Consider the following 57,671-nt stretch of genomic DNA (forward strand, 5'->3'; position numbering starts at 1 on the left):
GGATAGGAATAGGGCTTGGGAATGCAGAGCTATCACAATTAAGTTTTTTACAGAGTCCCTTTTTTTTACAATATGAGCGTACGAGATATAATTGGTTTACTCTACCATTTGTTATGGTAGAAACAGGGTTAATAGGAGTAGTCATTTTTATTTATCCTTATATTTACGCCTTAATAGAATTAATTTTGAAAGTAAAAAAAGAGCCAAGTACGATTATTGCAATCGCGTTACTATCTACAGTTCCTTTACTATACATATATAATTTGACGTTGAGAACAGAGATTGGTTATCTATTTGTGTATCTCATAGCTAGTCATTTACCTAAATCTAGTAAAGTGAGTAACTAAAAGTTTATGATGCACATAGTCCAACGCTTGGATGGATTCGATATTATTTTTAATATCTAGCAAAACTTTTATAAGTATTTAAAGAGAGATTTGATTCTTGTAAAAGAGATATACATTATTGTTAGGAGAGTAACGATGAAATTAACCTTTTGTCTCCCAGAGATAAGCCAAGTACCAATGGGAGGGTATAAAATTATTTTTGAGTATGCAAACAGATTGACAGCTAGAGGGCATGAAGTATCTTTGGTTTTTTTGACTCATACAGTATGGAATCGAATCACAAAAAACAAGCTTATAAAGTCGATTGTAGGACAGATAAAAGGGAGAAATGGGCCGTCATGGTTTGATTTAGACCCTAGAATTCAAAAAATAATGACACCGTATTTAGATGGACGAGATTTTCCCAAAGCGGATTTTGTTTTTGCAACAGCTGTTTCTACAGCTGAAATTGTGAAATGTCTCCCAGCAGGCTGCGGGAAGAAATGCTACTTTATTCAGGATTTTGAAACATTTATTGCTTCAGAAGAAAAAGTTGTTGAAAGTTATGATTATGGATTTATCAATTTTACGGTATCAACCTGGCTAAATAATCTTGTGAAATCTTATACTCATAAAGATACCATTTGTTTGCCGAATCCTATTGATACAGAAGTTTTTAAAGTAGTTACTCCAATCGAAAATCGAAATCCGATGACATTAGGAATGTTGTATCACGAGGGAGAACATAAAGGAGTTTCATATGCACTGAAGGCTATTGAACGGGTCAAAGAAAAATATCCAGAAATAACAGTAAATATTTTTGGTGTGCCTGAACGACCAAGATTTTTACCAGATTATTTTAATTACTTTCAAAAGGTGACACAAGAAGAATTATTACAGTTATATAATGATACAGCTATTTTTGTATGTGCTACAATTGATGAAGGATTCGGACTCACAGGAGCGGAAAGCATGGCATGTGGATGCGCTCTTGCTTCGACTGCATATAGCGGAGTTTTTGAATACGCTGTGGACGGGGTAAATGCCTTGTTGTCTCCTGTTAGAGATAGTAGCCAACTTGCTAACAATATTATCAAGTTAATTGAGGATAATGAGCATCGTCAATTATTGGCAAAAAGAGCTAGTGATATGCTTATAGAGCGTTCATGGAAAGCAACTATTAATAAGCTTGAAGAGGAATTGTCCAAAAGAATATGAAAACAGTAAAAAACTATGTTTATAGTTCATTATATCAATTATTTTTAATCATTGTTCCATTTGCAACAATTCCTTATGTATCACGTGTGTTGGGTGCTGAGTTGATAGGTGTCAATTCGTTTACGAACACAATCATGACATATTTTGTACTATTCGCAAACATAGGAACAACTGTTTACGGAAATCGAACAATTGCTTATTACCGAGAATCAATAACGAAGCGAAGTCAAAAGTTTTGGGAAATCCTTATTCTAAAATTGGTTGTTTCATTAGTTATCTACCTCATGTTCTTAGTTTTTATTTGGTTATACCCTAACTATAGAACCGTTTTTATGATACAATCAGTCCAAATTTTGGCTACAGCAGTTGATGTCTCATGGCTGTTTGATGGATTGGAAGATTTCAAACGTACAGTTGTTCGTAATTTTATCGTGAAATTGGCATCTGTAATGATGATTTTCTTGTTTGTAAAAACTCCTCAGGATTTTAATACATATGTTTTAATCATGGTGGGGTCGTCTTTAGTGGGGAATCTAACTCTTTGGACATATTTAAGACGCTATATTACAAGTATTAAGTTTACTAATTTGAATATAGCAGAGCATTTTGCACCAGTGTTCGCTTTATTTGTTCCACAGATTGCCTCTACTATTTTTGTTTCCTTAAATAAAGTTTTGCTAGGAACTCTATCAACGATGTCACAGGCAGGTTATTTTGAAAATGCTGATAAGGTAATAAGAGTTTTACTGGCGTTAGTTTCGTCTATTGGTGTAGTTATTTTTCCAAAGGTTGCTAATGCCTATAAGAATCGAGACACTAAGAAAGTGATAGAACTGACAAAGTTAACTTTTAATGCTGTTAATATCATTACAATTCCTATGGTAATTGGGATGATATCAATTAGTGATATTTTTTCGGATATCTTTTTTGGACCGGAGTTTTTGGGAATTGATATTGTATTGTCAATTTTAATTCTAGAACTATTATTTATGGGATATTCTTCAGTGTTGGGAAGTCAATATTTGATTGCTACAGGACAGGCAAAATATTTAAGTGTTGCTGTGATTGGCGGTCTTTTTACTAATAGTGTATCGTCTATTATTCTGATTCCTCATCATGGTGCTGTTGGGGCAGCAATTGCGTCAGTGGTTGGAGAGGCTACTATAGCGTTCATCGAGCTTATTTTTATCAGAAAGCAAATCAATATATTAGAGTTATGTAAGGACGTCCCTAAATATAGTATAGCAAGCCTATTAATGTTTTTAGGAATCTATATGACAAAGTTACTCACAGTCCCTCCCTATATAAATTTGTTTATGAGAATTATAGTAGGCGGGGTTATCTATGGCGTAAGTTTATTGTTGCTGAAGCCACAATTGGTGAAAATTTCTATTGAGAAAATAAAGTTTGCTAAGAAATAAATGGAAAGCAGTGCGACGATAAGAAACGATTGTTTAGATTAATTTTACAAGTTATGTTTAAATAAAACATCATAATCTCAAAACTATGGGAATAGCAACCTTAGGAATTATATCAGAATTTGCCCTTATGATGGCTTAGGGAAAATATATTGACAGGGAGCTTAGCTCCCTTTTTCAAATGACACTAATGTTTAAACATGGTAAAATAGACTTAATAAATTTTTGATTAAAAGGTGTCATAACATGAAAGGTATTATTCTTGCAGGTGGGTCTGGAACTCGCCTTTATCCACTGACTCGTGCGGCGTCAAAACAGTTGATGCCAATCTATGATAAGCCAATGATTTACTATCCGCTTTCAACTTTGATGTTGGCTGGGATTAAAGAAATCTTGATTATTTCAACTCCTCAGGATCTTCCTCGTTTCAAGGATATGCTGGGAGACGGCTCAGAGCTTGGTATCACCTTGTCATACGCAGAACAACCAAGCCCAGACGGCTTGGCACAAGCCTTTATCATCGGTGAAGCCTTTATCGGTGATGACAACGTAGCCTTGATTTTGGGCGACAACATCTATCATGGAAATGGTTTGACCAAGATGTTGCAACGAGCTGCTAGCAAAGAAAAAGGTGCAACTGTCTTTGGTTACCAAGTTAAAGACCCAGAACGCTTTGGTGTTGTCGAGTTTGACGCAGACATGAACGCTATCTCTATCGAAGAGAAACCAGAAGAGCCAAAATCAAACTTTGCGGTTACTGGTTTGTACTTCTATGACAATGATGTTGTGGAGATTGCTAAAAACATCAAACCGTCACCTCGTGGAGAGTTGGAAATCACCGATGTCAACAAGGCTTACTTAGACCGTGGCGACTTGTCTGTGGAACTGATGGGACGCGGATTTTCTTGGTTGGATACAGGTACGCATGAGAGCCTCTTGGAAGCTGCTCAATACATCGAAACGGTTCAACGTTTGCAAAACGTTCAAGTGGCAAACTTGGAAGAAATTGCCTACCGCATGGGCTACATCACAAAAGAACAAGTGTACGAATTGGCACAGCCACTCAAGAAAAATGAATACGGACAATACTTGCTCCGTTTGATTGGAGAAGCTTAATGACAGAAAACTTTTTCGGAAAAACACTCGCAGCCCGTCCAGTTGAAGGTGTTCCAGGAATGTTAGAATTTGACATTCCAGTTCATGGCGACAACCGTGGCTGGTTCAAGGAGAACTTCCAAAAGGAAAAAATGTGGCTCCTTGTCAACTGTAGTGGGTGACGAAAAGCTAACATCTAGAGAGGACCGGATAGGTTTTCTCTTTTTGTATGTTCAGAGTGATGAAGACACGCTTCCTAAAGTTGATGAAGTTTCTAAAACCAAAGCCCAACCGTTTGATGTCTTTAATCAACTTGTTAGTCGCTTCGAGTTTTGCGTTTGAATAGTCTGTTTCTAGCACATTCTTGATGGATTTCTTGTGTCTAAGAAAAGTCCTAAAGACCGTTTGAAAGTAGTGGTTGACCTTGCTTATGTTCTCCTCTATTAACTCAAAGAACTAATCTACTCTCTTCTCCTGAAAGTGAAAAAGTAAAAGCTGATAAAGTTTGTAGGCATTAGCGATCTCTTCTGAAAATACCAATGTCTTCTCAATGATTTCATGTGGTACTAAAGTTTGTCTGAAGGTCTTTGAATAGAAGGAGTTGAGAGATAGCTTACGACTGTCCTTTTGAAAAAGTCGCCAGTGATTTTTTAAATCTCAATAAGGTAGTGAATTCTTATTAAACTGGTTCATAATGGAAATTCTTGTCTTTAAAAAGGCACGTCCAAGGTGCTGGATAATGTGAAATCGATCAGGAACGATTTTGGTGTTAGGAAAGAGTTTGCGAGCCAGTGGAATATAAGCTCCAGACATATCCATCGTGATAAACTGTACCTGTTGTCGGACTTTCAATGGATACTTCAAAAAGTAGTTTCGTATAGTGGTTTGGCGGCGATTATCAAGGATGATTATGAGTTCGTTTGTCTTATAATTCTGCGCCACAAAAGCCAATTCCCCTTTCTTGAACCCAAACTCATCCCAGGACATAACGGCAGGGAGTTTGTCATAATGTTCCTTGAAAGTAAACTGATCAAGCTTACGATAGACAGTGGACGTCGACACGCGAAGTCTTCTTGCAATATCAGTTAGTGACACCTTCTCAGTTAGGAGTTGTGTAACTTTTTGTCGGACTAGTTTGGAGATTTAGCAGTTTTTCTCAACGATAGATGTCTCAGCTACCGTGACACTTCTACAACTTTTACACTGGAAACGACGTTTTTTCAGACGTAGTAGAGTTGGCGTTCCCGCTTGCTCGAGAAGAGGGATTTTAGAAGGCTTTTGAAAGTCGTACTTGATCATCTTTCCTTGGCAGTGAGGACATGATGGTGCAGGGTAATCAAGTTTTGCTTGAATCTCGATATGAGTGTCAGTTTCAAAAATAAGTGAAATCTTGATATTTTGGTCTTTAATTCCGATTAATTCTGTGGTATTCTTAATAGGTCTCATAAGTTCTTCCTAATGATGGTTTGGTTGCTTTTCATTATAGTTCTTATGGGATTTTTTGTCTGCATTCAAAAAGCTCTATAATCTCTATGGTGGTTTTACCCACTACAGAAATTATAGAGCCAATATATCTCCTATCTATTTTTATGCTACTTTTGGGTTAGCTCAACTCAACCGCCTTTTAATCTCCCAACAACAATAATACCCAATCAAACAACCCAAAAAATTCAAGATAATATCACTAATGGCAAATGTGCCCAAATAAAAGATAAATTGAATGGTTTCAATTCCTAAAAGTGTGACCAAACTGATAATGACAAACTGTTTGAAATTAGTATTGATACAGTAAAGGCCACCTAAAGGAATGAAGTAGATAATATTTAGCACTGCCTCTTGAATCGTTCTGGTATCCGCTTTTATAAAGTCAAAAGGATTCAGTGATATCGCCCGAAAATCCGTTGTTTTAGTAAAAAGCACCATGAATAACAGTAATAAATACACACTGAAAGCAAGATAGAGATAAATAACTGAAAAATGTTTGAGGTGATACTGGATGCCAAACAACCAGATAATCAGCGTTAATAAGAGTATTAAAGTTAATGCGGTATAGTCAAAGTGGTTAATCAACCTAGTCAGGCTTTGATAGCGAGTGAGAACGGGCATAATCAGCCAAGTAATCGTCGCATAACTCAGGATAAATGTGACCAATAAACTGCTGAGGTAGATCATATATTTTCGCAACTGTTTTTAACTCCTTTTTCTTGATGAGATTAACCCTATTTTAACATATTTTAAAACTTTCATGTTTTTATGAATTTAAAATAAAGTTCAATAAATTTTTTGAAAATTTTGGAAAAAGGCGTATAATAAAATCATGAACGTATGACTCAGGCAAGATATCAAGGAGGATATCAGATGACATGGTTCTGTTGCGAAGTTTGAAAATCAAACGTGCCCTCTCTAAACTTCAAATATCTTAGGCTGGTATTCCCATTAATACCTTGATTTCAGTAGCCACCGAAAAGTCAAAGAGCGTTCCATTTCTTCGGTTCTTTTTATATCTTCCTCGAAGGGTCTCCATGCCCTTAATCGTGGAAGAGGCTGTACGGAGACTTTTGACCGCCTGCATTTTGTAGCCGAAAATGGTGGTCAGGTGGTTAGCTATGGCAAGCTTCTGTGTCAGGAGTTTATGGCATCAAATGATGTTGAAAAATTACTAAGATATTTTAATTATGATTTGTTAGATAAACCGACTATATTTAATGGTGCTAAATCTGCTTATATGCTATCAGGAACGAAACTACATTTTGGTAAAGAGATGATAATAGAAGAAGAGCAAGCCGCTATGGAAGCATCCATTAACGTTTGAATGGGCTGGAGGATTTAGATGATGATTTCATCAAAATTACCATGTTGCTGTGTCCTGAAGAGGCTAATCAGGTTTCGCAAGCCTTTAATCGTGATTTTGATGGTAATCTTGTCGCTGTTCCAAGCGGTTTTGGTGCTATTGACTTCATTCAAAAAGGCATGCACAAGGCTTGGGGGCTTAAGCAGCTTCTTAACCATTGGGACTTGAATGAGGCAAATGTTATGGCTTTTAGTGATAGTGACAATGATATTGAGCTCCTGCGTATGGCTAGTCATTCTTATGCGATGGAAAATGCCAGCCCTGCTCTTTTGCAAGTGGCAGACCAAATAGCACCGCACCATAAGGATTAAGGTGTCTTGACTATTTTAGAAGATTATTTAGGTTTATATTAAAAAAGGGTGGTAAAGTAATGAAATTATATTAATGTGACATGGTGAGACATTATTTAATACACTCAATCGGATTCAAGGTTGGTGTGATTCCCCTTTGACTGAAAAAGGTCAGGACCAAGCTCGGCAGGTGCGTGCTTATTTTGAAAAACATGATATGACTTTTGATCAGTATTACTGCACGACTACTGAAAGGGCTTCTGATACCATTGAACTGGCCACTGGACAGACTGATTATCAACGTGTTAAGGGGCTTAAAGAAATGTACTTCGGTATTTTTGAGGGTCAACCGGAGTATCTTCATCTCAAGACATCTGTTGCGGGGCATTTTGGGGACCACTATGCCCAGTTTGGTGGGGAAAGTCAAGATCAGTTTGTAGAACGAGTGGTTGCGAGTGCTAAGGAAATCGTTGAAAGGCATCCTGAACAATCTATTTTGGCTGTTAGTCACGCAGGAGCTTTGATGACTTTTCTCCATGCTGTAGATCCGGAGCGTGCCTTTCAGTCTTGTCCAGGCAATTGCGCCATCTTAGTCTTTGATTACGATGGATCGAACTTTCACTTTGTCAAACTGATTGATCCTTTAACGGATCAAGAATTCATGGAGTTTTAGTGTCTTTCTATGATCAAAGATAGTAATAAATCCTTTCTTAGTGTATAATGGAAGGGTATTTTAAATTTTGGAGTGCCTATGAAGTTTACGAAGAATCAGTTCATTTGGTTGGTTGTGCTGTTTTTCAGCTGTTTCTTGATATATACCTATTGGGAAACAGTTGTTTCGATTTGTAACAAGATATTTGTTGCTAGTCAGCCCTTCTTATTTGGAGCGGGAATTGCCTTTGTGGTCAATATCCTAATGTCTTTTTATGAAAAAATACTGATCAAGTTTATACCATTTGGTTTTATCACTAAAATTAAACGTCCCGTTTCCCTGCTCTTGGCTTTTGCAACTATCGGATTGATCTTTACTTGGGTAGTATTCACTGTCCTTCCTGATTTGATTGACAGTATCAACACCTTGATTAGTCAAGATCGCTCAGCTATTAATAATTTGATTAATTGGTTGCTAAAGAATAAATCTTTGCAGAAGATCATCCAAGACCTGGGTGGTGTGACACAGGTTAGAGAGCTAATCAATAGCTACAGTGCACAGTTGCTTCAACAAATTATGAATGGCTTGACGAATTTCTTGACTTCTTTGACTAGCCTACCGTCAACTTTGATTAATCTCTTTATCAGTATTGTCTTTTCTTGCTATGTCTTGGCTGGGAAGGAGAAACTTGGTAGTCAGGTTAATCGCTTAGTCGATGTTTATTTGGGTCGTTATGGTAAGACTTTTCACTATGTGATTGCAATTCTCAATAATCGTTTCCGTAATTTTTTTGTCTATCAGTCGATTGAAGCCTGCATTTTGGGAACCTTATGTTATATTGGGATGTGTATCTTTAATTTTCCTTACGCTGCGACCATTTCTATTCTGATTGGCTTTTCAGCAATGATACCAGTTTTGGGTGCCTATATTGGTGTTACCATTGGTACCATTTTGATTATGACTCATTCCGCGACCTTGGCACTTTTATTTGTCGTCTACGTGGTTATTTTGCAACAGTTTGAAGGGAATCTCATCTATCCTTATGTAGTTGGTGGTTCTACCGGACTTCCAGTCATTTGGGTTATCTTGGCCATTACCATAGGGTCTGCCTTAGGGGGAATCCTGGGTATGCTGGTTTCCGTTCCAATAGCCGCAACCCTTTATCAGATTGTTAAGGATAATGTGGTTACACGAGAAAAAGCCAAAGCAGTTGCTTCTTTAGAAAATAGTGATTAATTCAAACAGACTTCGGTCTGTTTTTTCGTGTTATAGTATCGGATTTCAATAATATAGTATAAGTGTAATCGATTTCTAAGTGTCATACTATGAGTAACTTGAACAATGAAAGTTGACAAAAGATGACTTATACATTTCTGAAATAATTTCTCTGGGGTGGAGCAACAGCTGCCAACCAGTTCGAAGGTGCTTATAACTTAGATGGCAAAGGCTTGTCTGTGCAAGATGTGACTCCCAAAGGTGGTGTCCCTTTTGAAGCCTTTGACTACTGAAGAAGCAACACCAGATAATCTAAAGCTTGAAGGTATAGATTTCTATCACCGCTATAAAGAGGATATTGCGCTATTTGCAGAGCTGGGCTTCAAAGTCTTTCGCATGTCGATTGCTTGGTCTCGTATTTTCCTGAACGGTGATGATGCTGAGCCAAATGAAGCAGGGTAGTCTTCTACAATAAGGTTTTTAACGAATTGGCTAAGTATAATATCGAACCTCTGGTCACCTTGTCTCACTATGAAATGCCCCTAAACTTGGCACGTGAGTACAACGGATGGACTAATCGTAAAATAATTGGATTTTATGAGAATTATGTTCGTACAGTCTTTAAACGCTATAAAGATAAGGTCAAATATTGGTTGACCTTTAATGAAGTGAACTCTGTTCTACATGCACCGTTTATGTTAGGTGGTATTGCAACTCCTATGGAAGGGCTATCTAAACAAGAACTCTACCAAGCTGTTCACCACGAGTTGGTCGGTTCATCTTCAATAACTAAGATTGGCCATGAAATTAAGCCTGAGTTTAAAATCGGTTGTATGGTTCTTGCCATGCCTGCGTACGGGATGACAGCTACTCCATTGGATCAGTTGGCAGTTCCTGAGTTTGAAAATCAAAACTATCTCTTCTCTGATATTCATGCACGTGGAAAATATCCGAACTATATTAAATATTACTTCAAAGATAATGGTATTGAAATACAATTTTCCCCTGGCGACGATGAAATCTTAAAGAATACCGTTAATTTTATTTCATTCTCTTATGCTATGTCTGAAGCAATAGCACACAACCCAGAAGACTATAAGGTTGGTAAAGGCAACATCTTAGGTGGTGTCGAAAATCCATACCTTGAGAAATCTGAATGGGGCTGGGCTATTGATCCAATTGGACTTCGTTTGGTTTTAGATGACTTTTATGATCGTTATCAATTGCCATTGTTTATTGTCGAAAATGGTCCTGATGGTCCGACAGTTGAGGATGATTATCGTATGATTACCTTCAAAAACACTTGATTCAAGTTGGTGAAGCTCTTCAAGATGGAGTAGAACTTTTGGGCTACACGACTTGGGGACCAATTGATTTGGTTTCAGCCTCGACTGCAGAACTTAGTAAACGTTAAGGTTTCATCTACGTTGATCGAAATGATGATGGTAGTGGTAGCTTGGCACGTTATTAGAAAAATTCATTTGCTTGGTATAAGTCTGTTATCTAAAGTAATGGTGCCGCCCTTTGTAAATAGAAAATTGTGATGAATCCCGCACATGCTTGCAACTCATCTTTAGTATTTTGATACAATATTTATTAATAAAGATTTCAACTATTTGAATAAAGTTAAAGTATTATGATACTATAACTTTTAAGAGGATTAATTCACTATAACTTACACATTTTTTGAAAAAGTGGTAGAATAAAAGTGTGAAAAGGTTCTTATATTTTCTGAAGAAGTAGCTAGACTATTTCTTTGCTTTTCCTATTCAGATGGAGGTAATGTTCATGAATAATTTGAAAAAAGTTCTTTTAGCTGGTATTGGTTTGACTGCTATGACAGTAGATAAGGCTGATAGTTTTGTCCAAGAATTGGTTGAAAAGGGCCGTTTGACTGTCGAAGAAGGTAAGGAATTAGAACAAGAGCTAAAACGTCAAAGTAAAGAAGAGTCTCAAGAATTTTTAGCTAAACTTGACGCCAAGAAAACTTCAGTTGAGTATGCGACTAAAGATGATGTGAGACGTCTTGAAGAAAAACTTGATGCTTTGCTCAGTCAGAATAAATAAAATGTAAGGGGACTAAAATGGCAAGTAAACGATTGAGACATGTGTTGAAGGTTTTCTCGTCAGTTGGTCTCCTTTCTTATCGTGAAAAACACCTTCCTCAAGACCAACAAACAACACCTGTCAAGCTCCGTCAAGCTTTCGAGCAATTGGGACCAAGTTTTGTTAAAATTGGGCAAATTCTATCGACACGCTCGGATCTTTTGTCAGAGGCCTATATCCGAGAATTATCAAAACTCCAAAGTAGTGTTCCTCCATTGAATAAAGAGGAGGTCATGACTGCCATTAGGCAAGAATTGCCAACTGATCTTTCTGAGGTTTTCGTCGATTTTTCTAAAGAGCCTCTGGCCTCTGGGTCTGTCGCTCAGACCCATCGAGCAAGGTTGTTGTCTGGTCAGGAAGTGATTATAAAAATTCAGAGACCAGGTATTGATGATATCGTAAACGAAGATATCCAGCTTCTTATTAAGCTTGCACGGCATATACCCAAGCATTTTATCTCCATGGTCGATGTTCAAGAGGTCTTGGAAAATCTGCGTGAAACCCTAATCAAGGAACTTGATTTCAGGAATGAAGCAGAGGCCATGAAACGTTTTAGGGCTAACAATAAGAGAGTGGTTTGTCTGGGTGTTCCAGAGGTTTATGATGAATTCACGACACCTCATCTCATAGTCGAAGAGTACATCAATGGGATTCCGCTTAATCATTATAGTCAACTGCTTGAAGCTGGTTATGACTTGGAAGATGTAGGCAAGAAGCTTATGCTGTCGTTTATCAAGCAAGTCTTCAAAGATGGTTATTTTCATGGCGATCCTCATCCTGGAAATCTGTTGGTACGCGATGGCAAGATTTATTTCATTGATTTTGGAATTATGGGTGAGTTGGAAGTGGGGATGCGTTCGTCCTTAAATGATATCCTATATAGTTTTACCGCACAAGATGTTGACGGCATGACCAAGGCAATCCTATCAATCACACAGTTTGATAATGGTCTAAATAGTGCAGTTCTAAGTCAGGATGTGGAGCAGATGCTGGGCCGTTATTCTGGTGTAGACATAGGAAGTTTGTCGATGACAGATTTGCTTGAAGATTTGCTGACTGTTTTCCAGAAGAATCATCTTAAAGCCCCTTCTCAAATCACTATTTTGGAGAAGGCTTCGCTTCAAATTGAAGGTATTTTTCGAGAATTTGCACCAAATATTGATCTTATGACCCTGGCCAAGGATTACTTCCTAGAGAATATGGGGCCGGATATGCTTAAGCAGGCCTTAAATAAAGAGACTATCTTGATTGAGCTCTTTTACCTGCTTCGCAATGGGAAAAATATTCCACACCATCTTCATCAGCTTTTGGAGCTGATTTTAAACGGACGAATCGTGCTTAACCATGATTTTATTAACTTTTCAGGTAGGGTTAAAGTCTTTGAGAAAGTTTTAAATAACATGGTTTTAGCCTTGCTGACATTAGCATTTCTTCTGTCTGGTGCTCTTTTGTCCAATAAATCAGATTTTCAAAATCTTGCTTGGCTTTTTCTTGGACTTGGAACTGTCCTAGCTTTAGTTACTGTAGGTCGTATAATATTTAAGAAAAAAGGATAAGGTATGATTGAAACAACTAGGCCTGAGCTTGTGGCCTATCAAAAAGAGCGTTTAGCTAAATTTGTAAGTGAAAATCAAAAGTTAGACAAGGGCCAAATTGTTTTTGCAGGGGACTCCATCACGGAGTTTTTTGCATTGAAAAAGTACTTAGGTCGAGAATTTCCTTTGGTTAACCGCGGAGTTGCAGGAATAGACTCGGTTTGGCTTTAGAACACCTTAAAGAGCAAATTTTAGATTTGGAACCCAGTAAATTGGTTATCTTGATTGGAATTAATGACATTGGACGAGGTTACCCCATTCAAGATGTTGTTAATCGTATTTCCGATATTATCATGACAATTCGACAAGAATCTCTATATATAGAAATCTATTTGCTAAGTATCTTTCCTGTCAGTGAAAGATTGGAACATGCCTCGAATGTTAAAATTCGAAACAATGCTACTGTAGGTGAACTTAATCAACATAAGTCCTACCTGGTGTGACTTATGTTGATTTGTTTGATTACCTTACAGATGCTCAAGGACAGTTAAATGCCAACTACACAACTGATGGTTTGCACTTGAATCCACAAGCTTATCAGGTCATAGCAGAACCAATTATAAAGGAGATTTTAGAATGAAGGTAGGCTTAGTCCTCGAAGGCGGTGGTATGCGTGGCTTATACACAGCTGGAGTTTTAGACGCTTTTTTAGAAGCAGGGATTAAGGTGGATGGTGTTGTTTCGGTATCTGCTGGAGCGCTTTTCGGTGTCAATTATCTGTCTAACCAACCCAAAAGAGCTCTTCGCTATAACAAGCGATTCATGGGAGACCGTCGTTACATGAGTTTTTGGTCATGGTTGACAACCGGTAACTTCGTTAATAAGGAGTTCTCCTATTATAAGGTTCCTATGGAGTTAGATGTTTTTGATCAGGACGCTTTTGCTGAGTCGGGTGTTCCCTTCTATGTGGTCGCTACAGATATTAAGACGGGAAAACCAGACTATATTAAGATTGATCATGTCTTTGAGCAGATGGAAGCCCTTCGTGCCAGTTCTGCACTACCTCTGGTTTCTGAAATAGTCGAGTACAAGGGCAAACGCTACATGGATGGTGGTCTGGCTGATAGTCTTCCTATTGATTTCATGGAAAATATGGAATTTGACAAACTTATTGTAGTTTTGACACGTCCTAAGGGTTATCGAAAACATCCTTCTAAAACTAGCAAGCGCATCTACAAACTCTTTTACCGCAAGTATCCTGAATTTGTTGAGGTTGCTTCAAATCGACATATTCACTACAATAAGAGCATTGAGAAGATTGAGACCTTGGAAAAATCTGGAAAAGTCTATGCCATTCGTCCAGAGCATGCGCTTGAAGTTGGTAGATTGGAAAAGGACCCAGAAAAGTTCGAAGCCATTTATCAAGAAGGATTGAAACAAATGCGTAATGATATGACCAATCTCAAAATATTTCTTGGAGATAACTAAAAACGTGCTTTTCTGAGCACGTTTTTCTTAGTTATTCATTTATCGTGCTTGACGACGTTCGTTGAATTTTTGATGTCGCTTTTTTTCATTGTTGAAAATCAGGTAGATAACGTAAATTGGTAACAGGAGGAAGCAGAACAAAGCAAAATTTTTCATAGATGTTTTATGATTACTTGTCTGTTTATTCTTTTGATCAAAAGAATAAAGGAAGAAGCCAGCTTTAGTATCTTTGACTGAGGTTGGTTTGATATTAGGCGATACTGTTTTCAGGCCGTTATCAATGACAATTTGGTCATCTTTTGCAGAGATTTTTGGTTCTTGGCCTTTTTTGACTGTGGCGTAGACATCATTTTCGACATTATATTTTTTACCAGCGATCTCTTGTTCACCTTTGCTAAGGACTTTCTTGTAAGAGAAATCTTTATACATTTTCTCAACCAGAGCATTACCAAAGGTATGGCGGATTTCTTCAACAGTTTGATCTGACCAGTCCCCTGACCCCATGATAATAGCAATCATTCGCTGATTGCCATGCTTGATGGTATCAATATAGTTGAAAGCACCTTCTGGGCTAGACCCTGTCTTCGAGCCATCTACCCCCTTGAGACCATAATCAGCACCAGGAATTGAATAGTTGTAGGTTTCAAAAGTTTCTTCGTAAGGTGTTCCCTCTTTAACAGCTACAACAGGTTTGCTAGTGTATTTAAGAATATAAGGATACTTTTTGATAAAGTTATATGTCATGATGACCAAATCACGCGCAGTCGTTTGATTGCTCTGATTGTTATCATAACGCCTCAGGTGCAGCTGTAGTAACCTTTGAAGGCTACCGCAGCTGCACCTGAGGCGTTAAACCATTTGGTATTGGTCATACTTAATTCTTTGGACTTTTCATTCATCATGTCTAGCCATTTATCAGGATCATTATTGGTCAAGTAGTTGGCTAGCATCACAGTTATAATGTTAGAGGATGGCACCGACGTCATGGTAATGAGCTCAGAAACTGTTTAGTCAACACCAGCAACAATCTTGTTATTGGAGATTTCATAAATATCGGCAATAGCTTGGTCTGTAGGAGTAGCTGTAATAACAGTTTCTTCTGAAATTTCTCCTTTGGACATGGTTTCGAAGACCAAATACAGCGTCATATCCTTAGACATAGAGGCTGGGTCACGAAATTTCATCAGCATTCTCCTCCCAGAGAACATCTCCGGTGGTTCCATCAATTAACAGAGTAGATTTAGGACGATAGGCCTCTGTTGCTTCAGTATAACCAGCAGCGCGTGTAATATCCATTAATTCATCTGCACTAGACAAAGTAGGGCTAGGGCTAGACAAGCTGATAAAAGGATGGAAACAATTTTCTTTTTTAATAATGCGTCTCCTTTATTTTATATGGGTTCTGTCATAGGCGGAACCCAGTTATATACTTAATAGAAATTGCGTATCAATCAAAATTAAAAAACAAATTTAATAGTGATAAATACCTCCATTATACCGTATAAAATACTTAGTTTTCGAAATATTTTATATTTTAATACATTTTTTAGAATCTATAGTGGTTTAAAAATCACATACTTTTGATAACAAAAAAACAAGCTGATTTGCTCGTTACTCTTTATCTTTTATAGCTGTAACTTGATGGTAAATCATAAACCATGTCTCATTTCGGCGCCAGATGCTGGTATGGAAATTTCCTCCCAGTTCGTAACTAATTAATTTAGTTTTTTGACTGATGGATGTCATCTTAAACTTGTCAAAGTTATTGAGAAGCGGTTGATGATTAGCAATGACGTCTTCCCGGTTCTGATGATGGCCGTTTTCATCAATCAAAAAGAAATCGGGTGCTAAGAGGTTTTCGTAGCCTGGAATCTTTGATAAGATAATCTTTTCATTCCGAATGAGTTTGCGAAGGACGTTCCCATAAATTTCGTCTTCAGGAATTGCAGCAGGCTCTACATGGACATCAGTATCATAGACAGAAAAACGCTCACTGAGGATTTCTTCAATTTGTTCCGTAATGGCGTGGCTCTCGTAGACGGAGAGGTCAGGGTTCATTTCAACCACAATATCAAGGTAGATATTACTACCATAGGAACGTCCACGTTGCTTTTTAACTTTGGTAACTTTAGGAATATTCAGAATGGCTTTTTCATAGGCCTTAAGATTTCTCTCATCAAAGCCATCTGACAAGCTGAAGGTTGCTTCCATGAAGATATCATAGGCTGTCTTTAGGATGAAGAAGGTGATGATAATAGCAGTAATATAGTCTATGATGGTAAGGTTGAAGGATGCTGCGACGATGGCAATTGAAGTTCCAATAGAGGTCACGGCATCTGATAGGTTGTCCTTAGCAGCTGCGATAAGGGCACTGGATTTTAGTTTTTTTGCTAACCCTTTGTTATAGAAATAGACTGCACACATGACAATAGCAGAGAGGACTCCGACGGCAGCACCAAGAGGATCGACGACAGTTTCTTCTCTTAAAAAAATCTTTCGGACTGTTTGAATTAGGACTTGGAAGCCTACTACAAACATGATAAAGGAAGTAACTAAGCTTGATAAATCTTCAATCTTCCAATGTCCAAACCTATGATCTGAATCAGCTGGCTGACTAGCCAGCTGTAATCCAATGAGTAGGGCGACATTCCCCAAAATATCAGATAAGTTGTTAAAACCATCGGCAATCAATGAGCTGGAGTTTAAAAAATGTCCAGCAATAAGTTTGGCAATGGTAAGAAGTAAGTAGGCTGCAATACTAACGATGGGACCTCGTCTGGCTACCCTTAAATTTTCATACGTCGTCATAGATTTACCTTTTTGTTTAAATATAATAATTTATTATAGCACAAAAGAATAGTTACTTAAAGCCTGTAATACCTTGATTGTTAATATGAATCGTCTTTCTTAAAATGAAAATATTGAAGAAACAGCTATCACATACTATTTTTCAGTATTTTCCGAATATTATCTACAAAATGTGGTATAATTTAGTGTGTATAACAGTCTAAAAGAGGTTTTTATGGAACATTCGACATGGCACAGGCTTCTAAAAGAGGAATTGCCTAACCATTATTTTTCAAAGATAAATCAGTTTATGGACAAGGTCTATGAAGAGGGAACAATTTATCCCCCACGAGACAAGGTATTTAATGCTTTGTTAGAGACTCCTTTTGAAAAAGTCCGGGTGGTTATCCTTGGACAGGACCCTTACCATGGTCCTAATCAGGCTCAGGGTTTGTCATTTTCAGTACCTGAGACGATTCCAGCTCCACCTTCTTTGGTTAATATTCTCAAAGAATTGGGGGAGGATCTTGGTCCTAGAAGTCATCATGATTTAACAACTTGGGCCGAGCAAGGAGTGCTATTACTTAATGCCTGTCTGACTGTTCCAGCTGGTCGAGCCAATGGTCATGCTGGTCAGATTTGGGAACCTTTTACAGATGCTGTGATTAAGGTTCTCAATCAAAAGGATACTCCGGTTGTCTTTATACTTTGGGGCGGCTATGCTCGTAAGAAGAAATCACTAGTAACCAATCCTAAGCATGCCATTATTGAGAGTGCTCATCCTAGCCCTTTATCGGCCTATCGCGGTTTTTTTGGCAGCAAGCCTTTTTCAAAAGCCAATGCCTACCTCGTATCTCAAGGACAACCCCCAATTGATTGGTTGAAGTAAAATAGAAAGTTGGAAGATTATGTTACTGATTAAAAATGGTCGTGTTGTTGACCCTAAATCTGGTTTGGACACGCAAGCCGATGTTCTTGTGGACGGAAAAAAAGTCGTTAAAATTGCTGAAAATATCGATGCGGGAGATGCCCAAGTTATCGATGCGACTGGTCTTGTGGTTGCTCCTGGTTTGGTGGATATCCATGTTCACTTCCGTGAGCCAGGTCAAACCCATAAGGAAGACATTCATACGGGTGCCTTGGCAGCGGCTGCAGGTGGTTTTACAACAGTTGTGATGATGGCTAATACGAATCCAACGATTTCAGACAAGGAAACTTTGAAAGAGGTCTTGACTTCAGCAGCTAAGGAAAATATCCATGTTAAGTCTGTTGCGACTATTACAAAGAACTTTGATGGTGAAAATATTACTGATTTCAAGGGTTTGCTTGAAGCAGGTGCTGTTGGATTCTCAGATGACGGTATTCCATTGACCAATGCTGGGATTGTCAAAAAAGCCATGGAGTTAGCTAAAGAGAATAATACCTTTATCAGTCTTCACGAGGAGGATCCTGATCTTAATGGTGTTCTCGGTTTCAATGAAAATATTGCTAAAAAAGAATTTCATATTTGTGGGGCAACTGGCGTAGCTGAGTACAGCATGATTGCGCGTGATGTCATGGTTGCTTATGATACACAAGCACATGTTCATATTCAACACTTGTCAAAAGCTGAATCTGTAAAAGTCGTTGAGTTTGCTCAAAAACTTGGAGCACAAGTCACTGCTGAAGTGGCGCCGCAGCACTTCTCAAAAACTGAAGACCTCTTACTCTCAAAAGGCGCTAATGCCAAGATGAACCCACCACTTCGTTTGGAATCAGACCGTCAAGCCGTTATCGAAGGTTTGAAATCTGGAGTAATCTCAGTCATTGCTACGGACCACGCGCCACACCACGCAGATGAAAAGAATGTGGCTGATGTGACTAAAGCACCATCAGGGATGACTGGTCTGGAAACCTCTCTATCTCTTGGTTTAACTTATTTAGTTGAAGCAGGACATTTAAGTTTGACAGAATTATTGAAATTAATGACAAGCAACCCATCTGATCTTTATGGGTTCGATGCCGGTTATTTGGCTGAAAATGGACCAGCAGATCTTGTTATCTTTGCAGATAAGGAAAAACGTCAGGTTACAGCAGACTTTAAGTCTAAAGCAGCCAATTCACCATTTGTAGGCGAAGAGCTTACGGGCAGTGTTAAATACACTATCTGTGACGGTGAGATTGTTTATCAAGCCTAAATAGTGGATTAGAACAGGGCACTTCGAGACACTTGGTGTTGCAGCTGCTTTTTTAGTCCTTGAAGGAGCAAAATGATGAAAAAGATACTTAAAGGCCTCGTTAAATATGTTGCTTTTACTGTTTTGTTAGCCTGTTTTCTGCCATTGTCTTTGCAACACGTTCAAGCTGATGAGGATGAGGTAGAGTATAGTCTGCCTTCCTATGTTGGTCACCTTTCAATTCATGATGATGGTAATGCGACGTTTACTCAGGAAGTGACTTATGATTTTGATAGTGATTATAAAGGTCAGTATGTAACCTTGGGGAAAATTGGTGGTTATTCTATCATGGATGACCCAAAGGTTTCAGCAACCGTAAATGGGAAAGAAAAAACAGATATTACAGTTGAAAAAACAGACTCTTATGATGGTATTAAACTCAAAGTTTATAATTCAGGTTCAGATGGTGATAGGGTCGTTCTCAAAGTTACTTGGCAAATCCAACAGTTGTTGAATCTATATTCAGATATTGCAGTTTTAAATTGGTTTCCTATCTCTGATTGGGACAAAGGATTTGGACAGGTTGATTTCACAGTTGATGGTCTAGATGCAAGTCAAGGAGAGCTTTACGCTCACGCTGGTTATTTTGGAAAAGACCCACATGTTAAACGTACTGCTACAGGTTATCAGGTTCATGTAGACAATTTACCAGCATCAGGTAAATTGGAATTACATGCCTACTGGCCGATGACTAATACTTTGCGAGAAAATAATCAGGCTTATTTATTAAATAAAACGAATGAGGCAGACTTTCTTAAAAAAGAAAGAAATATCAAGGAATCTAAAGAAAAGTTTCGACATCTATTTTATGTCATCTTGCCACTTGTGATCTTAAGCTTTGTTCTTGTGGGTATTTTCTGTTACCTCATTGTTCTTTATAGTACTAGGACGCCTTCCTTCCCTCGAGATGCACGTCTTTATGAAGCCCCTCAAGATTTAGCACCTTTGGTCCTAGCCAAGAATGTTTATAATCAGTCTTTCGATAAAACAGGACTAAAAGAAGAAACAGGTCCTTTGAAGTTCAAACATATGGTTCAAGCAACCATGCTTGATTTGATTGATAGAGGTTATCTCACCTTTAGGCGAGAAGGTGATAGTAATATTCTTACACGTATTGAAAAGGAAGGCCTCTCTTCATTTGAAGGATCTTTCTTGGATATGTTGTTTGATGGTCGCATGGAAATTAGAGATAGTGAAATGTTCTCGCGCTATTATCTTGATAAAGATGCTCTGGATAAACAATTCAAGAGTGCTAGAACAAGCTATGAGCGTGAAGCTATTTGTTCTCAAGGAAAACGTGTCAAATATCAATTTACTAATGACGGCTATCAGGTAGCAAAAGGTGTATCAAAAGAGGAATTTGCGCTAGGACTTCCTAAAATTTATAGAGATTTTAGTGCGAAAGAAAAGACATTTAACATATTGGGAGTAGCAGCTTTGGTACTTTCAATGATGCTTTGTAGTCTTTCAATCTTGTTCTTATTTGCTGCCTTTGGATCAGGTCTTGGTTTTTACTATATTCTCGGACTTCTACCTATAGCAGGACTTACCGTTTTATTCTGGTTCTTGGTGAAAAGACGTCGTCAGAGATGTCTTGATGCAACTCAAATTTCAACGTATTACCAGTGGCATAGCTTTAAAAATATGATTAAGAGTATTCCTAGTTTTAAAAAATCCGAACTAGAATCTGTTATCCTTTGGAATCGTATCTTGGTTTATGCGACACTCTATGGACAGGCGAAAAAAGTTAGTGATGTCCTAAAACGTTACAACATCCACCTCAGTAATCCATCTCTAGATGAGTTTACTTATTCTGCGATACCATTTATTATGCTGAATAATGTTAATTATCTAGAATCATATGTTTCTGCCTCAGATACCGTAAGTAGCTTTTCTATCAATTCAAATAGTGGTAGTGGCGGCTTTGGAGGTGGTGGCTTCTCTGGTGGTGGCGGAGGAGGCGGAGGCGGTGCCTTTTAAGACCTGAAAAACAATTACTTAAGTCTTGCCATTAAAGAAAAGGTATATGGGATAAAGAATGCCTCTAGAATGGTATGTCTAAGATTCTTGTGAGAACTAGCTGTTACTAGAAACACAAGAGCAATGAAGCCAGATTTTGGGAATGGGATTCGCAAGAAACTGAAAGCTATAATGCCTAAACCTGTTAAGATGAGAATTCAATATCTCGTCAGCCTTTTCCTAGTTACCTTGAAGATAACAAATTGAAGTATAGGTGCTATTCATGCTGTAAGCCCATGAATCATGGCATCACTCAATATAATAAATACCCTATTTGAGTTTGAGTAAAATCTATCCAATTATAGCATAACGCTTTGAAAAAGAGCATACGAATTGCCTATAAGTGATAAGGATGTAAGGCTTTTCATTTTTTAAGCATATTTCTTGCTCATTAAGTTTTTTTAACCTATCCTATACGTATATAAAAAATTCGATAGAGGAGATCGATATGGTAAAACTTTCTAAAGAGACACATCTTGAGATGTTCACTAAAATGGAACGTATCCGTGAATTCGATTCACGTATTAATAAATTAGTTCGTCGTGGTTTTGTTCAAGGAATGACTCACTTTTCAGTAGGTGAGGAAGCCGCTAACGTTGGAGCTGTCCAACACTTAAGTTATGACGATATCTTCTTTTCAAATCACCGTGGTCATGGACAATCTATTGCTCAGGACATGGATTTGAATAAAATGATGGCAGAGCTTGCTGGTAAGGCAACAGGAGTTTCTAAGGGGCGTGGTGGTTCTATGCACTTGGCTGACTTTGAAAAAGGTAACTATGGTACTAACGGTATCGTTGGTGGTGGTTACGCTCTTGCTGTAGGTGCAGCCCTTACTCAACAGTACAAAGAAACTGGAAATATCGTTGTTGCCTTTTCAGGTGATGGCGCTACTAATGAAGGTTCATTCCATGAGTCAGTCAATATGGCAGCTACTTGGAAATTACCTGTTATCTTCTTCATTATTAATAACCGTTATGGTATCTCAATGGATATTCGTAGAGCTACCAACACTCCTCACTTGTATACACGTGCAGAAGCCTATGGTATTCCTGGATTCTACTGCGAAGATGGTAACGATGTAATGGCTGTATATGATACAATGGGTAAGGCTGTTGACCATGTTCGTGGTGGAAATGGTCCTGCTATTGTTGAAGTTAAATCATACCGTTGGTTTGGTCACTCTACGGCCGATGCGGGTGTTTACCGTACTAAGGAAGAAGTTGACGAGTGGAAGAACAACAACGACCCAATTATTAGATACCGCGACTATCTTGTTTCTGAAAATATCGCAAGTGTGGAAGAGTTAGATGCTATCCAAAGCCAAGTTAAGGCACAGGTTGATGCGGCTTATGAGTTCGCCCAAAATAGCCCAGATCCAGAACTTTCAGTTGCCTTTGAAGATGTATGGGTAGACTAAAGAGAAAGGATGAGTAATACAAGTATGAGTGAAACAAAATTGATGGCCTTGCGTGAGGCAGTAAACCTTGCTATGAGCGAGGAAATGCGTAAAGATCCCGACATCTTCCTTATGGGTGAAGATGTCGGGATCTATGGTGGTGACTTCGGTACATCAGTTGGTATGTTGGCGGAATTTGGTGAAAAACGTGTTAAAGATACACCAATTTCAGAAGCAGCAATTGCTGGTGCAGCCGTGGGTGCTGCTATTACAGGTCTTCGTCCAATCGTTGATTTGACTTTCATGGACTTCATCACTATTGCCCTTGATGCTATCGTTAATAATGGTGCTAAAAACAACTACATGTTTGGTGGTGGTTTAAAGACTCCTGTAACTTTCCGTGTAGCTTCTGGTTCAGGTATCGGATCTGCAGCGCAACACTCACAATCTCTTGAGTCATGGTTGACTCATATTCCAGGGATCAAAGTTGTTGCTCCTGGTAATGCAAACGATGCTAAAGGTCTTTTGAAATCTTCTATTCAGGACAATAACATTGTTATCTTCATGGAACCAAAAGCTCTTTATGGCAAAAAAGAAGAAGTTACACAAGATCCTGATTTCTATATTCCACTTGGAAAAGGTGAAATCAAACGCGAAGGAACTGACCTTACTATTGTCACGTATGGTCGTATGTTGGAACGTGTTCTTAAGGCGGCTGAAGAAGTAGCTGAACAAGGTATTAATGTTGAGGTAGTTGATCCTCGTACTCTCGTTCCACTTGATAAAGAATTGATTTTTGAATCAGTTAAGAAGACTGGAAAACTTATGTTGGTCAATGACGCTTATAAAACAGGTGGCTTCATCGGTGAGATTGCTGCTATGGTTACTGAAAGTGAAGCATTTGATTACCTTGACCACCCAATTGTACGTTTGGCAAGTGAAGATGTGCCTGTACCTTATGCGCGTGTCTTGGAACAAGCGGTTCTTCCAGATGTTGAAAAGATTAAGGCTGCTATTATCAAGATGGCTAATAAAGGAAACTAACTATCTAGCGACGGTTAAGTGATATTTCTCGTTAGTAAAATATATTTCTTGTTTTAACTGTGGGGGTATCGAAAATTATAATTTAATGTTGAAAGGAGAGGGTGAACCAGACGCCTAATTTTCAGTCGCTTTCTGGTCGCTCTTGGGTATCTTATAAATGGCTTTTGAGATTATTATGCCTAAGCTCGGTGTAGACATGCAGGAAGGTGAAATCATCGAGTGGAAAAAACAAGAGGGAGACGTGGTTAATGAGGGAGATATCCTTCTTGAAATCATGTCAGATAAGACAAACATGGAACTTGAAGCAGAAGACTCAGGTGTTCTTTTGAAGATTACCCGTCAAGCTGGTGAAACAGTACCAGTTACTGAGGTGATTGGTTATATCGGAGCTGAAGGAGAAGTTGTGGCTGATAATGCTGCAATCGCACCAGCTGCAGAAGCTGCGCCACAAGTTGAAAAAGTTGCTGATGTGGAAACGCCTGCTGCTAAGCCTCAGCCACAGGTAGCTATTGTTCATGAAGGTGGCAAAATACGCGCGACACCTAAAGCACGTAAAGTGGCACGTGAGATGGGGATTGACATCGCTCAAGTTCTCGGAACTGGGGCAAAAGGGCGTATTCATGCAGATGATGTTGAGAACTTTAAGGGCGCTCAACCTAAGGCAACACCATTGGCTCGCAAGATTGCAGCAGACCTCGATATTGATTTAGCTACCGTATCTGGAACAGGATTTGGTGGTAAGATTACTAAGGAAGATATTCTTGCAATCAGTGCTCCAGCACAAGTTAAGGTGGCTGCAGCCGCACCTGCGGTTGAAGCTAAACCTGAAAAAGTCTTGCCAGAAGGTGTGGAAGTCATTCCGATGTCTGCTATGCGTAAGGCTATTTCTAAGGGAATGACGCACTCATACTTGACTGCACCAACATTTACTCTTAACCATGATGTGGACATGACTAACCTTATAGCTCTTCGTAAGCAAGTTCTTGATCCAATCATGAATAAGACTGGTATGAAGGTGACCTTCACTGATTTGATTGGTTTGGCAGTTGTGCGTACCCTTATGAAAGAGGAACACCGTTACCTCAATGCATCCTTGATTAATGATGCACAAAATATCGAATTACACAAATTTGTTAATCTTGGTATTGCAGTTGGTCTAGATGATGGCTTGGTTGTACCAGTCGTTCATGGTGCTGATAAGATGAGTTTGTCTGACTTTGTGGTGGCCTCTAAGGATGTCATCAAAAAAGCTCAGGCTGGTAAATTGAAGGCGGCAGAAATGTCAGGTTCTACTTTCTCTATTACTAACTTGGGAATGTTTGGAACCAAGTCATTCAATCCAATCATTAATCAACCTAACTCAGCTATCCTTGGTGTTTCAGCAACTATTCAAACACCGGTTGTTGTTGATGGTGAAGTTGTCGTGCGGCCAATCATGGGTCTTTGCTTGACTATTGACCACCGTATTGTTGATGGTATGAATGGTGCTAAATTCATGGTTGATTTAAAGCATTTGCTTGAAAATCCAATGGAATTGTTGATTTAAGAAAAATATCTAAAAACTGAAGTTTTAAATAGAAAGGAGAGAGCGAACCATAGGGTTTAACTGAACCCGAGCGAAAAGCTTGGAAAATAAACCGTCCGTCTACGCCAGCAGGCTGACGTGCCGGGCACCTAATTTTCAGTCGCTTTCTGGTCGCTCTTGGTATCTTATAAATGGCTTTTGAGATTATTATGCCTAAGCTCGGTGTTGATATGCAGGAAGGTGAAATCATTGAGTGGAAAAAACAAGAGGGAGACGTGGTTAATGAGGGAGATATCCTTCTTGAAATCATGTCAGATAAGACAAACATGGAACTTGAAGCAGAAGACTCAGGTGTTCTTTTGAAGATTACCCGTCAAGCTGGTGAAACAGTACCAGTTACTGAGGTGATTGGTTATATCGGAGCTGAAGGAGAAGTTGTGGCTGATAATTCTACAAGCGCACCAGCTGCAGAAGCAACTGCTCAATTGGAAGCGGCTGGGCTTGAAGTCCCTAAAGCTCCATCTCAACCATCTCCAGCGACAGCAGAAAAAGCAGCCCTTGCTGATAACGAATATGATATCGTTGTTGTTGGTGGTGGTCCAGCTGGTTACTATGCAGCCATCCGTGGAGCACAACTTGGCGGTAAGGTTGCCATCGTTGAAAAATCAGAATTTGGTGGAACATGTTTGAATAAGGGATGTATCCCAACTAAGACCTACCTTAAAAACGCAGAAATCCTTGATGGACTTAAAATTGCAGCAGGTCGTGGTATCAACCTAGCATCAACAAACTACACCATCGATATGGATAAGACGGTTGACTTTAAAAACTCTGTTGTTAAGACCCTTACTGGTGGTGTGCAAGGTCTTTTGAAAGCTAATAAGGTAACTATTTTCAATGGTCTTGGTCAAGTTAACCCTGATAAGACTGTCACTATTGGCTCAGAAACAATCAAGGGACGTAACATCATCCTTGCAACTGGATCAAAAGTATCACGTATTGATATCCCTGGAATCGATTCACAACTTGTGATGACATCAGATGATATTCTTGATTTGCGTGAATTGCCTAAATCACTTGCTGTTATGGGTGGTGGTGTCGTTGGTATCGAGCTTGGTCTTGTTTATGCTTCATACGGCGTTGACGTAACAGTTGTAGAGATGGCTGATCGTATCATACCTGCTATGGATAAAGAAGTGTCACTTGAGCTTCAAAAAATCCTTTCTAAGAAGGGTATGAAGATTATGACATCTGTTGGTGTTTCTGAAATTGTTGAAGGCAATAACCAATTAACACTTAAACTCAATAATGGCGAAGAGATTGTGGCTGAACGTGCCCTTCTATCAATCGGGCGTGTGCCACAATTGAACGGTCTTGAAAATCTTAACCTTGAGCTCGACCGTGGCCGTATCAAAGTAAATGAATACCAAGAAACTTCTATCCCTGGTATTTACGCCCCTGGTGATGTAAACGGAACTAAGATGCTTGCTCACGCTGCTTACCGTATGGGTGAAGTAGCAGCCGAAAATGCTATGCATGGTAATGTCCGTAAGGCACACCTTGATTATACACCAGCGGCAGTTTACACCCACCCAGAGGTAGCAATGTGTGGTCTAACTGAAGAAGATGCACGCGCTAAATATGGTGATGTTCTCATTGGTAAATCAAGCTTTGCTGGGAATGGACGTGCTATCGCCTCAAATGAAGCTCATGGCTTTGTTAAAGTCGTTGCGGATGCGAAATACCATGAAATCCTTGGAGTTCACATTATTGGTCCGGCTGCTGCTGAGTTGATTAACGAAGCAGCAACTATTATGGAAAATGAACTGACTGTAGATGAACTCTTGCAATCTATCCATGGTCACCCAACTTTCTCTGAAAATATGTATGAGGCTTTTGCTGATGTACTTGGAGAAGCTGTTCATAACCCACCAAAACGTAAATAAGATAAATTAAATTCTCGGACAGGTGTTTGAGGATTTTTTCTTTTGTCACACATTTTCATATTCAGCTAAATCTCGTAAAATTCTTTTCATTTTTAGTATTAAATACGAATAGGTAGTTAAAGGGTTTTCAAATAAGATAAATCGCAATTTTACTAGCGTTTAGAATTTTATAATGTTTCTGTCTTATTTAGAAAATTTTTAATAATGACTTTTCCGTGAGAGTTTTTCTATGGTAGAATGGTTAAAGCATTATAAAAATGCAAAAGGAAAGTTAAATGCGAACGAAAGATTTTATCTACTATGATAGTGCGGCTGTTCTCTTGGCTGTCACAACACAGGTTGCTCAAGCAGACGAAGTGGCGACACAAACGCCTTCCGTTACTGAAGGAAATCAGTGTCAACCTGCGGCTACAAGTAAAGTGGCAAAAGCTAGTTCTCCAGCGGTATCTACGGTCTCCTGCTTCACAGAGTTCCGAGGCTGCAACGGCATCAACTTTAGTAATATCTTCAGTTGTTAGTTCAGAAAGTGCAACAGTTTCTACAAGTGCGACAAATTCTGAAACATCAAACAGCACTGTAGCAACACCTGCTAAATTAACGAATTCTACAGATGTTCCTTCGCCAACACTTAAGGTGCAACAAAAGACTTTTATCGATGTCAGCAGCCATAATGGTGAAATCAGTGTAGATGACTATCGTGCTCTTGCACGCCAAGGTGTGGGTGGTGTCGTTGTCAAGTTGACTGAGGACACTTGGTACAACAACCCTAAAGCACCCTCACAAGTTCGCAATGCTCAAATTGCTGGTCTTCAAGTATCAACCTATCATTTTTCTCGATACACAACTGAGGAAGAAGCACGTGCAGAAGCTCGTTTCTACATCCAAGCTGCACAAAAACTGAACCTTCCAAAGAGTACTGTTATGGTTAATGATTTCGAAGACTCTAAGATGCTTTATAATATCAACCGTAACACCCAAGCTTGGGTTAACGAAATGCGTAAGCATGGATATAACAACCTGATGTTCTAACAAGTGCCAGCTGGTTGGATGAGAACAATCTAGGCTACCGCGGCCCTGTCTCAACCTCTCAATTTGGGATTGAGAATTTCTGGGTTGCACAGTACCCATCATCAACTCTTACAGCAACAAGTGCCAAAAACATGTGCTTTAATGCCAAAACTGGTGCATGGCAGTTTTCAGCTACGGCTAATCTCTTGCCAGGTAAACATGTCTTTGACCATAGCGTGGACTATAGACTATACAGAACGGTTTCACCGCAAATGCCAGTGCTGAGGTTGATGCCACTCAAGGCAATTTGAGTGGAACCATTTCTATTGTCAATAACAATCCAACTCTTGGTAGCTTTGATGTTGTCATCTCTAATGTCAAAGCACCAAATGGCGTTGAAACAGTCTCTGTTCCAATTTGGTCAGAAATTAATGGTCAAGATGACATTATCTGGTATACAGCTAACCGTCAAAATAATGGAACTTACACAGTAAACGTTAAGGCTTCAGCTCATAAAAACTCAACAGGCCTATATAATGTTCATCTTTATTATGTTCAAAAAGATGGTCAATTAACAGGTGTTGGCGGAACAACTACTCAAGTCTTCATTGGTAAGACATCAGAGCAGTTGAAACCTAAAGTAAGTTTTGCTATTGAAAATAATAATGCTAAGAAAATGGTACCTTTGATGCTGTCATCACTAACATCACAGCACCACTAGGTGTTAAGGAAGTTTTGGTGCCAACATGGAGTCTTGAAAATAGTCAAGACGACCTTATTTGGCATAAGGCTTCCAAGCAAACTGATGGCAGCTATCGTGTAACCATTAATGCAAGTGAGCATAAGGGCATTAAAAGAAATTACCGTGCCGATGCTTATATCGTGGATAACTCTAATAACCGCCATTATATTGCTGAAAAAGTAGTGGCTGTTGATTATGCTCGACCAAGTGGTGTTCTTACAATTGAAAACAACAATACTGCAGCAGGTACTTTTGATGCCGTTGTTCGTAATATTGTTGCTCCTACAGGTTTGAAAGAGGTTCTTGTTCCTTCATGGAGTTTAGCTGGCGGTCAAGATGACCTTACCTGGCATAAGGCAACTCGTCAAGCCGACGGTTCTTACCGAGTGACTATCAAAGCAACAGATCATAAGAATTCAACTGGTAAATACCGTGCTGACGTTTACATCGTAGATAATGCCAACCAACGTCATTATGTCACTGAAACTATTGTAGATGTAAAACATAATAAACCAGTAGGTACCATTTCAGTAGTTAATAACAATAAAGATACTGGTACTTTTGATGTCATTATCAGTGATGTCTATAGTTCTAAAGGTGTTCGTACTGTTCAAGTACCTATTTGGTCTGAAAAAGATGGCCAAGATGACATTCGTTGGTATGAAGCCACACGACAAGCTAATGGCACTTATACGGTAAATGTTCAAGCTACTAGTCATAAAAACTCAATAGGCTTGTACAATATTCATTTGCACTACATTTTAAATGATGGGTCACGAGTTGGTGTAGGAGGGACAACGACAACAGTTGAATTCCGTAATGCTAAGACAAAAACGCAAACCTATATCACTAATGTTAATTCAGAAGCAGGTAGTTTTTACAGTAGTAGTTGATCAAGCGCCACAAGGTCGTCAGATTCAGAATATCCGTGTAGCTGTATGGTCAGAAAGCAACTAAGGCAACCTTTCTTGGTACAATACAGCACCTACTGGCTCACACACTGAAATCAATGTTTCGACTGTTAATCATAAGAATCTTATCGGCAGCTATACGACTCACGTTTATGTAGATACTGATCCGACAGTCTACACCAACCCTTACTTTGTCAAGGATGTGCGTTTGACTGGGGCTCAGCAGCTTAGTCCAAGCCAAATAGAACTTAGTTTCACCAACTTAGACGAGGTCTCATCTGAAGACATTCTCAAAGACCTCAAGGTTACGTATAAGGATGGTAACAGTGTGATTCTTAAACAGCTTGAGTTGGATACTAAGTTCAAAAAAGCTACATTAACTGGTGATTTTGTTGCGAAAAATCTGCCTTACAAGGTCACTTTTGGCAATGATAGTTTTAAAACATCTGATAGTTGGCGATTGAAGGTTGCCCTCTACAGTTACGATGGCGAATTGGGTGCTCGTCTAGAAGAGAATGGTACTAAGGCACATGTGACCCTTTGGTCACCAAGTGCTGATCAAGTAGATATCATTGTCTATGATAAGAATAATCAAGATAAGGTGCTTGCTGAACATACTCTAAGCAAAGGACTTCGAGGTACTTGGCAAGATGACTTGCTTGCGACTGATTTTGGTTTGGAAAACTTAACCGGTTATTTCTATCAATACCGCATCAAACGTGGTGATCAGTCTGTAATCGTTTTGGATCCGTATGCGAAGTCTTTGGCCGCTTGGAATAGTGACAATGTCAGCCAGGGACCTGAACACAAGATTGCCAAGGCTGCCTTTGTAGATCTTGCTAATTATGGACCAAAAGATCTTGACTACGCTAAGATTCCAAACTTTAAATCTCGAGAAGATGCCATCATTTATGAGGATCATGTCCGTGATTTTACCTCTGATAAGGCTATTTCAGCTGAATTGAAACACCAGTTTGGGACTTTTGCAGCCTTTGCGGAGCGTTTGGATTATCTTAAAGACCTTGGCGTAACCCATATTCAGCTTTTGCCAGTATTAAGCTACTATTTTGTCAATGAAATGCAAAATGGGAAGCGTTTGGATGCCCATGCATCAAGTAACAGTAACTATAACTGGGGTTATGACCCACAAAACTATTTCTCTTTGACGGGTATGTATTCTGAAAAGCCAAGTGATCCAGCTAAACGTATCGAAGAATTCAAGAATTTAGTTTCTGCTATTCATGCCCACGGTATGGATGTTATCTTGGATGTAGTCTACAATCACACAGCCAAGACAGCTATTTTTGAAGACCTTGAGCCAAATTACTATCACTTTATGGATGCTGATGGCACACCACGTTCGAGTTTTGGAGGTGGTCCGTCTAGGCACGACTCACTATATGAGTCGTCGTGTCTTGGTGGATTCGATTGCTTATCTTACTAAGGAATACAAGGTTGATGGTTTCCATTTTGATATGATGGGTGACCATGATGCTGAAAGTATCGAGAAGGCTTACCTTGCTGCAAGCGCTCTAAATCCAAACCTCATTATGCTTGGTGAGGGCTGGGTGACTTATGCTGGCGATGAAAATAGTCCTGTTCAGCCTGCCGATCAGTCTTGGATGAAGAATACAGATACCGTAGCTGTATTTTCAGATGATATTCGAAATATCCTCAAATCAGGTTATCCAAATGAGGGGACACCTGCCTTCATCACAGGTGGAAAACGTGATATTAATAAGGTTTTTGACAATATCAAGGCGTAACCAACTAACTTTGAGGCTGATTCCCCAGGTGACGTTATCCAGTATATTGCTGCTCACGATAATTTGACCCTTTTTGATATCATCGCCCAATCAATCAAGAAGGATCCAAGCAAGCCTGAGAATAATGCTGTAATTCATCGTCGCTTGCGTCTAGAAAACCTCATGGTCTTGACTGCTCAAGGAACATCCTTTATTCATTCTGGTCAGGAATATGGTCGTACGAAACAGTTCCGCGATCCTGCCTATCGTTATCCGGTTTCTGAGGACAAGGTGCCGAATAAGGCTCATCTTTTAGTTGATGAAAAAGGAAATCCGTTTGATTATCCGTACTTTATCCATGATTCTTATGATTTTAGTGACGCCATTAACCATTTTGACTGTACTAAGGCGACTGATACTAAGTCATTCCCAGAAAATACGAAAACACGTGCCTTTGCCAAAGGTTTAATCGCCCTACGTAAGACTACAGATGCTTTCAACTTTAAATCAAAAGCAGATGTGGATGCACGTGTGACGCTATTGACAGTTCCAGGTACGAACAATGTCACTCAAGAAGATTTGGTATTGAGATACTAAACTGTTGCTTTCAATGGTGACCATTACCTTGTCTATGTCAATGCTGATAGCAAGTCTCGTCAGTTTGATTTGAGCAAGATTACAAATGGTCTATCCTATATAGTTTTGGCGGATGGAAATCAGGTCAATCTATCTGGAATTAGTGACTTATCAGATGTTGCAATCAACAATCACATCTTGACCTTGGACCCATTAACAGCGAAATTTATTCGTTTGACTAATGCTCAGACGCCAACTGAGGCAGTAGATCAGCCTTCAGAAAAGATCAATTCATTTGGTGGAAAAGATACTGAGGCAACTAAAACAACTGCCAAGGCTTCAGGTAAAGAGGACCTTGTTGGAGATGCTGAACTTGTTAATCGTGACAATGGTTAGGCTAAAACTGAAGCTAGTCATCAAACTGATAAGCAACTGCCATCTACTGGTGAAAAGACAAATCGTGGACTCTTTTTGGCAGGTCTTCTAAGCATTCTTAGCCTAGGCTTCCTTAGAAAACGTCGTACGAAATAATAAGTAGCAACAGGTTATTTCCTGTTGTTTTTCTTTTATTTAGAATCATTTTTATCTGCTCTTTAGAATAGTTCTTAAATAGCCTAAAACCGTTGACAGCGCTGGTTTCTGCTGTTATTTTAGATTATGTTCTCTTACATACGAGAGATCATAATTGACTTACCATCGTTCGTTCATTATTAATGATAAAACGACGATTCACATATATAACGACAAAAGTCGAACACTATCTTGAAAATAGGAGACATTCATGAAAAAACTTAGCAAACTTGGTGTTATTCTTTTAGCATCAGGACTTTTATTGACGGCTTGTGCCAAATCTGGCAATTCAAGTCATTCAAGCTCAACTAGCTCAAAACTCACAGCTAGTGAGCAAAAGCTATTGAAGCAGGCCACAAGTGATTACAAAACTTTCGTGGAAGGCGAAATCGATCAGCTTTTGAAAGATACCGAAGGATTCAGTGAGACCCTCAAGTCAGGAAATCTTGAAGAAGCCAAGAAGCAATACCCATTGATTCGTATGGCTTACGAACGTTCAGAGCCAATTGCAGAAAGCTTTGGTGAGTCTGACGTGAAAATCGACTACCGTTTGGTTGATTACATGGACGAAAATAAATCAGAAGACGGCTGGTTAGGGTTCCACCGTATTGAACGCATCATGTGGCAATACAACACGACAGAGGGTACAACTGCCTATGCCTATGCCTATGCAGATCAATTGGTTAACGATATTAAAGAACTCAAGGCTAAAATCGCAACTGTTAAAGTCACTCCAGATATCATGTTGACAGGAGCAGTAGACCTTCTTAACGAAGTGGCCACTCAAAAGATTACAGGTGAAGAAGAAGTCTTCTCACACACTGACCTCTACGACTTCCGTGCCAATATTGAAGGGGCAGAAAAAATCTTTGAACTCTTCAAGCCATTGATCCAGAAGAAAGATGCTAAGCTTGTTAAGACTTTGGAAACAGAATTCAAGAATGTCAATGGTCTTTTGGACAAACACATGATTGATGAGAAAAACTATAAGTCTTATACAGATTTGAGTGAGGCAGATACTAAGGAATTGGCCGAAGCTGTAACTAAACTTGGTGAACCATTATCACAAATGGGTGTTATCCTAGATGGGAAATAAGAAAAATGACTGATAAAAAATTTTTAGACCAAAAAATGGACCGTCGTGAATTTCTTAAAAAATCAGGTATTGGAGGGGCTGGGCTTGCACTTGGTCTTTCTGGTGCATCTGCTTTTTTTGCTAATCAGGATCGTTCAAGTAAAAAAGCCCTAGATGGGGATGAAGATATTAGCTTTTTTGGTAAGCACCAGGCTGGGATTACGACTCCCATGCAGAAGGCTTGCTACTTGGTGGTGCTAGATCTTCATACAACCGATAAAAAAGAAGTCATCCAGCTTTTTAAAGACTGGACCGATTATAGTAGTAAATTGGTCGAAGGAGAGTTAGTCAAAAAAGACGGTTCTAATGCCCTCTTGCCTCCTACGGATACAGGCGAAACCGTGGGACTCAATCCCTATCGCCTTAGCCTGACTTTTGGAGTTTCGGCTGATTTTCTTAAAAAGCTTGGCCTAGAATCCAAGCGTCCTAAGCTCTTCCGTGATTTACCTCCATTTCCAAAGGAGCAGTTGCAGGACAAGTATACGGGTGGAGATATCGTCATTCAAGCCTGTGCAGATGATGAACAAGTAGCCTTCCATGCTGTCCGCAATCTGATTCGCAAAGGTCGTAATAAAATCACTATGAAGTGGAGCAAGTCAGGTTTTGCAGCTATTGGTGACCGTAAGGAAACGCCTCGCAATCTCTTTGGTTTCAAGGATGGAACTGCTAATGTAACGAAGGAAAAGGAATTCGACAAGGTTGTCTGGGCTGATAGTAAGGATTGGATGAAGGGTGGTTCTTATATGGCTCTTCGCCTGGTCCAGATGCACTTGGAAACTTGGGATCGTACCAATTTGCAGGAACAGGAAAATACCTTTGGTCGTTACAAGGAATCAGGCGCTCCTTTTGGTAAGAAAGATGAGTTTGATGAAGTAGATTTATCTAAACTTCCCGTAGATTCCCATGTGCGTTTGGCCAAAGAAGTAAATCTTCCTATCTTACGTCGTTCCTATTCCTATTCAGATGGCATTGATGAAAGAACGGGTCAGTTTGATGCAGGTTTGATATTCATTGCCTACCAGAAGGACCCAGACCGTTTTGTCAAAATACAGACCAATCTTGGAGCTGTAGACAAGATGAATGAGTATATCACCCATATCGGAAGCGGGCTTTTTGCTTGTTTTGCTGGCGTGGAGAAAGGAGGCTACCTTGGTCAAGCACTCTTTGAATAAACTCCTCGTTTTGCTTGGGCTTCTAGCTTTATTCTGGACCTATCCAGTAGCTGCTGAATCCTATAGTGATCTCTATATCAAAATCACAGATGCAACAACAGCTGTTCAAAACAAGGATCAAGCAAAAGCTAAGGAATTGGTTGCTGAGATTAAGACTGATTTCGAAACAAAGGAAAATCACGATTCTAAGGCTGGTAAAAAAGTTAGCAAGGCTCTTGATATTAAAGGTGACGTGACAGAAGAGGACCTAACCTCTATCTCGTCAGCCCTCCTTAAATTTGAGAAAGAGCAAAATCCTGTTGACTTGGATGCCGAAAAGGAAAAACTTGAGACCCACTTCAATCCTTATTTCAAGAACTTACAGGATGCCATTACTGCTAAAGACTTAGCTGAGACCCGCAAAACTTACGGCGAATTGAATAATGCTTGGACGCGAAATGAAGCTGTTGTCCGTGACCATAGTACTGCCTACTACGGCAAGATTGAGACGGCTATTTCACTTTTGAGAAGCAGTATTGAGACGGAGCCTACTGATTTCACCAGCATCCAGTCGTCCTATGATGATCTTAAGGGTGGGATTGATGACTTTATCAAGGGTGTTCCTCTTGATAGTACAAGCTCAAGTTTAACCCTAAAAGATGGTATTAAACTCTTGGAAAAGGCTCTAAGTCAATTCCAAGCAGGTGATGAAAAAACGGCTGCGGCATCTATGAAGAAGTTCATCACTATCTGGCCAACCATTGAAGATGACGTGAGCACGACTAACCCTAGCCTCTATGCGAGCGTGGAGAGCGAAACGCCTGTTATCATGGTAAAGGGAAAAGAAAAAGCTTATCGAGACAAAATGCAAGCCTTGATTACAGACCTATCTGCTATCGATACCAGCGCTTCTTATAATGCCTTTGATGCCATGTTGATTCTCTTGCGTGAAGGGGTTGAAGCCCTCCTCATCGTCATGGCCCTTGTGACAACTCTTAAGGCAGCTAAGATGCGTAAAGGACTCAAATGGGTTTATGGCGGAGCTATTGCTGGTGTTCTTGCCAGCGCAGTAATCGCTGTTGTCTTACAAGTTGTCTTTCCAGCTGTGACCTCAGGGGCTAACCGTGAAATTATTGAAGGTGGCGTTGGTATCTTTGCAGTTGCGATGATGATTCTTATCGGTATCTGGCTCCACAGCAAGTCTTCAGTCAAACAGTGGAATGACTTTATGGACCATCAGATGAAAACAGTGACAGCCACTGGAAGTTTTGTATCCATGTTTGCCCTCAGTTTCTTGGCTGTCTTCCGTGAAGGTGCCGAGACTATTCTTTTCTATGTTGGTATTATCCCACGTATCACGACAGCTAATTTTTTGATTGGTATTGGTTCAGCCATTGCAGTTCTTGTTATCATTGCTGTAGCTATGACTAAAGCTAGTCACTATATTAAACCGCACCGCATCTTCTTTATTTTGACTTGGTTGATTTATGCTCTAGCCTTCAAGATGCTCGGTGTCAGTATTCATGCCCTTCAGTTGACTAATATGATGTCTAATCATTTGATTAGTGGTTTCCCAACCATTGATTGGGCTGGTATCTATCCAAGCTGGGAAGTCTTGATACCACAACTTATCTTTATTGTTATAATTGCCTTTGTGACGGTGAAGCAGCATGGCAAGAAGTAGAGATGAGATGACCATTGTTGAGCATCTAGTGGAGTTTCGGAGACGATTCATTGCAGTAGTGTTATGCTTTTTCCTAGTTTTTTGTATTACCTTGTTGTTTGCTGGGGAGATCTATGCTTATCTGACCAGAGGATTTGAAAAGTCCTTATTGGTTCTAGGACCTAACGATATTCTCTGGATTTATATTAACTTAGCCAGTCTCATGGCTTTTACGGTCACCTTGCCTTTTACCACCTACCAGATTTGGCAGTTTGTGAAACCAGGTTTGAGGGACAATGAAGCGCGTGCTATCTTTGCCTATATTCCAGCAACTTTTGTCTGTTTTGTTTTGGGTTTGGCCTTTGGCTATTATTTTGTGAGTCCAGCTATCTTGGAAGTGCTTTTGAAACTAGGTGAAGGACTCTTTAATACACAAATTACAGCACAAAACTACCTTACTTTCTTACTGCATACGACAGTGCCTTTGGCTGTTCTCTTTGAATTTCCTGTAGTTGTTAGTTTCCTAACCTCTATTGGTATATTGACACCAGTATTTTTGACACGCTATAGACGCTATGCTTACTTTGTTCTCTTGGTTTTGGCGGTGATTCTGACACCAGCTGACTTTATTAGCGACTTGGCCATGACTGCTCCTTTAATCTTGCTTTATGAAGTTAGCTTAACTCTTAGTAAGCTTATTTATAAACGTAAACAAAGAAAATATAAAGATAAATAGAAAGGAAATCTCATGGGAATTCTACGTGATATCGGAGCTCCAGGACTTATCATCATTGTCCTAGGAGCCCTCCTCATCTTTGGTCCTAAACGCTTGCCAGAACTCGGTCAATCTATCGGTAAAATGCTAGCCGAATTTAAAGCAGCCGTAAATAAGACTGATCATGATAAAAAAGACGAAGAAGACAAAACTAAAGACTAGGGTCTCTACTTAGTGAACATCTTCAAGTTTCTTGACAATTCTAATCTTTTATGACATAATACACTTGTATTGAATAGTAAGTCTACATTATAGGCAAGAAAAGACCTCGGGCTAACCTCCAGATAAGCTCGGGTTTTTTTAGCAGTATCTATCCCTGTTTAGCCATTTGTCTACCAGACGAAGGATAATACTGACCACAATGGGGCCTATGATAGTTTTGAATAGTAAATCCATCATAGGCAATCTCACCTCCCTTCGTAGGCGGTTCCGAGGTGCCAAGGGATATTATATCCTAGTTTGATAGAGATATCTTTAATAACTGTAAGGAGGTAAACGTTAGAATGTATTGCGATCATAACAAAAAATCAGGGCTCTTTGTCAACTGTAGTGGGTGACGAAAAGCTAACATCTAGAGAGGACCGGATAGGTCCTTTTTTTATGTATGTTCAGTGTGATGAAGACACGCTTCTTAAAGTTGATAAAGTTTCTAAAACCGAAGCCCAAGCGTTTGATGTCTTTGATCAACTTATTAGTAGCTTCCAGTTTTGCGTTTAAATAGTCTGTTTCTAGTGCATTTTGGATGTATTGCTTGTGTCTAAGAAAAGTCCTAAAGACCGTTTGAAAATAGTGATTGACCTTGCTTCTATTTTCATCTATCAGGTCAAAGAACTCATCTACTCTCTTCTCCTGAATAGGTCAAGAACATTATCAAGGATATATTGAAGCGACTAACGAATTTAATTTAGAAACTTATCCAGAACTTGTTTTTTCATCTAGAGTCATTGATTCATTGATAGAGAGCTTGCAATCTTATCAACTGACTGCCTTAATAGTTAAAGATGACTTGATTGCCCTACGGTTCATACACTGGTTAAATAATCAGGGAATCAGAATTCCAGAAGCTTACGCCATTATCTCTTTCAATAATTCAATTTTTGCTGAAATCATGCACCCTTTCCTAACTACCTATGACATTAATATTAAAGAATTGGGTAAGGAAAGCGTCCAAAGGCTATTGGATCTTCTTAAAAATCCTCAAACTAAGGCACAGAAAATAACAGTTCCATTTAGACTCATTGAAAGAGAAAGTGTCTCAATGGGATAAAAAAGGTTTAAATGTTTACTTTTGGTTGGTAACTTTGGTTGGTAACTTAAGTTAGCAACCATTTTTTATTACCTAGACAATCGTTTTTCAGAAAATCGACAATCGTTTTTCAGAAAATCCAGAGCACTAATTTCTTGACACGTGCAACCGTTTGCATTATAATCGCTAGTGTAAAGAATAATTTGAGGTAAATTTTATGAACATACGAGCAAGCGGTGTTTTAATGCACATCACATCACTTCCAGGTGACTACGGAATCGGATCTTTTGGTCAAGCAGCCTACGACTTTGTTGATTTCTTGAAAGAAACAAAGCAAACATACTGGCAAATTTTGCCATTGACTACTACAAGTTATGGAGATTCACCTTACCAATCATTCTCAGCAATAGCGGGAAATACTCACTTTATCGATTTGGATTTCCTTATTCGTGACGGATTCCTGACTGAAGCAGATGTTGAAGGTTCTGATTTTGGTTCAGATCCAGAGTTTATCGACTACGCTAAAGTTTACGAAGCACGACGCCCACTTCTTGAAAAAGCAGTCAAAGCAATCTTGGCAGATGAAAACGAAGCTAAGAAGTTTGAAACTTTCAAAGCTGAAAATGCTAACTGGTTGGCAGATTATGCTGACTTCATGGCTATCAAAGAATACTTTGGTAACAAAGCCCTTCAAGATTGGGATGATAAAAAAGCGATTAAACGTGATGAAGCAACTCTTGAAAAGCTTCGCAAAGAACTTACTGGTGTTATCACATACCATCAAGTTGTGCAATACCTCTTCTTTAGCCAATGGGCAGAGTTGAAAGCCTATGCTAATAAGAACGGTATTCAAATTATTGGTGATATGCCAATCTACGTTTCAGCTGATAGTGTGGAAGTCTGGACTCAACCACACCTCTTCAAATTAGATGCTGAATGTAAGCCACGTTACATTGCCGGAGTTCCACCAGATAACTTCTCACCAACAGGACAACTTTGGGGGAATCCAATTTATGATTGGAATAAACACAAAGCAGAAAACTATGCTTGGTGGGTCTTCCGTATTCAAAAATCATTCAAACTTTTTGATTGCTTGCGTATCGACCACTTCAAAGGTTTCTCTGATTTCTGGGAAATTCCTGCTGGAGATGAAACTGCTGAAAATGGTAAATGGGTTCCAGGACCTGGTTATGACCTCTTCAAAGTGGTTAAAGAAGAGTTGGGTGATCTTAAGATTATTGCCGAAGACCTTGGTAATATTGATGATAAGACACGTAAACTTCTTGCAGACTGTGGTTACCCAGGAATGAAGATTCTTCACTTTGGTTTCTATGATACCACTGGTAACAGCATTTATGTTCCACACGCATACACACAACACTCAGTGGCTTACACTGGTACACATGATAATGAAGTTACTAATGGTTGGTATAATAACTTGACACAAGAGCAACGTGATTACACTGATGCTTATATCAACCGTCGTCAAGGTGAACCAATCACACGTGCCCTTCTTCGCACACTCTTCGCAACAGTAAGTAACACAGCTATTGTGACTATGCAAGATATTCTTGATAAAAATGAAAATAGCCGTAAAAACATCCCTAACACAGTTGGAGGAAACTGGAGATGGCGTATGCTTCCAGGTGAAATCACCGTTGATAAAAAAGAATTTTTGACTGATATTACAGAAAGATATAATCGAGGAAATCGAGGAAATAAATAAAATGTCTACATTTACAAATTACGTTGAAGCGAAAAATAAAAACCTTAAAGAACTTTCAAACGAAGAAATCTACTACCTTTTGTTAGAATTTGTAAAAGAAGCAGCTGCTTCAAAACCTAAAAATGATAGTAAACGTAAAGTTTACTACATCTCAGCTGAGTTCTTGATTGGTAAACTTTTGTCTAATAACTTGATTAACTTGGGTATCTATAAAGATGTGAAAGCTGAATTAGCTGCTGCCGGAAAATCAATCAGTGAAATCGAAGATATTGAACCAGAACCATCTCTTGGTAACGGTGGTTTGGGACGCTTGGCTGCATGTTTCATAGATTCTATGTCAACACTTGGCATTAACGGTGAAGGTGTCGGTCTTAAATACCACTGTGGTCTTTTCAAACAAGTCTTCAAAGATAACAAACAATATGCTGAACCAGATTACTGGATTGAAGATCAATCATGGTTGGTTCCAACTGACATCTCTTACGATGTCCCATTCAAAAACTTCACTTTGAAATCTCGTTTGGACCGTTTGGATGTCTTGGGTTACAAGAAAGAAACTAAGAACTACCTTAACCTCTTCGATATCAATGGTTTGGACTATGGTTTAATTGAAAAAGGAATCACTTTTGATCAAGATGAAATTCAAAAGAACTTGACACTCTTCCTTTACCCAGATGATTCAACTCGTAAAGGTGAGCTCTTGCGTATCTACCAACAATACTTCATGGTGTCAAACGCTGCTCAACTTTTGATTGACGAAGCTATCGAACGTGGTTCTAACCTTCACGATCTTCCAGATTACGCTTTCGTACAAATCAACGATACTCACCCATCAATGGTTATCCCTGAATTGATTCGTCTTTTGACAGAAAAACATGGATTTGAATTTGATGAAGCAGTAGCAATCGTGAGCAAAATGGTAGGTTACACAAACCACACTATCTTGGCTGAAGCTCTTGAAAAATGGCCTCTTGACTATCTTGAAGAAGTTGTTCCACACCTTGTTGTTATCATCAAGAAATTGGATGCCATCGTTCGTGGCAAATTCGATGATCCACGTGTTCAAATTATTGACGAACACAACCGTGTTCACATGGCCCGCATGGATATCCACTTCTCTACAAGCGTAAACGGTGTTGCAAAGCTTCACACAGAAATCCTTAAGACATCAGAGTTGAAACCTTTCTACGACCTTTACCCAGAACGTTTCAACAACAAAACAAACGGTATTTCATTCCGTCGTTGGTTGGAATTCGCTAACCAAGAACTTGCTGATTACATAAAAGAGTTAATTGGTGATGATTACCTTACTGATGCCACTCAATTGGAGAAATTAGCTGCCTTTGCAGATGATCCTGCAGTACACAAACGTTTGTCTCAAATCAAATATGATAACAAATTAGCTCTTAAACGTTATCTTAAATCCAATAAAGGTATTGATCTTGACGAAAATTCAATCATCGATACACAAATCAAACGTTTCCACGAATACAAACGTCAACAAATGAACGCTTTGTATGTCATCCACAAATACTTGGAAATCAAAAAAGGAAACCTTCCAAAACGTAAAATCACAATCATCTTTGGTGGTAAAGCAGCTCCTGCCTATGTTATTGCTCAAGACATCATTCACTTGATCTTATCACTTTCTGAACTCATTAATAATGATCCAAAAGTAAGCAAATACCTCAACGTCCACTTGGTTGAGAACTACAACGTAACAGTTGCTGAACACCTTATCCCAGCGACAGATATTTCAGAACAAATCTCATTGGCTTCTAAAGAAGCTTCAGGTACAGGTAACATGAAATTAATGCTTAATGGTGCCCTTACACTTGGTACAATGGATGGTGCCAACGTTGAGATCGCTGAATTGGTAGGACCAGAAAACATTTTCATATTCGGTAAAGACTCTGATACAATCATTGACCTTTATAAAAAAGAAGGTTACGTATCACGTGATTACTACGAAAATGATGCTAACATCAAAGCAGCTGTTGATTTTATCGTAAGCGAGGACCTTGTAAAAGTTGGGGATAAAGAACGTTTGGAACGTCTTTACAAAGAACTTATCTCTAAAGACTGGTTCATGACATTGATTGACTTGGCCGAATACATCGAGAAGAAAGAAGAAGTATACGCAGCTTACGAAGATCAAGATGCATGGAACAAGAAAGTTGTTTACAACATTGCTAAAGCAGGATTCTTCTCATCTGACCGTACAATCGAACAATATGACAAAGATATCTGGCACACAAAATATTAGCCTAGTTGCATAGAAGGAAAACAAGATCAGAAATGGTCTTGTTTTTTTGCATGAAAAAACACAGCCAATAGGATAATTAACCGTGTTTACATAAATAAGATTATGTTATTTCGCATGATAATTTAGTATATCATTAATATATGCTTTTTTATTTGATGAATCGTAAGTATTAGACTTAGAGTATTTTAGATAATGGATTTCGTCTTTTGTTGTTCTAGATTCTTCTTCTAGGTAAGAATCCGTAATAGTAATCTTAAAATTCTCGCTCTTACCTGTTAAATCAAGACTAAGTGGAAAATATGTAAATTCATCTGAGTAAAAGACCATCTTATAAAAATTATAGCCATCTCCTCTAAAATCATTTAAGCGAGGAAATGTTGTTATATTGTATCTTTCATCCCAAAGATTACCATATTCTCTAATATCGTAGTCATCGAAGAAGTCCTGAATTCTTTCTTTAGTTCTTTCTTTACTAGCATCATCCTTATCAAAGGTAACAAAGGGAAGCCTCCCAATCCCATATTGAAATGTCTCCTTCATTTCCATAGATAATATAACTTTAGATAATATAACTTTTCATTTTTTCTGACTTAGGATTTTTCAACTGAAAGTTGTATTCACTTACACCATCTTTTACAGCTCCAGTTTGATATAGGGTATCGCCAGGGACTATCAAAAAGAGAAAATCTCTTAGGTACAATTCGAAGTCGGTATCTATTGTTTTATCATGTAATCCAGGGAAACGCTGAATCATTTGTTTGTAATTCTCTGCATTAGAAAACCATTCTTTATCAAAGCCTAGACCGACTTCAAAAACTTTATAATCGAAATTGTTTTCATAACGTTCAGAATAGTTTTCAGTGGAAGTCACCTGTCCAAATGGTAAAGTCATATTGGTATTATCTGTAAAAGTGATATGCAAAAAAAAGCCTTCTCGGATCAATTCCTTTGTCAGTATAATGGCTGTCCTTATATGTAGAGAGATTATCAGGGAAATCGTCTTTTCCAAAGTGTAGAACTTCAATCTCTATATCTTTGACAATTTTCTTTTGAGGTTTTATCTTCTTGACCTTGTAATGATAAGCCTTGTAATAGTAATTGCTCTTATCATAGAGATAAGGTCTAAAAGCTCTATTGTAACCGTTAAAAAGAAGAAGACCTATACAAGCCATAAGAAGAAGCGCTAGTATGATTTTCAGTCTTTTACAATACCTACAAAACCTACAAAATTACTTTATCATCCCTAACTCCCATGTTTTTACTATTATATCATGAAAATAATTGCTCTCAAGCCATCTTCGTGTACTTTGTCACCGTTTTCCATTATAATATAGGTACCACATTACAAGAGGAGACATCATGAAATATATCGTAAACACATCAAATGATCCTGCCTATAATATTGCTTTGGAAGCCTATGCCTTTCGTGAATTGGTAGATGAAGATGAATTGTTCATTCTCTGGATTAACCGTCCAGCTATCATTGTTGGTAAACACCAAAATACCATTCAAGAGATTAACAAAGAATATACTGATGCTCATGATATTAAGGTCGTTCGTCGTTTATCTGGTGGTGGTGCTGTTTATCACGATTTGAACAACCTCAACTATACTATCATCTCAAATAAGGCAGATGAAGGCGCATTTGACTTTAAGACATTCTCTCAACCGGTAATCGCAACACTTGCTGATTTGGGCGTTAAGGCTGAATTTACTGGCCGTAACGATCTTGAGATCGATGGTAAAAAATTTTGCGGAAATGCCCAAGCCTACTATAAAGGTCGTATGATGCACCATGGTTGCTTACTCTTTGACGTTGATATGTCCGTTCTTGGTCAAGCCCTTAAAGTCAGCAAAGACAAAGTTGAATCTAAAGGCGTTAAGTCTGTACGTGCTCGTGTGACTAACATTGTAGACGAATTGCCAGAAAAATGCACTGTAAATGAATTCTCAGATAAGATCTTGGAAAAAATGAAAGAATTCTACCCAGAAATGACCGAATATGTCCTTTCTGAAGACGATTTGGCTAAGATTCAAGAGTCTTATGAGAAACAATTCAATACATGGGACTGGACATATGGCCAATCTCCAGAATACACGGTAGAACGTAATGTCCGTTACCCAGCTGGTAAGATTTCTACCTATGCAAATGTTGAAAATTCAATTATTAAATCTGTTAAGATTTACGGAGATTTCTTTGGTATTGGCGATGTATCTGATATTGAAGAACTTTTGGTCGGTGTACCTTACGAGTACGAATATGTCCTGGCAAAACTCAAAACCATTGACACAACGCTTTATTTCTCACGCATGACAACTGAGGAGGTTGCAAAAGCTATCGTAGCTTAATCATTGTTTAAAACAATCTGGTAAACTCCAGGTTGTTTTTGTATGCGTAAATTATTGTAGTTGATTAGTAAGTTTTTAATAGCATAGGACAGCAAACCTAAAAAGCCCATAAGAGAAGAACACCTCATAACATCTTTCCGAAAAACTGTAATTTTCTTGAAAGAAATATAAGGGTGTGATATACTTCTATTAAGTAATTTAAGTAATTATGGAGAATAAGATTAATGAAACGTGAACTCTTACTAGAAAAAATTGAAGAATACAAATCTCTTATGCCTTGGTTTGTTTTGGAGTATTATCAATCTAAACTATCGGTACCGTATTCTTTCACGACCTTATATGAATATCTCAAGGAATATAAACGCTTTTTTAACTGGTTAATTGACTCAGGTATTTCAGATGCTGATGATATTGCCTCAATTCATATCAAAACCTTGGAGAATCTAACTAAAAAAGATATGGAATCGTTTGTCCTCTATCTACGTGAACGTCCATCTTTAAATACCTATTCAAAGAAACAGGGTGTCTCTCAAACAACCATTAATCGTACGCTCTCAGCTCTATCTAGTCTCTATAAGTATTTAACTGAGGAGGTCGAGGGACCTGATGGTGAACCATATTTCTATCGTAACGTCATGAAAAAAATTTCGACTAAGAAAAAGAAAGAGACCTTGGCTGCACGTGCTGAGAATATCAAACAAAAACTTTTTCTAGGCGATGAAACCATGAAGTTCCTTGATTATGTAGAAAATGAATACGAAGTCAAACTCTCAAATCGTGCGAAATCTTCGTTTTATAAGAATAAAGAGCGAGATTTAGCCATCATTGCCCTGCTGCTGTCTTCAGGCGTTCGACTCTCTGAGGCTGTAAATCTGGACCTTAAAGATATCAATTTAAAAATGATGGTTATTGACGTTACTCGAAAAGGTGGTCAACGGGACTCGGTTAATATGGCGAGTTTTGCAAGACCCTATCTTGAAAACTATCTTAGCATACGTAATAAACGCTATAAGGCTGAAAAGCAAGATGTTGCTCTATTTTTAACAGAATATCGAGGCGTTCCCAACCGTATTGATGCTTCAAGTATCGAAAAAATGGTTGCTAAGTATTCTCAGGATTTCAAGATTCGTGTCACTCCCCACAAACTACGTCATACTTTGGCAACACGTCTTTATGATGCTACTAAGTCTCAAGTTTTAGTTAGTCATCAACTTGGTCATGCTTCCACTCAGGTCACTGATCTTTACACCCATATTGTAAATGATGAGCAAAAAAATGCTCTAGATAATTTATAATTAACCAATCAAAACCATTCCGATTTAGGTTGATTATTTTTATTATACATAAATTTAATTATGTGATGCTAATTTTATTTACGATTGTTAGCAGAACTAAAATTATGTAAATCATTGTGAATAAAAACAAACTCTCCTTCATGGAAAGCTTGTTTTTTATATTAATAATCTTTAAGAGCTGATTCAACCGCAGCTTTTTCTTTTTCAATTAAGTCTACGCGTGCAGCAATTGTTTTAATTCCCATCAAAATATTACGTTCCAAAGCTTTGTCACTTGTTTGTGGCTCGAAAAATGCAATATATTGGTCAAGACGTTCTTGATTTTTAAAGATTCCTGCTGGGATATTAACAAAACTATCAAAGCTCATATCGCCACCAAGAGCTGCTTTAATCCATTCCCAGTTTTCTTTAGCCCAGTCCCAAACGGTCTCTTGAGCAAAAGATTTGCTGAGGAAGTTCATATACCAGAGATACAAATCTTGCGGTTTAACAACGTTTTTATCTTTTAGCTGACCTAGTACGTAGTCAAGACCTTCTTGATTTTTAAGATATGAAAGTGCTTGGGTCAATTGACGACGGAAGTTACTGTCGTTTGTTGCCACGTATGCATTAATATACTCTTCAACAAGAGAAAGACTGTTTTCTTGTTTCATTTGGTTGATGAGGACAAGGCCACGGATACTTGCTGGAATGCTTTCTATGTTTTCTTTATGGGCTTGGAAAACATTTGCGGCTGCAAGAACTGTTGGTTGATAGTCTGCTTCAATCAAGTAGCTAAGAGCTGTTTGACGGACCATTTCATCTTCATCAGACTCCCCTTCTTTGGCATCGAAACCAAGGCGTTCAAAGTCATTTTGGAATTGACGACGTACCAAGGCTTTATAATGCACTTCGGCTTCTGTATCTTCATCGATAAAGCGTTTCAAACCAGCAAGGATTTGAGATTTAGCTTGAGAAATCAAGAAGCTTTCTTCTTTTTCGACAAGATCAAGAAGACCAACTAGGCTTGCATACGAGATACGTCCACTTTCCGCTAGAAGACGACGTTCTTGTAAGATTTGAAGTTTACTTACAGTATCAAGGTTTGCAAAATCTTCTAAGATATTGTCCAAGAGTTGTCCTTGATAGTCTGTGATGTAATGTGCTGTATTAGCTGTATTAAGACGGAGAACTCCATTATTTTCAGTAGCAAGCTGGCTATAATTTGGAATCTCAATACGCTCTTCTGAAAGTGTATCTGGAAGCCCATTCCAGTTTGTATTCAATGGAATCTCCCAAAGGCGCCCTTTGTCTTCATGTTCACCAATGAAGAATTGTTTTTGACTAAGGATAAGCGTATCATCAACAACTTCTGCACTAACCACTGGGTATCCTGGTTGCTCTAACCATGTGTCCATGAAGCTAGAGACATCCTTACCTGAAGCATCTGAAAGAGCATTCCAAAGGTCACGTCCAACAGTATTGTTATATTGGTGTTTTTCAAAGTAAGCTTTAAGCCCTTTGGCAAAGGCTTCATCACCTAACCAACGGCGGAGCATATGCATAAGACGGCTACCCTTGGCATAAACAATAGCACTATCAAAGAGGGTGTTAATCTCGTCTGGATGATTGACTTCCATGTGGACAGACTGTACGCCGTCTGTTGCGTCACGTTGAAGAGCATTAGGTACACCAGTTGTTTGGAAATCTTCAAAGATGTTCCAGCTTGGTTCAATAGCATTCACTGAAACATACTCCATCATGTTGGCGAAACTTTCGTTAAGCCATAAATCATCCCACCATTTCATGGTAACAAGGTTACCGAACCATTGGTGAGCTAATTCGTGAGCAACAACAAGGGCAACTTGTTGACGGCTTGCAGCTGAGCTATTTTCATCTACAAGGAGGTAAACTTCACGATAGGTAACAAGACCCCAGTTTTCCATGGCACCCGCTGAAAAGTCAGGAAGAGCAAGGTGGTATGATAATGGAATAGGATACTTGACTTGGAAGTAGTCTTCATAGAATTCGATGACACGAACGGCAATATCAAGAGCGAAGTCGACGCTATTTTCTGCTTGTGCAACTGTAGCGAAGACACCAACTTCAGTGCCATTTTTTGTTTTAGCTGTTTTACCATGAAGAGCACCGAAACCAAAGGCGAGAAGGTATGTAGACATGCGAGGTGTTGTCTCGAATGTCCAAACTCCAGTTTCTTCACGCAAATGGCTATTGATTTCTGGCATGTTTGACAAGGCAGTATCGCCCTCTTCAGCGTCAAATTTCAATGAAAGATCAAAAGTTGCTTTTGCTTCTGGTTCATCAACAGAAGGAAAAGCTTCACGGGCGAAATGAGATTCAAACTGTGTTGAAATAATTTCCTTCTTTTCACCATTGTAAGTGTAATATGATGGATAAATACCAGTCATATTATCTGTGATGCGGCCAGAAAATTCTATGAAAATTGTTAGAACCCCAGTTTCTGGAAGTTCAATATGAAAAGCCTCATTGGCATCATCCATTTGGAAGTTCAAGGATTCATTATCCAAGAGAACTGAATTAATGTTAAGGTCTTTTTGGTGAAGAGAGATGTGATTATCAATGGCTTCACCTGTAATGGCAACATTCCCTGTAAAGGTCTTTTCAGAACGATTAATGTCCAAGAAAAGATTGTAATTTTCAGGGATGAAACTTTCGATAAAACGAGCAACAGATGCTGTCATATATAAATACTCCTAATCTAACTTTTCGTATCGAAACAGACCGATATTTGTTTCGATATCAGGTACTTTAACAAAAGAAATGAGCCTGAATTATTCAATACAGGCTCATTATAACATAGATTTTAATCTTTGCCTATAATTCAATGATTTTTCCAGACTTGAGGTAGACAACCCATTCACAAAGATTACGGGCATAATCACCAATACGTTCTAGGTACACGAGTACTTGGATATACTCTTTGGCAGCAAATGCTGCATCTGGATTTTCGCGGACACCTTCTACTGTCATAGCTTGGATATCACGGAAATAATTATCAATAATCTCGTCTGAAGCTGCGATTTCATAAGCACGTTCTTCGTCACCATTCAAGTAAACTTCGAGAGCTTCTTCGACCATGTGGCGGACGGCTTTTCCCATTTTCTTGATTTCAGTTTCAATATCTGTCATTCTGCTTTCACCCTTAATACGGATGGTTGCTTTAGCGATGGCCACCGCATGGTCACCCATACGTTCGACGTCACTAGATGCTTTTAATGCAGTGATTACAGTACGTAAATCACTTGATACAGGTTGCTGGAGCGCAATAAGTTCAAGTGATTTTTTCTCAAGTTTGGTTTCGTAGTTATTGACGATTTCGTCGTTTTCGATAACTTCCTTGGCTAATTCAAGGTCATGACTAATAAAGGCACGCAGAGATTTTTTGAGCTGTGCAGCAACTTCAGTACCCATGGCATAAAATTGGTTGTGAAGCTTTTCTAATTCTTCTTCAAAGGGTGTTCGTAACATCATAATTGTTAATGACTCCGTCCTTTCTTAACCTAACTTACCGGTAATGTAATCTTCGGTTTCTTTGTGTTGTGGATTAAGGAACATGTCTTTAGTTGATGAATACTCAATAAGTTCTCCATCGAGGAAAAAGGCTGTTCGTTGAGATATACGGCTTGCCTGTTGCATAGAACGTGTGACAAGTAACAATGTATATTGATCTTTAAGCTTATAGAGTGTTTCTTCAATCTTACCAGCGGAAATAGGGTCTAGGGCAGATGTTGGTTCGTCAAGAAGAATCACCTTTGGTGAGGTGGCAAGTACCCGTGCAACACAAACTCGTTGTTGTTGCCCACCTGAAAGACCAAGTGCTGAGTCATGAAGTCGGTCCTTAACCTCCTCCCAGATTGAAGCTCCTTTTAGAGATTCTTCTACTGCTTTGTCAAGAACTGCCTTATCTTTGATACCATTGATACGAAGGCCATAGACTACGTTCTCATATATAGACATAGGGAAGGGATTGGGTTGTTGGAAGACCATACCAATTTCCTTACGGAGTTCAACAGTATCTGTTCGAGGACTGTAGACATTGTGGCCATTGTAGGAAACTGCACCAGTAACTGTGCATTCAGGGTTTAAGTCCCCCATTCTGTTGATAGAACGAAGCAAGGTTGATTTTCCTGATCCAGATGGCCCGATAAGGGCTGTGATTTCATTTGGATAGAAATCCATAGTCACATTATTAATGGCTTTTTTCTTATTGAAATACACCGATAAATCATTGATTGAAATGATTGGTTCAGTCATAAGTACTCCTTTCTATCCAAAGCGTCCTGATACATAGTCACTGGTTGACTGTAGAGCAGCATCTTGGAAGATTTTCTTGGTTTCATCATATTCGATAAGATCACCAAGGTAGAAAAATGCTGTATAATCACTGGCACGCGCCGCTTGTTGCATATTGTGTGTGACGATAATAATGGAATAATTTTCTTTCAGCTCAAACATGGTTTCTTCTAGCTGCATAGTAGCTACAGGATCTAATGAAGCTGCTGGCTCATCCATAAGAAGAATCTGTGGTTTAACGGCGATAGCCCTTGCGATACAAAGACGTTGTTGCTGACCACCAGAGAGTGTAAAAGCTGACTTATGAAGGTCATCTTTTACTTGTTCCCAAAGTCCCGCTTGCTTAAGTGATGTTTCAACAATCTCATCCAAAGTTTGCTTATCTTTCACACCATTACATTCATGGGCAAAGGTGATGTTTTTATAGATAGACTTGGCAAATGGGTTTGGACGTTGAAAGACCATCCCAATGTGTTTGCGCATTTCATAAACATTGATATTACTTGCATTGACATCAACTCCTTCATAAAGGATTTGTCCAGTAACCTTGGCAACATCAATAGTATCATTCATGCGGTTTAGGCTACGAAGAAAGGTTGATTTCCCACATCCTGAGGGACCGATGAGTGCAGTGATTTTATTTTTTTCGAATTGCATATCAATACCATTGATGGCTTCTTTTTGACCATAGTAGACATGCAAATCCTTGGTTTCAAGAGCGAGCTTCTTCTCTGGGAAGGTGATAATATGACGCTCGTCCCAATTGTATTTTGTCATGAAATCTCCTTTAAGCGGATGTTAATTTCTTATGGAGGTAAGCTCCTAAACGACGTGCACCAAAGTTGAAAATCAAGATGAAAATCATAAGCACTGCTGCTGAACCAGCAGACACTGCAGTGGCGTCAGGTGTCGTACCTTCTGAGTTGACCTTCCAGATGTGAACAGCAAGTGTCTCAGCTTGACGGAAAATTGATATTGGACTAGATATGCTAAGCGGATTCCAGTTGCTCCAGTTAAGCGCTGGTGCAGATTGTCCTGCTGTGTAAATAAGTGCTGCTGCTTCCCCAAAAATACGTCCAGAGGAAAGTACTATTCCAGTCACAATACCAGGCAAAGCTTCAGGAATGACAACGTGACATATAGTTTCCCATCTAGACAAGCCTAAGGCAAGTCCAGCTTCGCGTTGAGTGTGGTGAACTGTGCGTAAACTATCTTCAATGGTACGAGTCATTTGAGGCAAGTTAAAGACAGTCAATGCCAAGGCACCTGAAAGGATTGAAAATCCGTACTGGAATTGTACAACAAAAATTAAATAACCAAAGAGTCCGACCACCACTGAAGGCAGTGATGAAAGGATTTCAATACAGGTACGGACAAAGTTGCTGAGCCGGCCTTTTTTGGCATATTCTGATAGGAAGATACCAGCTCCCATTGAAAGAGGAACAGAAATAATTAAAGTAATAACCAACAGAAATAATGAATTGTATAGTTGAACTCCAATTCCTCCGCCAGCTTTGTGAGATGATGACATACTAGTCAAGAATGACCAACTGATGTGTGGAATCCCGCGAACCAAGATATAGAGAATCAAGGCTGCTAGGATTGTTACAATAATGCCAGCAATCACATAGAGCGTGCTGATAGCAATTTTATCGACTTTTTTAGCGTTCATAATTTCTCTTTCTCTCACGAGTGATAAATTTCACCAACATATTGAAACCAAGACTCATCAATAAGAGCACCAAGGCAAGTGACCAAAGGACATTATTTGAAACAGTTCCCATGACTGTATTTCCGATTCCCATAGTCAATACAGAGGTCAACGTTGCTGCTGGTGTCGTTAAAGACGTAGGAATAACTGCGGAATTTCCAACAACCATCTGAACGGCAAGAGCCTCACCAAAGGCACGGGCCATACCAAAGATAACGGCAGTGAAAATACCCGGTTTAGCCGCATTAAGTGTCACACGCCAAATTGTTTGCCAGCGAGTAGCTCCCATGGCAAGACTAGCTTCACGATAATGACGTGGCACTGCACGAAGTGCATCTGTTGTCATAAAGGTTACGGTTGGTAGAATCATGACGAATAAGACAAAGGTACCTGAAAGGATACCAAACCCTGTTCCACCAAAAATGAAGCGAACAAATGGAACCACGACTTGCAGACCAATGAATCCGTAAACAACAGATGGAATTCCTACTAAGAGTTCAATAGCGGGTTGTAGGAATTTAGCTCCCTTAGGAGAAATCTCAGTCATAAAGATAGCTGCACCAATGGCAAATGGCGTTGCAATCAAGGCTGAAAGTAAGGTAACCAAAAATGACCCTATAATCATTGGCAGAGCCCCGAATTTGCCTTCAGACGGTGACCAATCGCCACTAAAGAGAAACTCGACTAAGCTGACTTTATTAACAAAGAAAGTCGCCAAGCCTTTTTGAGCAACGAAAAGTAAAATCAATGCTACGATGAAAACAATCAAGGCCAAGCAAAGGAAAGTGATTGTTTTACCAAATTTCTCAAGGCGTGAATTTTTAGAGGGTGAAGTTAGTTGTTTCATCAATTTTTCATTTTTCATGATTACTCCTCACTCTTCTTTGTAACCTTGCCGTCAGCATCCTTAGTAACTTTCATAGTATGAATTGGAATGTATCCCATTTTTTTAACGATATTTTCTTGAACCTCGTCACTAATCATGTAGTCTAAAAATTGTTTGGTGTAGCTATTAGGTTTCCCTTTAGTATACATATGCTCGTAGGACCAAATAGGCCAATCGTTAGTCGCAACATTTTTCGCATTAGGTTCAAATCCATTTAGTTTCAATGTTTTAACTGAATCATCAAGGTAAGCAAATGATAGGTATGAAATAGCACCTGGTGTCTGAGCGACAATTGACTTAACCATTCCGTTAGAATCTTGCTCCTGGGTACGGATTGGTGATTTGCCATCCATAATCACAGCATCGAAAGTTGCGCGTGTTCCTGAGCTAGCTGCGCGGTTAATGATTGTAATTTCCAAATCCTGTCCACCAAGCTGTTTCCAGTTTGTGATTTTTCCAGTGAAGATTTTACGAAGTTGTTCTGTTGTCAAATTATCAACGGATACTTTCTGATTAGTGATAACTGCAATACCTGCAACTGCAACTTGAAAGTCTACGAGCTTACTGGCATCGATTCCAGATTTTTCCTCAGCGAAAAGGTCACTATTCCCAATTTCAACAGCACCTGATTGCACTTGGGAAAGTCCAGTACCAGAACCGCCCCCTTGGACGTTAACCACAATTTCAGGATTCTTTTCAGCGAAACCATATGATGCTGCTTCTACTAAGGGTTGAAGAGCCGTAGAACCAACTGCTGTAATGGACTGACCACGGTCAATCCAAGAGGCACAACCAGTTAAGACTAGCATGGCCATTGCCAGTGATAAAATCACTGCAAGGCCTTTTGTTTTTTTCATTTCTATCCTCCGATATGTTGTCACAAAATTTAACCAATGCCTTCAATATATACTGTTAAAAGACATTAAATTAATTATACCAAGTCTAGGTTAATTATGTCATGTTAAAGTTTGATTACAGGCTTCAAATATGGAATCTTAAACCCTTAGGATAGTAGTTTTTTAAAGTATTTCCAATAACCTTAGCAAAGCCAAATCCATTACCATCTACCAAAAGTTGATACCAACCGTTTTCTAACGTTTGGTCAAGTGTAACCACATTACCAGAGGCATACTGTGCAAATTGTCCTTGAGTTAACTCTATACTTGAGACTACTTCATCCGATGTTAAAGCAATTCCAAGTGCAAAACTTGGCTCAAAACGTTTTTTCTTGAAGATGCCAAGATGCAAGCCATTGCGTGCGATTTTAACTTTGGAAAGATCTGGTAGTCCCCTAGGAAGTAGATAGAGGTTGTCGCCAAAGACTTGTAGTAAACCGTCTAGAGGTAGCTTAAGGTGTTTTTTAACAAAATCATCCCAGAGCTGTTTTTGCTCCTTATTGAGGTTTGTTTTCCCCTCTTTGATGCATGACTGCTCAGGCATGCGCTTATCCTGGAATTTTGCCACAAACTGACCTTCCCCCTTGAAATGGTGTGGATACATTCGAGCCGTTTCTGGAAAATCAATCCCATCGCTCATCCCGTTCAATTTAGGGATTGCCACCAATTCAAGGTCAGGGTAATTCTCTAAAATCCAAGCAACAACACCTTCATTTTCCTCAGGAGACCAGGTACATGTTGAGTAAACTAATTGTCCTCCTGGGGCTAACATCTTCAAACCATCTGCTAGGATGTCCTTCTGCAATTGTGCCAGTTCACTAGGATAGTCCTTGTGCCAATACTGGATTGCATCAGGGTCCTTGCGAAACATTCCTTCTCCAGAACATGGTCCATCAAAGACAATCATATCAAAATAATTTTTAAAAACTTTGGCTAGTTTATCAGCTGACGTATTAGTCACAACAACATTTTTAGCACCAAATCGCTCAATATTCTCAACTAGAACCTTGCTACGTTTGAAATTGATTTCGTTGCTGACGAGTAAACCTGTATTATCCAGATAGCTTAGGAGATGCGTGGATTTTCCGCCTGGTGCTGCGGCTAAGTCTAGAACACGGCTTCCTTTTGATGGAGCTGCCACTTGAGCAACCATTTGAGCAGCTGGTTCTTGAGAATAAACTAAACCAGTCGCGTGGTCAGAAGATTTTCCTGAAATTTTACCGTAATGGCCCCAAGGTGTTCCAGGAATAGGATCAGGATAGTCCTTCTGCTGCTTTTTAAGAGGGTTAATGCGGTAGGCAGACACGGCTTCTTGATCAAAAGATGTAAAGAATTCCTCCGCTTCAGCACCAAGTAAGTCTTTATATTTTTCTATAAAATCTGATGGAAATTTCATAGTTTCCTTTCTATCAAAAAACTGGACCACCCAAGAGAACTTGCTATTCTGATTTGTCCAGAATAGTATATATTTTTAAAGTTAATTTTCTGAGTTAAGAATATCTCTGATTTCTTCAAGTCTATCTTTGGGAACAAGCATCACAGCTTGGCGACTAGAATAATCAAGTAGCTCTCCAGTAATGGTTTCAAGTTGGTAGTCCAATTTTTTTCCCATAATACTTGCTGCAGCATAATCCCATGGGTAAATAACTGAAAAGTAAGCTAAAATTTGACCAGAAAGGACCTTGGACATACTTAGACCAGCACCACCATACACTCGAACACCCAAAGTTTTGTCAATGAATCCTTTTATGCCATGGTAATTTTTAGCGTACATAGCAGCGTTACTACCTACTAGACAACGATCCAGAGGACGTCTCTTATATGGTGAAAGCAATTTATCGTTGCAGTATACGTCAAACTGACCCCCACCATAGAAAAGCTGATCAGCCATAACGTTGTATATTAGGCCAAATTTTCCCTGTCCCTTTTCGTAATAGGCAATCATGACACAGAAATTATCCTGTTGGACGATAAAATTGACTGTCCCATCAATAGGATCCAAGACCCAGACGTTTCCATCTTTGATATTATGAACCATGTTATTTTCTTCAGCCAAAATATTGTCTGTTGGGAAAGCTGATTTAATGCGTGCTACCAGTAAATCTTGCGTTTGTTTATCAATATTAGTTACTAAATCATCAAAAGCAGACTTTTCCTCTACCGTGATTGTTTTACTCAAACTTTTTTTAATAAACGCCCCAGCTTCCTTGATGATTTCTTTAGCAAAAACAAGTTTATTTTCCAAGTGTTACAAATCCTTTTTCTTTTGCTTTAGCAGCTCTGACAGCTTGGTAGGTTGAAAAACCGCTTGCTTCTTGGAAGGCCTTGTCTAGTTGCTTTTCAGGTGCTTTTCCTGGAACAACTGTTTTAAACGCCTTATAAGCCTCCAAGAGCTGATCACGGTCAACCTTACTCTCATATGCTTTTTCTACCTGACTCAAAAAATGAAGCACTGTGGTAATTTCCTCAGTGCTCCATGATGGATCGAGTGGGTAGGAATAATTTCCTTTAGTCATTATTACCCTTAATTTCAGCACTAATAGTCGCTTGACGCAATTCTTGCTTTCTATAGTCACGAGACAAAAAGGCACGAATCTCATCTTCGTTAAAACCAATTTGCATATGTTTGTTATCCATAATGATTGGTCGACGAAGAAGATTTGGATATTCAGAAATCAATTGAATGAGCTCCTCAATTGTCAAATTATCCACATCAATATTCAACTTCTGAAAGACTTTAGAACGAGTTGAAATGATATCTTCAGTACCATTTTCCGTATGAGACAAAATATTCATCAATTCATCGTGAGTTAATGGGCTCGTGATGATATTGCGTTCGTCAAAAGCAACTTCATGATTGATCAACCATGCTCGTGCCTTTCTACAGCTGGTGCAGCTAGGTGATAAAAATAAAATTACCATGCAAACACCCCTTTCATATTAACTTTCCAAAAATATTATACATTATTTTCTTAGTTTTGGCTACGCTTTCTTAAAGTTTTTCCGCAATTTTTTTATCCGCTTTCAGTTGGTCACATAGCTCGTCTATATTATTGAACTTTATCATATCACGGATATAATCTAACCAGAAGACTTCGATTGTTTTTCCATATATATCACCTTCAAAATCAAAGATATTGGCTTCAAGACGTAACTCTGTACCACCAAAAGTGACGTTTTTTCCTAGACTAGTCATGGAACGATAGCGCTTACCATCAATTACGACATCTGCGACATAGACACCATCTGCTGGTAGAATAGTCCTATCGATAGGTGCTAGATTTGCTGTTGGAAAACCAATAGTCCGACCACGCGCATCACCATGTACCACGATCCCTCGCGTAGAGAATTCATGTCCTAAGAGATTATTGGCCTCTTTCACATTGCCTTCTCGGATTAATTGACGAACACGCGTTGATGAAATCTTTTCGCCACCACTTTGCTGTTCCTCAATGACATGAACAGTACCAGAAAAATTACGGTCTAAATAGTCCGTATCAGTGCGATGGTGTCCGAATTTATAGTCGAACCCAACTACAATCTCTTGAGCTTTTAGACGGTTAATATAACGTGTAA

Annotated in this window: 43 protein-coding genes and 11 pseudogenes (2 of these 54 cut by a window edge); 33 read left to right on the top strand and 21 right to left on the bottom strand. The window is 39.0% G+C overall.

Translation table 11 applies throughout. From position 1 onward, the window contains the following. The 5 genes and pseudogenes from NST05_RS05720 to NST05_RS05740 form a co-directional block, all read left to right on the top strand. On the top strand, positions 1-347 hold the end of the coding sequence (locus NST05_RS05720; protein WP_340742920.1) for a hypothetical protein. It extends 1,033 nt beyond the left edge of the window; only the last 347 of its 1,380 coding nucleotides appear in the window; its start codon lies beyond the left edge, outside the window; the stop codon is at positions 345-347. 135 nt (positions 348-482) lie between these two features. Next, positions 483-1,544 (top strand): glycosyltransferase family 4 protein, encoded by a 1,062-nt coding sequence (locus tag NST05_RS05725; RefSeq protein ID WP_340742921.1) that lies wholly within the window; start codon positions 483-485, stop codon positions 1,542-1,544. Beyond that, complete coding sequence (locus tag NST05_RS05730) at positions 1,541-2,965, top strand: flippase (protein WP_340742922.1); 1,425 nt, start codon at positions 1,541-1,543, stop codon at positions 2,963-2,965. The genes NST05_RS05725 and NST05_RS05730 overlap by 4 nt, the downstream gene beginning before the upstream one ends. A gap of 243 nt (positions 2,966-3,208) precedes the next feature. Next, entirely contained in the window at positions 3,209-4,078 is an 870-nt protein-coding gene (rfbA, locus tag NST05_RS05735) for a glucose-1-phosphate thymidylyltransferase RfbA (RefSeq protein WP_064355914.1), read from the top strand. Continuing rightward, positions 4,078-4,212, top strand: a pseudogene (locus NST05_RS05740) (dTDP-4-dehydrorhamnose 3,5-epimerase family protein); the annotation flags it as partial. The gene rfbA and the pseudogene NST05_RS05740, both read left to right, overlap by 1 nt. Before the next feature lie 41 nt (positions 4,213-4,253). Here the strand turns inward: NST05_RS05740 and NST05_RS05745 are convergent. The 3 genes and pseudogenes from NST05_RS05745 to NST05_RS05755 all read right to left on the bottom strand — a co-directional run. Then, positions 4,254-5,503 (bottom strand): annotated as a pseudogene (locus NST05_RS05745) (ISL3 family transposase). A gap of 162 nt (positions 5,504-5,665) precedes the next feature. Next, the gene (locus tag NST05_RS05750) at positions 5,666-6,241 is read right to left on the bottom strand and encodes a VanZ family protein (RefSeq protein WP_084830648.1); all 576 of its coding nucleotides are present in this window, start codon (positions 6,239-6,241) and stop codon (positions 5,666-5,668) included. Between the two features lie 235 nt (positions 6,242-6,476). Further along, positions 6,477-6,617, bottom strand: a pseudogene (locus tag NST05_RS05755) (IS6 family transposase); the annotation flags it as partial. A 72-nt stretch (positions 6,618-6,689) separates the two neighbouring features. Here NST05_RS05755 and NST05_RS05760 point away from each other — a divergent pair. The 9 genes and pseudogenes from NST05_RS05760 to NST05_RS05800 all read left to right on the top strand — a co-directional run bounded on the left by NST05_RS05760 (position 6,690) and on the right by NST05_RS05800 (position 14,194). Next, a complete protein-coding gene (locus NST05_RS05760; protein ID WP_111679604.1) occupies positions 6,690-6,869 on the top strand; it encodes a hypothetical protein in 180 nt (59 codons plus the stop codon). Beyond that, entirely contained in the window at positions 6,866-7,219 is a 354-nt protein-coding gene (locus tag NST05_RS05765; RefSeq protein ID WP_101415616.1) for an HAD hydrolase family protein, read from the top strand. Before NST05_RS05760 ends, NST05_RS05765 begins: the two co-directional genes overlap by 4 nt. A gap of 79 nt (positions 7,220-7,298) precedes the next feature. Then, positions 7,299-7,871 (top strand): annotated as a pseudogene (locus tag NST05_RS05770) (histidine phosphatase family protein); the annotation flags it as partial. A gap of 78 nt (positions 7,872-7,949) precedes the next feature. After that, on the top strand, positions 7,950-9,086 hold the full coding sequence (locus tag NST05_RS05775) for an AI-2E family transporter (RefSeq protein ID WP_014621613.1): 1,137 nt from the start codon (positions 7,950-7,952) through the stop codon (positions 9,084-9,086). Positions 9,087-9,208: 122 nt separating this feature from the next. Continuing rightward, positions 9,209-10,536, top strand: a pseudogene (locus NST05_RS05780) (glycoside hydrolase family 1 protein). A gap of 317 nt (positions 10,537-10,853) precedes the next feature. Beyond that, entirely contained in the window at positions 10,854-11,132 is a 279-nt protein-coding gene (locus NST05_RS05785) for a phasin family protein (RefSeq protein WP_011681159.1), read from the top strand. Positions 11,133-11,149: 17 nt separating this feature from the next. Further along, on the top strand, positions 11,150-12,727 hold the full coding sequence (locus NST05_RS05790; protein WP_111679602.1) for an ABC1 kinase family protein: 1,578 nt from the start codon (positions 11,150-11,152) through the stop codon (positions 12,725-12,727). A gap of 3 nt (positions 12,728-12,730) precedes the next feature. Then, positions 12,731-13,346, top strand: a pseudogene (locus NST05_RS05795) (SGNH/GDSL hydrolase family protein). Further along, complete coding sequence (locus NST05_RS05800) at positions 13,343-14,194, top strand: patatin-like phospholipase family protein (RefSeq protein ID WP_014608321.1); 852 nt, start codon at positions 13,343-13,345, stop codon at positions 14,192-14,194. The pseudogene NST05_RS05795 and the gene NST05_RS05800 overlap by 4 nt, the downstream one beginning before the upstream one ends. 39 nt (positions 14,195-14,233) lie before the next feature. Here the strand turns inward: NST05_RS05800 and NST05_RS05805 are convergent. Both NST05_RS05805 and NST05_RS05810 read right to left on the bottom strand, forming a co-directional pair. Continuing rightward, positions 14,234-15,555 (bottom strand): annotated as a pseudogene (locus tag NST05_RS05805) (D-alanyl-D-alanine carboxypeptidase family protein). 250 nt (positions 15,556-15,805) lie between these two features. Next, on the bottom strand, positions 15,806-17,002 hold the full coding sequence (locus NST05_RS05810; protein ID WP_014621600.1) for a cation diffusion facilitator family transporter: 1,197 nt from the start codon (positions 17,000-17,002) through the stop codon (positions 15,806-15,808). 214 nt (positions 17,003-17,216) lie between these two features. Between NST05_RS05810 and NST05_RS05815 the strand changes: the two genes are divergently transcribed. From NST05_RS05815 to NST05_RS05890, 14 genes and pseudogenes are all read left to right on the top strand, one after another. After that, complete coding sequence (locus NST05_RS05815; RefSeq protein ID WP_014621599.1) at positions 17,217-17,870, top strand: uracil-DNA glycosylase; 654 nt, start codon at positions 17,217-17,219, stop codon at positions 17,868-17,870. Positions 17,871-17,889: 19 nt separating this feature from the next. After that, on the top strand, positions 17,890-19,158 hold the full coding sequence (locus NST05_RS05820) for a dihydroorotase (RefSeq protein WP_071417441.1): 1,269 nt from the start codon (positions 17,890-17,892) through the stop codon (positions 19,156-19,158). A gap of 75 nt (positions 19,159-19,233) precedes the next feature. Next, on the top strand, positions 19,234-21,177 hold the full coding sequence (locus NST05_RS05825) for a DUF2207 domain-containing protein (protein ID WP_340742988.1): 1,944 nt from the start codon (positions 19,234-19,236) through the stop codon (positions 21,175-21,177). A gap of 487 nt (positions 21,178-21,664) precedes the next feature. Then, positions 21,665-22,636, top strand: coding sequence for a thiamine pyrophosphate-dependent dehydrogenase E1 component subunit alpha (locus NST05_RS05830; RefSeq protein ID WP_023909664.1), 972 nt, complete (start codon positions 21,665-21,667; stop codon positions 22,634-22,636). A gap of 24 nt (positions 22,637-22,660) precedes the next feature. Next, a complete protein-coding gene (locus tag NST05_RS05835) occupies positions 22,661-23,659 on the top strand; it encodes an alpha-ketoacid dehydrogenase subunit beta (RefSeq protein ID WP_002950819.1) in 999 nt (332 codons plus the stop codon). Between the two features lie 157 nt (positions 23,660-23,816). After that, positions 23,817-25,205, top strand: a complete 1,389-nt coding sequence (locus NST05_RS05840) for a dihydrolipoamide acetyltransferase (RefSeq protein WP_084828823.1) — start codon at positions 23,817-23,819, stop codon at positions 25,203-25,205. A 170-nt stretch (positions 25,206-25,375) separates the two neighbouring features. Then, positions 25,376-27,130 carry a dihydrolipoyl dehydrogenase gene (gene lpdA / locus NST05_RS05845; RefSeq protein ID WP_011227227.1) on the top strand — a complete coding sequence of 585 codons (1,755 nt, stop codon included), beginning with the start codon at positions 25,376-25,378 and terminating at the stop codon, positions 27,128-27,130. Between the two features lie 275 nt (positions 27,131-27,405). Then, positions 27,406-29,951 (top strand): annotated as a pseudogene (locus NST05_RS11075) (GBS Bsp-like repeat-containing protein); the annotation flags it as partial. After that, a pseudogene (locus NST05_RS11080) lies at positions 29,949-32,643 on the top strand (pullulanase); the annotation flags it as partial. The pseudogenes NST05_RS11075 and NST05_RS11080, both read left to right, overlap by 3 nt. 250 nt (positions 32,644-32,893) lie before the next feature. After that, complete coding sequence (gene efeO, locus NST05_RS05870) at positions 32,894-33,778, top strand: iron uptake system protein EfeO (protein ID WP_084828821.1); 885 nt, start codon at positions 32,894-32,896, stop codon at positions 33,776-33,778. Positions 33,779-33,783: 5 nt separating this feature from the next. Further along, entirely contained in the window at positions 33,784-34,989 is a 1,206-nt protein-coding gene (gene efeB / locus NST05_RS05875; RefSeq protein WP_014608310.1) for an iron uptake transporter deferrochelatase/peroxidase subunit, read from the top strand. Next, positions 34,967-36,652: an FTR1 family iron permease gene (locus NST05_RS05880; protein ID WP_084828820.1), complete on the top strand. Its 1,686-nt coding sequence runs from the start codon at positions 34,967-34,969 to the stop codon at positions 36,650-36,652. Before efeB ends, NST05_RS05880 begins: the two co-directional genes overlap by 23 nt. Continuing rightward, complete coding sequence (gene tatC, locus NST05_RS05885; protein WP_084828819.1) at positions 36,639-37,367, top strand: twin-arginine translocase subunit TatC; 729 nt, start codon at positions 36,639-36,641, stop codon at positions 37,365-37,367. Before NST05_RS05880 ends, tatC begins: the two co-directional genes overlap by 14 nt. A 12-nt stretch (positions 37,368-37,379) precedes the next feature. Further along, positions 37,380-37,568 carry a twin-arginine translocase TatA/TatE family subunit gene (locus NST05_RS05890; protein ID WP_002947363.1) on the top strand — a complete coding sequence of 63 codons (189 nt, stop codon included), beginning with the start codon at positions 37,380-37,382 and terminating at the stop codon, positions 37,566-37,568. A gap of 138 nt (positions 37,569-37,706) precedes the next feature. Here NST05_RS05890 and NST05_RS05895 read toward each other — a convergent pair whose 3' ends face one another. After that, positions 37,707-37,805, bottom strand: a complete 99-nt coding sequence (locus NST05_RS05895; RefSeq protein WP_080998447.1) for a type I toxin-antitoxin system Fst family toxin — start codon at positions 37,803-37,805, stop codon at positions 37,707-37,709. Positions 37,806-37,977: 172 nt separating this feature from the next. Then, positions 37,978-38,258: pseudogene (locus NST05_RS05900) on the bottom strand (transposase); the annotation flags it as partial. Position 38,259: 1 nt separating this feature from the next. Between NST05_RS05900 and NST05_RS05905 the strand changes: the two are divergent. The 3 genes and pseudogenes from NST05_RS05905 to glgP all read left to right on the top strand — a co-directional run. Then, positions 38,260-38,673 (top strand): annotated as a pseudogene (locus tag NST05_RS05905) (substrate-binding domain-containing protein); the annotation flags it as partial. A gap of 196 nt (positions 38,674-38,869) precedes the next feature. After that, positions 38,870-40,378, top strand: coding sequence for a 4-alpha-glucanotransferase (gene malQ / locus NST05_RS05910; RefSeq protein ID WP_084828817.1), 1,509 nt, complete (start codon positions 38,870-38,872; stop codon positions 40,376-40,378). A gap of 1 nt (position 40,379) precedes the next feature. After that, positions 40,380-42,644 carry a glycogen/starch/alpha-glucan family phosphorylase gene (glgP, locus tag NST05_RS05915; RefSeq protein WP_084828816.1) on the top strand — a complete coding sequence of 755 codons (2,265 nt, stop codon included), beginning with the start codon at positions 40,380-40,382 and terminating at the stop codon, positions 42,642-42,644. Positions 42,645-42,749: 105 nt separating this feature from the next. Here glgP and NST05_RS05920 read toward each other — a convergent pair whose 3' ends face one another. Together NST05_RS05920 and NST05_RS05925 are read right to left on the bottom strand one after the other, a co-directional pair. Next, positions 42,750-43,190, bottom strand: a complete 441-nt coding sequence (locus NST05_RS05920) for a hypothetical protein (RefSeq protein WP_340742923.1) — start codon at positions 43,188-43,190, stop codon at positions 42,750-42,752. 13 nt (positions 43,191-43,203) lie between these two features. Next, the gene (locus NST05_RS05925) at positions 43,204-43,566 is read right to left on the bottom strand and encodes a hypothetical protein (protein WP_340742924.1); all 363 of its coding nucleotides are present in this window, start codon (positions 43,564-43,566) and stop codon (positions 43,204-43,206) included. Positions 43,567-44,003: 437 nt separating this feature from the next. Between NST05_RS05925 and NST05_RS05930 the strand changes: the two genes are divergently transcribed. Together NST05_RS05930 and xerS are read left to right on the top strand one after the other, a co-directional pair. Further along, positions 44,004-44,993, top strand: coding sequence for a lipoate--protein ligase (locus NST05_RS05930; RefSeq protein WP_084828815.1), 990 nt, complete (start codon positions 44,004-44,006; stop codon positions 44,991-44,993). Positions 44,994-45,217: 224 nt separating this feature from the next. Continuing rightward, a complete protein-coding gene (xerS, locus tag NST05_RS05935; RefSeq protein WP_014608300.1) occupies positions 45,218-46,288 on the top strand; it encodes a tyrosine recombinase XerS in 1,071 nt (356 codons plus the stop codon). Between the two features lie 161 nt (positions 46,289-46,449). Here xerS and NST05_RS05940 read toward each other — a convergent pair whose 3' ends face one another. From NST05_RS05940 to NST05_RS05995, 12 genes are all read right to left on the bottom strand, one after another. Next, positions 46,450-48,990 carry a M1 family metallopeptidase gene (locus NST05_RS05940; RefSeq protein WP_084828814.1) on the bottom strand — a complete coding sequence of 847 codons (2,541 nt, stop codon included), beginning with the start codon at positions 48,988-48,990 and terminating at the stop codon, positions 46,450-46,452. A 133-nt stretch (positions 48,991-49,123) separates the two neighbouring features. Next, positions 49,124-49,777, bottom strand: a complete 654-nt coding sequence (gene phoU / locus NST05_RS05945; protein ID WP_002950747.1) for a phosphate signaling complex protein PhoU — start codon at positions 49,775-49,777, stop codon at positions 49,124-49,126. 27 nt (positions 49,778-49,804) lie between these two features. Further along, on the bottom strand, positions 49,805-50,563 hold the full coding sequence (gene pstB, locus NST05_RS05950; RefSeq protein ID WP_011681133.1) for a phosphate ABC transporter ATP-binding protein PstB: 759 nt from the start codon (positions 50,561-50,563) through the stop codon (positions 49,805-49,807). A 12-nt stretch (positions 50,564-50,575) separates the two neighbouring features. Beyond that, on the bottom strand, positions 50,576-51,379 hold the full coding sequence (gene pstB, locus NST05_RS05955) for a phosphate ABC transporter ATP-binding protein PstB (RefSeq protein ID WP_011681132.1): 804 nt from the start codon (positions 51,377-51,379) through the stop codon (positions 50,576-50,578). 10 nt (positions 51,380-51,389) lie between these two features. Beyond that, complete coding sequence (gene pstA / locus NST05_RS05960; RefSeq protein ID WP_084828813.1) at positions 51,390-52,274, bottom strand: phosphate ABC transporter permease PstA; 885 nt, start codon at positions 52,272-52,274, stop codon at positions 51,390-51,392. Further along, on the bottom strand, positions 52,264-53,178 hold the full coding sequence (gene pstC / locus NST05_RS05965; RefSeq protein ID WP_011225969.1) for a phosphate ABC transporter permease subunit PstC: 915 nt from the start codon (positions 53,176-53,178) through the stop codon (positions 52,264-52,266). The genes pstA and pstC overlap by 11 nt, the downstream gene beginning before the upstream one ends. 2 nt (positions 53,179-53,180) lie before the next feature. Continuing rightward, positions 53,181-54,056 (bottom strand): phosphate ABC transporter substrate-binding protein PstS family protein, encoded by an 876-nt coding sequence (locus NST05_RS05970; RefSeq protein ID WP_084828812.1) that lies wholly within the window; start codon positions 54,054-54,056, stop codon positions 53,181-53,183. A 124-nt stretch (positions 54,057-54,180) separates the two neighbouring features. After that, positions 54,181-55,491 (bottom strand): RsmF rRNA methyltransferase first C-terminal domain-containing protein, encoded by a 1,311-nt coding sequence (locus NST05_RS05975; protein ID WP_084828811.1) that lies wholly within the window; start codon positions 55,489-55,491, stop codon positions 54,181-54,183. Positions 55,492-55,572: 81 nt separating this feature from the next. Beyond that, the gene (locus NST05_RS05980) at positions 55,573-56,340 is read right to left on the bottom strand and encodes an inositol monophosphatase family protein (protein ID WP_071417433.1); all 768 of its coding nucleotides are present in this window, start codon (positions 56,338-56,340) and stop codon (positions 55,573-55,575) included. Continuing rightward, positions 56,330-56,611 (bottom strand): UPF0223 family protein, encoded by a 282-nt coding sequence (locus NST05_RS05985; RefSeq protein WP_071417432.1) that lies wholly within the window; start codon positions 56,609-56,611, stop codon positions 56,330-56,332. The genes NST05_RS05980 and NST05_RS05985 overlap by 11 nt, the downstream gene beginning before the upstream one ends. Beyond that, on the bottom strand, positions 56,604-57,017 hold the full coding sequence (locus NST05_RS05990; RefSeq protein ID WP_100273633.1) for a Spx/MgsR family RNA polymerase-binding regulatory protein: 414 nt from the start codon (positions 57,015-57,017) through the stop codon (positions 56,604-56,606). The genes NST05_RS05985 and NST05_RS05990 overlap by 8 nt, the downstream gene beginning before the upstream one ends. Positions 57,018-57,087: 70 nt before the next feature. After that, positions 57,088-57,671 carry the 3' portion of a bifunctional riboflavin kinase/FAD synthetase gene (locus NST05_RS05995; RefSeq protein WP_084828809.1) on the bottom strand. The gene runs 328 nt beyond the window's last position, so the window shows 584 of its 912 coding nt (coding positions 329-912); its start codon lies beyond the right edge, outside the window — the gene reads right to left on this strand; its stop codon occupies positions 57,088-57,090.

The organism is Streptococcus sp. FSL E2-3494 (assembly GCF_038007085.1).
In the GTDB taxonomy this organism is placed as follows: Bacteria; Bacillota; Bacilli; order Lactobacillales; family Streptococcaceae; genus Streptococcus; species Streptococcus thermophilus.

What these genes read in the sequence shown, in the direction of transcription:
- NST05_RS05810 (WP_014621600.1), bottom strand. Translation starts at nt 17,002, where the DNA reads ATGACGACGTATGAAAATTTAAGGGTAGCCAGACGAGGTCCCATCGTT.
- xerS (WP_014608300.1), top strand. Translation starts at nt 45,218, where the DNA reads ATGAAACGTGAACTCTTACTAGAAAAAATTGAAGAATACAAATCTCTT.
- tatC (WP_084828819.1), top strand. Translation starts at nt 36,639, where the DNA reads ATGGCAAGAAGTAGAGATGAGATGACCATTGTTGAGCATCTAGTGGAG.
- NST05_RS05920 (WP_340742923.1), bottom strand. Translation starts at nt 43,190, where the DNA reads ATGGAAATGAAGGAGACATTTCAATATGGGATTGGGAGGCTTCCCTTT.
- NST05_RS05760 (WP_111679604.1), top strand. Translation starts at nt 6,690, where the DNA reads ATGGCATCAAATGATGTTGAAAAATTACTAAGATATTTTAATTATGAT.
- pstA (WP_084828813.1), bottom strand. Translation starts at nt 52,274, where the DNA reads ATGAACGCTAAAAAAGTCGATAAAATTGCTATCAGCACGCTCTATGTG.
- NST05_RS05930 (WP_084828815.1), top strand. Translation starts at nt 44,004, where the DNA reads ATGAAATATATCGTAAACACATCAAATGATCCTGCCTATAATATTGCT.
- NST05_RS05890 (WP_002947363.1), top strand. Translation starts at nt 37,380, where the DNA reads ATGGGAATTCTACGTGATATCGGAGCTCCAGGACTTATCATCATTGTC.
- NST05_RS05835 (WP_002950819.1), top strand. Translation starts at nt 22,661, where the DNA reads ATGAGTGAAACAAAATTGATGGCCTTGCGTGAGGCAGTAAACCTTGCT.
- NST05_RS05730 (WP_340742922.1), top strand. Translation starts at nt 1,541, where the DNA reads ATGAAAACAGTAAAAAACTATGTTTATAGTTCATTATATCAATTATTT.
- NST05_RS05815 (WP_014621599.1), top strand. Translation starts at nt 17,217, where the DNA reads ATGGAACATTCGACATGGCACAGGCTTCTAAAAGAGGAATTGCCTAAC.
- NST05_RS05895 (WP_080998447.1), bottom strand. Translation starts at nt 37,805, where the DNA reads ATGATGGATTTACTATTCAAAACTATCATAGGCCCCATTGTGGTCAGT.
- pstC (WP_011225969.1), bottom strand. Translation starts at nt 53,178, where the DNA reads ATGAAAAATGAAAAATTGATGAAACAACTAACTTCACCCTCTAAAAAT.
- NST05_RS05985 (WP_071417432.1), bottom strand. Translation starts at nt 56,611, where the DNA reads ATGACTAAAGGAAATTATTCCTACCCACTCGATCCATCATGGAGCACT.
- phoU (WP_002950747.1), bottom strand. Translation starts at nt 49,777, where the DNA reads ATGTTACGAACACCCTTTGAAGAAGAATTAGAAAAGCTTCACAACCAA.
- NST05_RS05785 (WP_011681159.1), top strand. Translation starts at nt 10,854, where the DNA reads ATGAATAATTTGAAAAAAGTTCTTTTAGCTGGTATTGGTTTGACTGCT.
- efeB (WP_014608310.1), top strand. Translation starts at nt 33,784, where the DNA reads ATGACTGATAAAAAATTTTTAGACCAAAAAATGGACCGTCGTGAATTT.
- pstB (WP_011681132.1), bottom strand. Translation starts at nt 51,379, where the DNA reads ATGACAAAATACAATTGGGACGAGCGTCATATTATCACCTTCCCAGAG.
- NST05_RS05790 (WP_111679602.1), top strand. Translation starts at nt 11,150, where the DNA reads ATGGCAAGTAAACGATTGAGACATGTGTTGAAGGTTTTCTCGTCAGTT.
- NST05_RS05830 (WP_023909664.1), top strand. Translation starts at nt 21,665, where the DNA reads ATGGTAAAACTTTCTAAAGAGACACATCTTGAGATGTTCACTAAAATG.
- NST05_RS05940 (WP_084828814.1), bottom strand. Translation starts at nt 48,990, where the DNA reads ATGACAGCATCTGTTGCTCGTTTTATCGAAAGTTTCATCCCTGAAAAT.
- NST05_RS05840 (WP_084828823.1), top strand. Translation starts at nt 23,817, where the DNA reads ATGGCTTTTGAGATTATTATGCCTAAGCTCGGTGTAGACATGCAGGAA.
- NST05_RS05990 (WP_100273633.1), bottom strand. Translation starts at nt 57,017, where the DNA reads ATGGTAATTTTATTTTTATCACCTAGCTGCACCAGCTGTAGAAAGGCA.
- NST05_RS05820 (WP_071417441.1), top strand. Translation starts at nt 17,890, where the DNA reads ATGTTACTGATTAAAAATGGTCGTGTTGTTGACCCTAAATCTGGTTTG.
- NST05_RS05975 (WP_084828811.1), bottom strand. Translation starts at nt 55,491, where the DNA reads ATGAAATTTCCATCAGATTTTATAGAAAAATATAAAGACTTACTTGGT.
- NST05_RS05800 (WP_014608321.1), top strand. Translation starts at nt 13,343, where the DNA reads ATGAAGGTAGGCTTAGTCCTCGAAGGCGGTGGTATGCGTGGCTTATAC.
- rfbA (WP_064355914.1), top strand. Translation starts at nt 3,209, where the DNA reads ATGAAAGGTATTATTCTTGCAGGTGGGTCTGGAACTCGCCTTTATCCA.
- glgP (WP_084828816.1), top strand. Translation starts at nt 40,380, where the DNA reads ATGTCTACATTTACAAATTACGTTGAAGCGAAAAATAAAAACCTTAAA.
- NST05_RS05775 (WP_014621613.1), top strand. Translation starts at nt 7,950, where the DNA reads ATGAAGTTTACGAAGAATCAGTTCATTTGGTTGGTTGTGCTGTTTTTC.
- malQ (WP_084828817.1), top strand. Translation starts at nt 38,870, where the DNA reads ATGAACATACGAGCAAGCGGTGTTTTAATGCACATCACATCACTTCCA.
- lpdA (WP_011227227.1), top strand. Translation starts at nt 25,376, where the DNA reads ATGGCTTTTGAGATTATTATGCCTAAGCTCGGTGTTGATATGCAGGAA.
- NST05_RS05970 (WP_084828812.1), bottom strand. Translation starts at nt 54,056, where the DNA reads ATGAAAAAAACAAAAGGCCTTGCAGTGATTTTATCACTGGCAATGGCC.
- pstB (WP_011681133.1), bottom strand. Translation starts at nt 50,563, where the DNA reads ATGACTGAACCAATCATTTCAATCAATGATTTATCGGTGTATTTCAAT.
- NST05_RS05825 (WP_340742988.1), top strand. Translation starts at nt 19,234, where the DNA reads ATGAAAAAGATACTTAAAGGCCTCGTTAAATATGTTGCTTTTACTGTT.
- NST05_RS05725 (WP_340742921.1), top strand. Translation starts at nt 483, where the DNA reads ATGAAATTAACCTTTTGTCTCCCAGAGATAAGCCAAGTACCAATGGGA.
- efeO (WP_084828821.1), top strand. Translation starts at nt 32,894, where the DNA reads ATGAAAAAACTTAGCAAACTTGGTGTTATTCTTTTAGCATCAGGACTT.